Here is a 56,447-nt window from a genome sequence, read left to right as displayed (position 1 = left end):
AAACCCACCAAAGTCTTGGGAAGAGGTTGCAGCATTAGATGCAAAACTTAAAAAAGACGGCAAGTCTGCAATCATGTGGAACCTAAAAGAACCGTACTTCACTTGGCCACTAATGGCGGCTGATGGCGGCTACGCGTTTAAATACACTTCTGAAGGTTACGATGTTAAAGACGCAGGTATCGCGAAAGAAGGCGTTAAAGACGCAATGAGCTTCGTAAAAGGCTTAGTTGATAAAGGCGTAATCTCTGCGGATATGGATTACTCCGTGTCTGAGTCTGCGTTCAACCAAGGCAAAACAGCGATGACGATCAACGGTCCATGGTCTTGGGGCAACATTGAGAAGTCTGGCGTTAACTACGGCGTGACTACGCTACCTAAGTTCCAAGGTCAATCTTCTAAGCCATTCGTTGGTGTTCTAACGGCTGGTATCAGCACTGCGTCTCCAAACAAAGACCTAGCAGTTGAGTTCATTGAGAACTATCTACTAACAAACGACGGCCTACGTATGGTTAACAACGATAAGCCTCTAGGTGCGGTAGCACTTAACTCGTTCCAACGTGAGCTAGATTCAGATACTCGTATCGCAGCAACAATGGATAATGCGATGAACGGCGAAATCATGCCAAATATCCCTCAAATGAACGCATTCTGGGGTGCGGCTAAGAACGCAATCATCAACGTAGTTGACGGTCGTCAAACTGTCGATGCAGCTCTTGCAGATGCAGAAAAACAAATGACTAAATAATTAAGTAAGACCTTTTTAAGGAGGAGGCAACTCCTCCTTACTTTTCTATATTTATTCTATATTCGCTAGCAGGTTCCCTATGCAGTCAGTTCAAGGTACAAATGCTATGACAGCACCAGAAGCCAGCCTTCCGAGCAGCAAAAAAGTGTTCATGAAATGGTCACTTTTAGGCACAGTCGGCATCATCAATGGCTACGCAACAATCCTTATGTATTCTCGCGGTGAGATTGCGTTTGCACTACTTACGCTCATTCTTACCGCTTTAGCGTTGTTCATCTTTGGTAGTAAAAAGACGTACGCACACCGTTACATCTACCCTGGTATAGCAGGGATGATCCTTTTCATTCTTTTTCCTTTGGCGTACACCATAGGTTTGGCGTTTACCAACTATAGCGCGAAGAACCAACTCTCTTTTGATCGCGCTCAGAACGTACTTTTGGACCGAACTTACCAAAGTGGTGATAGCTACCCGTTCACTTTGTATAAAACGGAGCAAGGCCATCAACTTGTGGTTGAAAAAGATGGTGAGCTACTTGCAAGCCCGACTTTTCAGCTTGATAACCTTTCAGCATCGGAGTTTGATCTTTCACCAATTGAAGAAGTGACGGGTGAAAAAGAATCAATCAAGGCGATTGTTAAGAACCGCAGTGCGTTGAGCAGTGTCGATTTACATTTGCCAAGCGGTGATGATATCCGTATGAGTGGGCTGCGCAAATTTGCTGCAGTTGTGCCTTTGTACACATTACAAGAAGATGGTGAAACGCTTTACAACAACCGGACTGAAGAAACGCTACGTCCAAATATGGAAGTAGGTTACTACCAGCCTGTCGATGAAAACGGTCAATTTGTTGGCAGCACAGTGTCACCAGGTTTCGTGGTGAACATTGGTACCCACAACTTTGAGCGTGTTTGGAAAGATGATGGTATCAAAGAGCCGTTTATCAGTATCTTTATCTGGACCATTGTTTTCTCTGCGCTAACCGTATTGTTTACGCTTGTTATTGGTCTTGTCCTTGCCAGTGTGGTTCAGTGGGAAGCACTTAAAGGTCGCTCAGTTTACCGTTTGTTGCTAATCCTGCCTTATGCAGTTCCGGCGTTTATTTCTATCTTGATCTTTAAAGGTTTGTTTAACCAAAGCTTTGGTGAGATCAACATGTTGTTGGAAGGCTTGTTCGGCATTAGCCCGGCTTGGTTCTCTGACCCGTTCATGGCGAAAACCATGATCTTAATTGTGAACACTTGGCTTGGTTTCCCTTACATGATGATTTTGTGTATGGGCTTACTAAAAGCGATTCCTGATGATCTTTATGAAGCATCAGCAATTGATGGTGCGAACTTTGTCACGAACTTCACACGTATCACACTACCAATGATGTTGAAGCCGTTAACACCATTGTTGATCGCGAGTTTTGCATTTAACTTCAACAACTTCGTACTTATCCAGTTGTTGACTGGCGGTGGTCCAAACATGATTGGTACATCAGAGCCTGCGGGTTACACCGACCTGCTAGTAAGTTACACCTACCGAATCGCATTCGAAGGTGCTGGTGGTCAAGACTTCGGTCTAGCAAGTGCAGTAGCAACGCTTATCTTCCTATTGGTTGGCGCATTGGCACTTATCAACCTACGCGTAACTAAAGTAGCTCAGGACTAAGGAGAAATTACAATGGCAATGGTACAAGGTAAGTCATTAAAGTATCGTGTTTGGGCTACTCATATTGCAATGTGGGCATTCTTGGCACTGATTATTTTCCCTTTACTGATGATCATCGCGATTTCATTCCGTGAAGGTAACTTTGCAACGGGTAGCCTGATCCCAGACAACCCAACACTTGATCACTGGAAATTGGCATTAGGTTTCTCGGTGACTAATCCAGACGGTACAGTTACACCGCCACCATTCCCAGTAATGACATGGCTGTGGAACTCGGTAAAAGTGGGTGGTATTTCTGCAATCCTAATCGTGGCGCTATCAACCACATCGGCTTACGCGTTTGCTCGTATGAAGTTCAAAGGTAAGAACACCATTCTTAAAGCGATGATGATCTTCCAGATGTTCCCTGCGGTGTTGGCACTGGTTGCTCTGTACGCGTTGTTCGACAAACTGGGTCAGTACATTCCTTTCCTTGGTCTGAACACGCATGGCGGTCTGATCTTCGCTTACTTAGGCGGTATCGCACTGCACGTTTGGACCATTAAAGGCTACTTCGAAAGTATTGACTCGTCTCTAGAAGAAGCAGCGGCTCTTGATGGTGCTACACCATGGCAAGCATTCCGTTTGGTATTGCTGCCACTGTCTGTGCCAATCCTAGCGGTAGTCTTCATATTGTCGTTCATCATGGTAATTGGTGAAGTTCCTGTAGCGTCACTACTGCTTTCTGATGTAGACTCGTACACACTTGCAGTGGGTATGCAGCAATACCTATATCCACAAAACTACTTGTGGGGTGACTTTGCCGCAGCTGCTGTACTTTCAGCAGTGCCAATCACTGCCGTATTCTTACTTGCGCAGCGCTGGTTGGTTGGTGGTCTAACCGCTGGTGGTGTAAAAGGATAATCTCTTGTGGTCTGAGATTGATAAGAATAACTAGAAAAGGGCGACCACATGGTCGCCCTTATACTTAGCACGGATATTACAATTTTTGGTTTGGCCGCCGATCAGTAATATCTTGGCTTTTATTGGCGTTACGCATAGCTGGCTGTTAGCTTAGTTCCTTACGATTCAATCACTAACAGTTTTTGTAACCATAACCTGAGTTTAGACTCAGGTTTTTTTATGCCTGTTAAAGGCAATTTTGCAATAAGTAGATAGAGATTAGCGGCTTTGCAATGGATTACACAGGGCTTGAATAATGCCCTGCGTAGCACTTCACATAAATAACTAGAGCTTAGTAAAAAGCTAAATTGAGGTAGGGAAGGAAGAGATTAAAACTCTCGGCTGGAAGGTGCGCATCCAACGTATTGAAGCAGCGTGTACAAACTTTCTTGCTGCAGTGCGACGCGACGAAATAGATTAGCAAAGGTAACGTCACCGCCAAAGCAAGTTTGAATGTAATGATTAATTTCTGTTTCGTTATACCCCTCGACGTACATGGTTCTCACCCACTGGTACTCGACCGCTTTTAAATTGGTCAACGTCTCTTCACTTAAGGTCGTTTCTTTTAGTCTCAAGATCCAAACTCTATCCAACTCTAAAATAATGGATGGATTTAAGCAAAGCTAGGTGAAGGATTTATGACAGAGAAGGGCGAGCGTGAAACAAATGGCAAAACCATGATGTTGCTCCACACTCTGGGTCTGGGTAACGTTGAGGTACTTAATAGCGTTCTTAACGGATGCCAGTTACTTGAGATATTTAACGTGTGCTTCCATTTCTTCCCCAATCTCTTTACGCATGTTCATAAGACGGATAGCGGATTGCTCTAAGGCTTTGTCTTCATCTGACTCTGGAATCCATTTCGGTACATCGGTTGGTTTTCCGTTTTCATCTACAGCAACCATGATAACGATACAGTGAGTGGTGAGTCTGTTTTTCATTTGCTTTGGATCACTAGCTTGCACGTCAATCGCAATGTGCATTGAGCTTCGTCCGGTATAAATGACTTTCGCGCTAACTTCGACTAAGTTGCCGACATGAATCGGAGCAACAAACCGAATGCCGCCAGCATATGCGGTAATGCAATATTTACCACTCCACGCTGCAGAACAGGCGTACGCTGCCAAGTCGATCCATTTCATTACGGCGCCGCCGTGCACTTTTCCGCCAAAATTTACGTCGCTGGGTTCTGCTAAAAAGCGAAGGGTAATGTCTCTTTGACCGCTGCTCATCTGTCTTTCCTTGATGGGTTATTGTTTTCCCAATTTAGCAGCAAGATGAATTTTCGGGAATAGCGAATGAAACAAAATATTAACTTTTATTCGAACGCTGGAAGTGACAAGCCACAGCGTAGTTCTGTGGCTTGAGGTGTAGATGTTAATTGGCGGTAGAGGCAATCTCTGAATTGGACAATAGCTTTCTCTGTCTTACTTTTATTTGCGACAGGATAACGCCAGAGATGACTAACAACCCACCAATAATATGGTAAGCGTAAATTTTCTCACCAATTAGTGTTGAAGCAAGTATGACGGAAACCACAGGCATTAGGTTCATGAACATAGCACTTGAATCAGCACCAATTGAGTCAATCGCTTTGACCCACATCAGCGGCGCGAAAATGGAAGCAGCAATACCAGCATAAGCGATTAATGGTAGCGCGTCTTGGCTTGGTAACAGTTGCTCACTAGAGAGCCAAAGTGGTGTGAGCATCAAAACAGAAAAGAAGCCCTGCATGTAAACCAGAGTCAAACTACTGAATGGCATTTTCCAGCGTTTTAGCAGAACACAATAAGCCGCGTATACCATGGCAGCAACGAGCATTAAGCTGTCACCTTGCGTCAAGTCTTGATGTAAAAAGTAAGTGATATCACCGTGACCAAGCATAAATGCCAAGCCGCCGAGCGAAATGACACCACCGACGATACTTAACATTGACATAGATTTACCGAGCAATGGGACACTTAAAAACACACTGATCAAAGGAACTAAAGAGGTGATCAGGGCCATATTAGAGGCCGTTGTTGTTAAACCGGCATAGTATCCAAGTGACTGGTTGAGAACCATACCAAGTAACGCAAGAAACGCCAACTTAGCTAAGTAAGGTCGAATAATGTGTCGTTGTTTGATGATTGCAGGCAGGCAAAATGGCGTTAGGAGTACCATTGCGACAAACCAACGGTAGAAACTCATCGCACTTGGTTCAATGGCGCTCGCAGCCATCTTGTTCACAATTGAGTTACCACCCCAAATCATAACGGTGAAAAACGGAAGTAAATAAATCATGAGAACCCTATTGCACAATTATTGATGGCGCTAGTCTGGCAGGTCTTTATAATAAAAAGTATCTCTTAAAAGACATCGTAAGCGATAGGAAGACAATTTTGAAAAAGAGCGCCAGAAATCTTCACCCCTCCTTATCAATCGATCGTGCGCCATCAGATGTATTTATGAATTTCGAAGCGTTTCTCTCTAATACAGAAACACGAATTCATAGCCACCCTTGGGGGCAAGTGCAACTGATCAGCGGTGGGATTCTGGAGATGGATGCAGAAGACACAAGATTTCTAGCACCTCCACATCTTGCTATTTGGGTTCCCGCCGGAATTCGTCACACTAGCTACAACCGTAAGCCAATCGAATATTGTTCTTTGAACATTGCCCCTGAATTGACGGCGCATTTTCCAACTAAAACGAGCTTGATCAAAGTGACTCCAATCGTGTCATCTATTATTGAGGACTTTCGTCAGCGAGACATTAATGTGGCGCAAACTGATGAAGACAAGCGCTTGGTACAAGTGTTATTGGACCAGCTTGCGAAACAAGAAGTGGAACATCACTTTTTACCGACAACCGACAACAAATATCTTCAGCCAATCTTAAAAGCAGTAGAAGAATCGCCAACCGATGAAATTAGTTTGGCGGAGTGGGCGGCAAAAGTGCATACTACAGAACGCACGTTAGCGAGACATTGCCAGAGTGAGTTGGGCATGAGCTTTACTGAGTGGCGCTTACGTGTGCGATATTTACATTCTATGGAGTTGCTGCGTAAAGGGCAGACTGTGAAAGAAGTCGCTCTGACGTTAGGTTATAACCAAGCTAGCCCTTTTATCGCGATGTTCAAGAAATACTCCGGCATGACACCGGAGCAATACAAGAATCGATTGTTATAGCTGAGCGATTACGTAATTCAAACCACCCACCACGGCTGCAACTTGCGCATCGTTACATTCTTCGTCGGTCACCGTTGGGCTGTCTGGGTACACTTCCGTTGTCGTGCCGTAAACGCAATTTGTTACACCGCCACACAGGCCCAGTTTTACCATGGGGTAGTTGATAACGCCAAACTGTACGACGGGTGAACCAATGATTTCGCCGTTTTCATCTGCTGGTGCAATGTGAGTCACTTTTGCAACTGACTCAATGACCGCTTTTTGGAAGTCAGGCTGAGGGTTTTCACTATCTCCCACCGTGTAAAAGCCATCTGGGATCATACCTTCAATGTACTCAATACCATCACGAGCAGCTAAGGCTGGACGGAACTCAGTTTCGTCAGAATCTGTCGTTTCATGTAGATCAATGTGCATTAACACATCGCCTAAAGTTGCAACTAGCTTTATGAGGTTAGCGGACTCTTCGGCAGGGCTATCCTTATAGAAAGAGCGGTTTGGATCAATCGCGTTTGGATTCCAGCGGTTGATCACCTCGTAACCCCAAGGGCTTACGCAGGGTACAACGACAATATTGAAATGCTCTGCATAGCGCTCTGCTTCTGTTTCTACAAACTTTAATGCGCCATGTACACCGCTGGTTTCGTAACCGTGCACGCCGCCTGTGACCAACACAACAGGTTTAGTTGAATCCCAATTGCGTGTTTTGATACAAAACAGAGGGAAGCGTGCCTCGTTGTATGAGAGCGCACCATATTGTTCAACATCAAAACGCTCGCGTAGGGCATCGATTTTACTGACGACTTCATCTTGGTAGCTACGTTTTACTTCTTGCGTTGCTAACCAAGCTTTACGTTCTTCTTCGTTCCAAGGTTGGCCAGGAGTACCGATCGGGTAAATGTATCCACTTTTCATCTATACTTTTTCTTTTGACTGCTGAAAGGTATCACAAGACTAGACCTGTCTTATCTTTACGGCAATATAAAACACCATTTGGGGTGGTATTCTTTGCAAAATCATCACTTTGATGAGTGATTCATTGGTGTTACATTTTGTTACTTACTCAATTTCATATAAGAGACAAAAAATGGCTGGAGCAAGTTTACTCACACTGTTGGACGATATTGCCACGGTGCTTGATGATGTCGCCTTAATGTCAAAAATGGCGGCAAAGAAAACCGCAGGTGTGTTGGGAGATGATCTAGCGTTAAACGCTCAACAAGTGTCTGGTGTTGCATCTGAGCGAGAGATTCCAGTGGTTTGGGCGGTTGCAAAAGGCTCATTCAAAAATAAATTGATTTTAGTTCCTTCAGCTTTACTTATTAGCGCGATTATTCCATGGCTTATCATGCCATTATTGCTAATTGGCGGCTTATTTCTCTGCTTTGAAGGGGCAGAGAAAGTACTTGAGAAAGTGTTTCCTCACTCGCATCCGCACGAAGAAGAAGATGAGCTAGTTAATACTGGCGAGTCGATAGAAGAGTATGAAAAGCGTAAAGTTTCTGGTGCGATTCGGACAGACTTTATCCTTTCAGCAGAAATCATCGTGATTGCGTTAGGTACCGTGACAGGAGCCAGTCTTGTTACGCAAATTTTAGTTGTCAGTTTAATTGCAGTGATTATGACGGTTGGAGTTTATGGACTAGTCGCTGGGATTGTGAAGCTAGATGATTTAGGCCTTTACCTTGAAAGTCGCTCAAACGGTAAAGGTTGGGTGGCGAAAGTCGGAGGGGCCTTGGTCGCTTTTGCACCAAAGTTGATGAAGTTGTTAACCATTGTAGGAACTGCTGCGATGTTTTTGGTGGGTGGAGGAATTGTGGTGCACAATGTGCCAGCCATTCATCACTTTGTAGAGCCGATTATTATGAACTTTAGTGGTCATTCGGTTGCTACAGCCATTTTGCCTATTTTACTGAACGGTATTATCGGCTTTGTGGCGGGGTTGGTTGTGGTTGCGGTATGGACGATGGTTGAAAAGCTTCGTGGTCAATAATCACATCTAAAACATGAGACGATAATAACAAGGGTCATGACTTCTTTTTACAAAAAGCATGACCCTGTTTTATGGGTGAAACGTCAGTAAAGTACTTACTTCACTTTCCACTCGATCTGTTCATTTGCTCGAATAGGCACAACGATATCATTGCCAAATGGCATCGTTTCTGGCACATCCCAAGCGGATTTTTCTAACGTTACCGTATCTTTGTTACGTGCAATGCCGTAAAAATCAGGACCGTTGAAGCTTGCGAAAGCTTCCAAGTTTTCCAACTTGCCTTCTTTTTCGAAGACTTCTGCATAAAGCTCTAGCGCTGCGTGTGCAGTGTAAGAACCAGCACAACCGCAAGCCGATTCTTTTGCCCCTTTCGCATGTGGCGCTGAGTCTGTACCTAGGAAAAACTTCTTGCTACCACTAGTTGCTGCTTCGATCAGCGCTTGCTGGTGGGTTCCGCGCTTAAGAATTGGCAAACAGTAGAAATGAGGTTTAATACCACCCACAAGCATGTGGTTACGGTTGAAAAGAAGGTGGTGGGCAGTGATGGTAGCCGCTACGTTGTCTGAGGCGTTGCTAACGAAGTTTGCTGCGTCGGCGGTGGTGATATGTTCTAGAACGATTTTAAGATTAGGGAAGTCATTGACGATAGGAGCGAGGACAGTATCAAGGAATTCTTTCTCTCGGTCGAAGATATCAATATCGTGATGTGTTACTTCGCCATGAACTAGAAGTAACATTCCGACTTCTTCCATTGCTTCTAAAACGTGATAAATGTTTTTCGCATTGGTCACACCGGAATCTGAGTTTGTTGTGGCGCCAGCAGGATAGAGCTTGGCAGCAACAATGTGTCCGGTTGCTTTAGCCTTACGTATTTCGTCTGGTGTCGTGTTATCTGTAAGGTAAAGCGCCATTAAAGGCTTAAACTGTTCGCCATGTTGCTCTTTGAGAATTCGGTCACGGTAGGCTAGGGCGAGCTCAGTTGTAGTAACAGGTGGGACGGTATTTGGCATAATCAGCGCACGGCCATTGTAGCGGCTGATGTCGCGAACGGTGTCTTTAAGAACTTCCCCATCGCGTAAGTGAACGTGCCAGTCGTCAGGACGAGTGATAGTCAGTGTTGTCATTAATTGCTCCCACCATTGAAAAGTTGTCTGATTGGAGCCTAAGCGCCGTATTTGCTTTTGAGCAAACGCTTGCGCTTAGGCGACAGGATGATAGAGGAATTGCCCTCATATTTCATCCCATTTTTCAATTTTATAAAGAGTGAGAGTGTAAGTGGTTACTTCATTGTTAACCAAAGCGCGTGGATCGTACCTGGTAGAAAGAAGAAACACGTCAATATTAGATTAATCAAAAAGTCTTTATTTAGACCTTTCTCCATAAACACCGCGACAGGCGGAAGAAAGATACATAACAAAATCAGAACCAGTTTTCTTGTATCCATAATTAAGCTCCAAATCGATAAATGGGAGTAGTGATAACTTGGGTGAATTATGTGTGTCGTATCACACTTTATCAAACGGTATTTGGTCAGAACGGTGTTAAAAAACGCGAATATTGAGTGTAGTAAATACTTGTCACTAAAACCAAATTTATAAGAATATGGTTTCGAGAAAGTTGCGATGGATGAAGAGGCAGTAGACTCTGCAACTTAATGTGATTTGAGTATACAATACCGCAACAAATAAAAAACACCCGTAGGAAGAAGGCCATGTCGCAACCCGTTTTATCCCAAATTAATGTTTTTCCGGTTAAGTCAGTTGGCGGATTATCGCTGTCGTCCGTATGGGTTGAGAAGCAAGGATTGAGCTTCGATCGTCGCTTTATGATTGCGAAAGCTGATGGCTCGATGATCACTGCGCGAAAGTATCCGCAAATGGTAACCATTAAGTCTGCCTTATTGTCCGATGGAGTGGTGTTTAGTAGTTTGGGTATGGAGCCACTTAAAATCCGTTACCAAGATTTCAAAATGCAGGAGACACCTGCAACGGTTTGGAAAGATACATTTACTGCCTATACCACGACAGATGATGCAGATGACTGGTTTAGTCGTGTGTTGGGGCAACGCGTTGAGTTGTTGTTTAGTGGTGAGCAATCGAATCGTGTCCGTGAAAAGCTAGGTCAAAACGTCAGTTTTGCTGATGGTTATCCGGTTTTAGTGATCAGCCAAGCTTCACTTGATGAGCTGAACCGAAGAAGTTCAGAGCTACACTCAATGGATCAGTTTCGTACTAACTTAGTTGTCTCTGATACTAAACCATTTGAAGAAGATTCATGGAAGCGCATACGAATCGGTGAGGTAGAGTTTGAGTCTCTCAAACCTTGCGAGCGCTGTATCCTGACTACGGTGAATACCCAAAGAGGCACATTCCGTGAGAGCAAAGAGCCGCTCAAAACCTTGCAACAGTTCCGTGCAAACGATGTCGGTGGTGTGTTCTTTGGCCAGAATCTTGTCGCGCGAAATGAAGGCATTATTCGTCAAGGCGATAAAGTTGAAGTATTGGAGTACAAAGAGCCGGAGTTTTACGTAGATAACTCGCCAGTGCGCATGAAGCTTACATGTGTTGAGCGTGAAGACATTGCCCAAGACTTTGTGACCTTATGGTTAGAGCCAAACAAAGGTTCGTTGCCTAATTACTTGCCAGGACAACACCTGCCAATAGAGGTGAATATTGATGGTAAGAAAGTGGGTCGACGCTATACCTTATCATCCAGTCCTTCTCGCCCGGGTCGTTATGCTATTTCTGTAAAGCGTATCGCGGGTGGAAGAGTCTCTAACTCACTCTTGGACAACTTACAAGTCGGTGATGTTTTAGAGGCAGAACAACCTGACGGTCAGTTCCACCTTAAAACGCATGAAGCGCAGCCTCTGCTGTTACTCTCTGCGGGTAGCGGAGTAACACCAATGTTATCAATGGTGCGTTACTTAGCGGATCACAATCAGTTGGATAATGTGGTTTTCTACCATCAATGTCGCACCGAGAATGATATTCCTTGTCGCTCAGAGTTGGAGCAGTTAAAGCGTGAGCACCCAGGGCTAGAAGTAAAAGTCTGTTTAACGCAACCTGCTGTTGATTGGTTTGGTTTGAAAGGGCGTTTAAGTTTGTCACACATTAAGCAAATCAAAGATGTTGAACAGCGGCAGGTGTTTGTGTGTGGTCCTGATGGTTTTATGGAGAAAGCGAAAAGTCTTCTACTAAGAAAAGGGCTGCCAGAGGAAAACTACCATCAAGAAGCGTTTGGCGTATCTTCAGTCACTTCAAGACCAGAGAAGAGCATAGCGATCGATTTCAATGGGACGAAAGTTGTAGGGAATAATCAGAAAACGTTGTTAGATCAGCTTGAAGACGCAGGGAAGGTTGTTAGCAATAGCTGTCGTGCTGGCTTATGCGGCGCGTGTAAGGTTCAGCTTACGTCGGGTCAAGTACATCATCCGGACGTGCCTGCGTTGACAGATGAGGAACGTGCAATGGGAACCGTATTGGCGTGTTGTGCTGTGCCAGAGACGGACGTAACAGTAACCAACTAGGCGAGAGCAATTTTGTCCTTCGACAAAAACTGTTCCTAGACAAAAAAACGCTGCTATTTTTAGCAGCGTTTTGAGTTTTAAAGAGAGCTGAAAATATCGCTTAGTCGTAAATTGTCGGGATTGGCTGGCGTTTGTGCTGCGTTGCTTTGTAAATCGCTACCAGACGGTCACTCACTTGCTGTGGAACAGGTTTGCCCTCTAAGAAGTCGTCGATTTGCTCGTAAGTTAGGCTTAGGGCATCTTCATCTGCTTTTTGTGGAGCAAGCTCTTCTAAGTCTGCTGTTGGCACTTTCTTCACTAGTTGCTCAGGTGCACCCAATGTAGCAGCCACTTCACGAACTTGGCGCTTACTTAATCCGAACAATGGTGCCATGTCACAAGCGCCATCACCAAATTTAGTGTAGAAACCAGTGATGTTTTCTGCTGAGTGATCAGTACCAAGAACAAGGCCGCCTACGTAGCCCGCGATCTCGTATTGAGCAACCATGCGAGCACGCGCTTTTACATTGCCTTTTACGAAGTCGACTTTTGCTGCATCAGTTGGTAGAAGGTCTGTGCCTTCTAATGCAACGTGAGAAGCCGAATGAAGCCCGTCAACACCTGCTTTGATGTTCACCGATACAGAATGGGTTGGCTGGATAAAAGACAGAGCGAGCTGAGCCTCATCTTCATCTTTTTGCTCCCCATAAGGCAGGCGAACTGCGATAAATTGGTAGCTATTGTTGCCCGCTTCTTCGTTCAGTTGGTCTACAGCCAACTGAGCTAAACGACCACATGTCGTTGAGTCAACGCCACCGCTGATGCCAAGAACAAGAGACTTACAGCCTGCTTCTTGCAATTTACGCTTAATAAAAGCGACACGGCGTTCAATTTCAAAATGCGGATCAATTGAAGGGAGTACGCGCATTTCGTCACGGATGGATTGTTCCATTTAGGGTTCCTTTTCCTGCAAATATTTCAGACTCTAAAGCACATTTGCTCAAATGGTGATAAACCATACAATTGAGGCTCATTAAACGCGACTTTAGGGTCAAAAGCTGTAAAGATTAGTAGTATCATACCGAAATCATCAGATTAGAAAACTCTCTTCAACCAGGTAATCACCGGATATGAAAAAAATCGCCATTTTTGGTAGTGCATTTAACCCACCTAGTTTAGGGCATAAAAGTGTTATTGAGTCATTGAGCCACTTTGATCTTGTGCTACTTGAGCCAAGCATTGCACACGCTTGGGGCAAGAACATGCTTGATTACCCAACTCGGTGCAAAATGGTTGATGTGTTCATCAAGGATATGGGGCTTTCTAATGTTCAGCGTTCTGATGTGGAGCAAGCTTTATACCAACCTGGACAAAGTGTGACGACCTATGCGTTGTTAGAAAAAATTCAAGAAATCTACCCAACTGCCGATATAACTTTTGTCATTGGTCCTGATAATTTCTTCAAATTTGCTAAATTTAGTAGAGCTGAAGAGATTACGGAACGTTGGACTGTTATGGCATGTCCTGAAAAAGTAAAAGTTAGAAGCACAGATATTCGCAAAGCACTGGCCGAGGGTGAAGAGATCGGCGCCTATACAACACCTTCCGTACGTGATTTATTACTTAGTAAAGGCTTATACAGAGAAACATTGTCTGGGAACTGAGAGGTCAGATTTTCATGGTCAGAGTCGTTTTATTTAGTGCATGTGCGCTGCTTGTGGTGACACAAGCCCATTCCGCGTGTAACTATTTTTCTGATCGTTCCGTGGTGTTTGAAGATAACACGCTTCCTATCTGTGAAGAAATTTTAGATTCCATCGGCGTGTTAAGTACTGAAGCATTGATTTGGTATGCAGCGGAAGCGAAGCTTGAAGGACCAACAGAAAACTATTGGGAGGAGTGGGCGATTAAGCCGGAAGACACCCCACTTCTAACTCAAAACTTAGAAAAGAATTACTTTGGTCTTGGTTTTTGGATGCCGGAAGAGCTTCGAGACGAAGAGAGTAAAATGGATACAGAAGAGTGGCTTCGTAGTCACGGGTTGATGTTCAGCGTTGGTTTTGGTGATAAATCCGACGGACAGCCAAGAATGCGGTTTGATTATCGTTGGCACGAATATTATGACGCTGACTGGATGATGCAAATAGAGGTACCTTTCTAGACACCTCAAGCAAATGAAAAAAGGGCGTACATTATCAATGTACGCCCTTTTTGTTTTTACTTGAATCTCTACTTTCTGTATCCGTAACTCTACGTAATGCTGAACACGTAGCTTGTTGAAGGGCAAATTATAGCGCTTCTCCAAAGACTAAAAAGCAAAGCTGTTCATATTCTTCGGTGTTACCAGCAAAAAGAGAGTCAACAATTTGCTCTTCCTTCTTCCCCGACAGTTTCATTTTTCTTGCTTCACGTAGTGTTAGTACCAAGCAAAGCTCTTTAGAAATATTCATGTCACAGCCAGGAGTCCATTGATTGATGGTTCTCGTTAACGTTGAGTGCGCTAGTTTAGGAGACAGCGTCAATACTTCATGTCTTACTACTGTCAGTAGATCGGTTTGCAGATCCGAGCGTTCGGCAGTTGTTGCTAGCTTCTCGACGAGCGCTTTTAGTAGCGGTGAAGGCTTCACAAAGCCCGCCTGTTGTGAGAAGTCGTCATTTAAACGCACAGAAAAATCACAACGATATACACGAGAATTAGGTAAAAAGGTGAGGGAGCTCAAACATCCTTGAGGAATCCAAAAATATTGGCCTGGTTCAATGGCATACTCCTGCTTACCCAATTTAATGACGGCTAACCCTTCGATGACAGACAGTAGACTGTGCTTCAGTGCTTTTTTACGCGCAGCTACATCAAGGAAGGGGTATTTAGCGTCGTGAAATTCAATTGCGTAGTTCATTATGAGTACCAGTGTTTTTTGGCGCTAAGGGTAACGTTAAACCCATACGATTCCAACCTGCTGAGAGAATTTTTTAGCATGATAAATGGTGGCTTAACTGGTATGACCATGTTAAAAGTATGGGTTGAAATGCTGCTTGTCAGCAAAACTATGCGTAAAATGTGCCAGCTTTTTTTGATATGTAATGAACAATGACAGCCAATACCGATCCTTATATTGAAATTCGTCCTTACAACGACGAAGAAATTCCAGCAGCGCTGGATCGTCTAATCCAAGATGATGAATTTATCACTGCTATCCTAGAACATCGCTTTGCTAATAAAGCAGCATGGTTCAAAACGCTAATGAGCCCGATCCTGCGCATCTACCTGAAAGCTAAGTGGAGCAAGCTTGATTCTGTCGAAGCAATTCAGATTGAAGTGAAGAAGTACCTGAAAGATACATTGAATAATACAACGGATGGCGTCACTTTTTCTGGTTTGGATAAGCTGGATAAAAACACGTCATACCTATTCGTTTCTAACCACCGTGATATTGCGATGGACCCTGCGCTCGTAAATTATGGCTTGTACCAAAGTGGGCACCGTACAGTTCGTATAGCGATTGGCGATAACCTGCTGAAGAAGCCATGTGCGACAGAATTGATGCGACTCAATAAGAGCTTCATCGTTAAGCGCTCTGCTAAAGCGCCTAGAGAAATGATGAAAGCATTGGGACAACTGTCAAGCTATATCAAACATTCGCTTGATACTGGCAATTCAATTTGGATTGCCCAAAAGGAAGGTCGTGCTAAAGATGGAAACGACTTTACTGATCCTGCGATTTTAAAAATGTTCCATGTTGAAGGTCGTAAACAAAAGATCAGCTTTGGTGAGTACACGCGTTCTCTGAAAATCGTTCCTGTCTCGATTGCCTATGAAAATGATCCATGTGACATTGCCAAAGCAAAAGAGCTGTACGAAAAAGCAGAAAATGGCCGCTATGAAAAAGGCGAATTTGAAGATATCGAAAGCATCATTCAAGGTATCGTTGGCTATAAAGGCCGTGTACATGTTGCGTTTGGTGATGTGATTGAGCAAGAGTTTGAAACGCCGGAATCTCTTGCTGGTGAAATCGACCGCCAAATTCACAACAACTACAAGTTGTACCCAATCAACTTGTTAGCTGCTGGGCATGAAGATTCGAGCATCATTACGGAAGCGGTTAAGCGTCATCTCGCGGATAAGTTGGATCAGCTACCTGAAGGCGCAAGACCTTATTTGGTGGCGAGCTATGCCAATCCTGTGAATAACCAAGAGTAACTTTCGTCACTGAACTCTGTTGATTCAGAATGCCTTAAAGCCTCGGTCTGCCGGGGCTTTTGTTTATCTGCTCTTTAAGGTGCGACGGCGCCACCAAGGGTTAAATTGCTAGGCCATTTGGTGATCCTGTTACCACCTAAATAGATATTCCCTTTCACCGTCATTGTGTCTGGAAATACTTTCAGCGCTGATCCTCCAATATAAAGATTACCATCAACCACCAATCCTTCAGGAAGTTCAGAAATGGGAGTGCGAATAACACTTAGATCACCTTTTACTCGAAGTTTAGCTGGAAGCGCTTTTAACGGTGTATCTGTCAGATTTAGGTAACCGCCTAGTTTGATGCCTTTAGGCCAGTTTTCGATCTTACTACCTAGTAGGTTTGCATAGCCTTTTATCTTTGTTCCTGAGCGAATAACTTTGAGTGCGCTGTTAGTTGCTTCCAGACTGCCTTCAACATCAAGCCCTTTAGGCAAGGTTTTGATAGGGGTTTGTGAGATGTTTAAGTTGCCCTTTACCACTAGGCCAGAGGGTAGTTGGGTATAAGGCTTGTTTCTAAGATCAAGATTGCCGTAATTATCGATGTGACCAAACTTAGAATAGTAATCTAGCTCATATGCCAAAGGAGACGAGCAGAGCAGGATTGAAGTAAGGCATAGGGAAACAAAACGCATAGTCAAAGAGTTAGTTAAATACCGAGATCAACAGGTGCTTATCTTATACTTAAATAAACCTATTATGCATTTTTTGCTCACAGTTTTTGATTCATAACTTAAATATTCAAATTAGAGATGCACGCTAAAAGTGTGCGCTTCTTTACTGCGCTAAGTAACTTCAAGCTTACTAAAATGAGATAAATTAAATGATTGAATGTGAAGCAGATTCAAGCGTAGAGGTGAGAAAAATATCAGTAGATATTTGAATAATATGAGATTCTTCCAAGAACTTCACAAGGGTCCTTGTTAGTATTATTGAGGTTTGAGGGAGATTTTCATGAAGTTAAAAAGTGTATCTATTTTTACCGCTGGTGTTTTTGCAGTACTGCTGTCGGGTTCCGTTTTTGCTAAATCATACAGTACACCAGAAAACAAAGCGCTAATAGTTGCTGACGGTAAGGTAGGTCAGCATATCTGTTACTACGATGATAAAGCCTACAGCACAGGGGCCGTGATTAATGTTGAAGGCGTATTACTGATGTGTACCGCTGAGAACGATTTTGAAACCAATGGCTCGTTAAAGTGGGTCGTGTTCAAAAAAGATAAATAAACGCGCCGAAGTTGTCTGTTTCATTTAGAGCGGTTTAAGATTAAGAGATTGGAAAAATAAAAAGCGAGCATCATGCTCGCTTTTTTCATTAACGCGCGAGTGAGCGAGTTTTTAATTCAAAGATAAGTTTTTCAGCACTTACTTCAAATTTGAATCGAGCCGTCGCTTGGTTCGATTCTTCGGTTATTTCTGAAACATTGTATTCAACATCAACACATACTGATTTAGCGAGCTCGATGTATTTTTGTAGTTCAGACTCTAGCTCTGTTTTTGTCTGTGCGAAAACCGTTACGTCGGCAACTTCGTCACCTTCTTTGATGATAAAGCCAATCTCGCCAGCACAGCCGCAGGCCTCACATACTTGGTTTTTTTCTAATTCGACACTCATAACGAATCCTCTTGTAAATACTAAGGGTATTCTATCAGGTATTTGATCTGTATCTACAAAAATGACGACTTTTGTGTAAAAAAGGAACAGAATAGGCACTTGTTAAGTAAGGGTTAAAGATTGGATTACTAAATCATCAAGAACGTTAATGTGATATATATCAACATTTAAAATCAATTAACGAACATAGTGACGAGATTTTGCTCAGTCCAGTTGAACTAATGGTTAATTTATAAGACTATTTCTTGATTGATTATTTTTAATAATTATCATTCTTGGTCTTTGAATAGTTTCGATGAATAATTGGCGCAAGGTTTTGATGAGACTAACTTTTCGCCTTATTTTGAGTAGCATGTATTGACAAAAACATAACTGAAAATTACACATTACGCAGTGTAAAGACGTTATGGTTTGGAACTCGACATGATATTAAATAGTCGCAATACATATACCCAAAGCGCTTTCAAGTGCAGCGCTTAGCAACCTGATTTCTAGGTTTTCGCTAATCGAACCGCATCGGCGAGCCGGGTATAATGCTAAGAATGATTTCATTCTGGCCTCATTTAATAGTGAGTTAGATGGATTTACAAAGAGAAGAGCTTAAAATATGCCAAAGCGTAGTAAAGAAGATACCGAAATCACTATCCAAAAGATCATGGATGCCGTTATTGATCAGCTACTCAGATTAGGTTACGACAAAATGTCGTACACGACGCTAAGCCAGCAGACAGGTATATCGCGTACCGGTATTAGCCATCACTTCCCTAAGAAAACGGACTTCACCGCCGCACTGGATGGCCGTATCTTTAAAATGTTTATTGAACACTTAGAGTTTGATAAAGGATTAAATGCATTTTCACAAAGTTGGATTAAAGCGCTGGAAGATGCTGAGTTCCTCGCGATTTTACGACTGCTATTCCATCACATTGTCACCGCTGAAAATGCGCAAGAATTTGCTGCTAATGGTATTGACCGCTTATACAAAATGGTTGAAAGCCAGTTTGGTGCGGGTGGTGACAAAGAGCTTGAGTGGTTGATTGGTCGTTCATTGATCCAAATGAGCAAGTAATAGCCTTTAAAGCAACAAATTCTGCCAATATCAAAGCAAAGGCCCGCAACTCTCATATTGCGGGCCTTTGTCGTATCAAAGTGTTTTCGAGACGGCTTTAGAGGAGATACGCTTTATGCTGCGGCATGCACTTGAGGGAAGTCTAGCGTCGGATGTTTTGTCACAATAGAGCGATAGCCATAAACTTGTTCAATGCGCTCTGACGTTAGTGCATTCCATGGCGTGTCATCACAAACTAGTTTCCCGTTATGCAAGAGTACAAGGCGGTCCGCGTACTGAGAGGCTAGATTCAAGTCATGTAACACCACAACCACCGCAGCGTTCTGTGCTTTTGCCGTTTCACGAGCAATTTTTAACGTGTTGTGTTGATGGGCGAGATCCAACGCAGAGGTAGGTTCATCAAGCATTAAGATTCGTTTTTCGCCAGATTGATGTAGTTGTGTCATCACTCGTGCTAGATGCAGTCGTTGCTTTTCTCCACCAGATAAAGACGGGTACAGGCTTTCTGCTAAATGCAATACGTCGGTTTGTTCCATGTAATGTAAAGCCAGTTTAGTGGTTTCTTTATTGGACAGTGATAGCGGTATTGCCCCCAGCTCTACTACTTCTCTGGCTAGAAATGGGAAGGTTAAGGTGCTGTGCTGCGGGAGCATTGCAATATGTTTGGCGCTTTTTTCAGGCTCCCAATCATGCTTTTGTTTACCGAAGTAGGTGATGTGATGATTCGAAGAGATCTCACCGCATAGAAGCTTGAGCAAAGTACTTTTACCTGCGCCATTGGGGCCGAGTAGGGCGGTCACTTCACCAGCTCGGATATCAATGTTGATGTCATCGAGCACCACACGGTTGCCATACGTCATCGAAATGTTTTTCCCCGATAAAACGATCTGGTTCATTACAAAATCTTCCCTTTTTGCTTGAACAATAAGTAGATGAAAAAGGGAGCGCCAATCAATGCGGTCACGATTCCAACTGGTAATTCAGCTGGTGCCACTGCAACACGAGCAAACATATCTGCGGCAGTAAGAAGCAGTGCTCCCATTAAGGCAGATATTGGTAATAGCGTTCGATGGTCAGGCCCAGCGAGCATGCGCCCTAAGTGAGGAATCACGAGCCCAATAAAGCCAATTGCACCACTGATGCTCACCGTAATACCAACACCCAGTGCAGAAAGTAAAATAAGCTGACGTTTGAGTTTTTGAACCGGAACTCCTAAGTGTCTTGCTTCTGATTCCCCTAACAACAGAGCATTCAGCGCCATCGACTTCTTCTGGAACCAGAGTAATAGGATGACGAGTGTTACAGCAGATAGAGCAACCCCTGACCAATTTGCACCAGCTAATGAGCCCATTGACCAAAGCGTCAAGTCTCGCAGCATCTGATCATCTGCGATAAAGTTCATGTAGCCAATCGCAGCACCCGAGAGCGCACTGATGGCAACGCCGGCTAACAACATAATTGTAACTGAGGTACCAAACTTACTTGTGCCGAGTTTATAAACGAGAATAGTCGTTAGTGCACCGCCAAGGAAAGCAAAAAGAGGCAGAGCCGCTAAGTTCATTAGTTGCGGATAGTTTTGGCTAAATTCAGCAAATACAACAATAGCGAATGCACCACCAAGAGCAGCGCCAGCAGACACACCAATGATACCAGGCTCGGCTAATGGGTTACGGAACAAGCCCTGCATAACCACACCACAAATTGCTAAAATGGCGCCGATGAACATACACAAAATGGTGCGAGGCAATCGGATTTCGTTAATGACCAACTGAATGTGAGGAGCGAGATCAGAACTGCCTCCCGTTAGGCTACGCAAACTGTCAGCAAAGCTAATGTTCATTGGGCCAACGGTAATAGAGGCGATAGCAATAAATGCTAAAAATCCACTAAGCACTGATAACGTCGTTGAAAGGGGGATGCGTCTTAACAACATGTCATGTCTCTATGGGTAAAGCAGTGCATTCAAGCGTTTAGCTTCTGCAAGGCTTTTAAGGCCCAAACCACCTACCAGAGCATGGCCATCAATCGTTATGATGTCTTTGTTCTTTCCAGCGGGTGTTGCAGCAAGAAGCGGCATTGCTTTTAAAATTGCATCGGCACCACCCAACGTTTCATAGCTGCGACCACTAACAAGAATCACGTCAGGCTGCATCTCTACCATCGCTTCTGTGGATAGAGGCTTGTAAGACGAGAGTTGTGTAGCGGCTGGGTTTTGTCCGCCGGCGAGTTGAATAATTGCATCGGGTGTCGTTTGTGAGCCCGCAACATTTGCAGGTCGCCCTTCATGGATCAGCAGAAAGAGCACTTTCTTTTTCTTCGCTTGATCAGGTTGGTTTGCATTGAGTGCTTGTACTTGCGCCTGGACATCTTGCTTTAAGCTTTCAGCTTGAGCTTTGCGATCCATAAGGTTCGCAATTTGATCAATACGTTGATAAAGGCCCTCGACATTTGCATCAGTATTAACGATTTCTACATCTACGCCAGCCGATTTCAATTGGTTCAATGTTCTTTTCGGCCCCATCTCATCAGAACCAATGACTTTTGTCGGACGTAAGGCGAGCAACCCCTCCGCTGAAAGACGACGATGGTAGCCCACTTTAGGCAGTTCCATTTCTTTTGGTAATTGACTGGTGACGTCGATAGCAACCAAGCTATCTTTAGCGTCGAGTTCAAGCAAGAGTTCAGTGACGGCGCTGCCTGCGCTAACAACGCGCTCTGAGGATGGCGTTTCATTGGCAAAAAGTTGACTACTCGCAAGTAGGGAAATAGCTGCCGTGACAACAGCATGAATAGTGATGCGTGTGTTCTTCATTTTGAAAGGGTCTCTATCTTACTTATTTTTATGATGGCTCTTCAGTGAGTAACTGAGTTGCTTGAATTCCGTTTTCTTGTAAAAAGCCGAGAAGTTGTACTAGCGACTGAATATTCGCGGTTTTTTCTGCTCCAATTACAATCGGTTTATCGCTTGACTTACTCTCTTCTAACAGCGCGAGGGTAAAGTTGTCCCAATCGATATATGTCTTGCCGTTAATAGCCCAGTAAGGCTCGTCTTTAAGAATATTTACCGTGATGGATTGCTTATCGACATCTGCAACTGCCTGAGATTCTGTGCTCGGTAAATTGACGTCTAATGAATCGAGTTTGACCGCTGCGGTTAACATCAGGAAAACCATGACGATAAAAATAATGTCTAACAGCGGTGTTAAATCGGGGGTTAAACCGTTACGACTATTTTCTTGTGGTGTTTTAATCATTGAGTTGCGGCCTCAATCTTCCCAGAAGAGCGCAGTGTTACTTTTGAGTGGTCTGGCGAGACATGCTGTAACGATATACCTTCAAGCCATAAGTTGACGTAGTTTAAAGTGTGCTCAAGCTTGGCGATTACACGATCCGCCCACAAACCAATGATCTGCGCTCCTGAAATAGCAGGAAGTGCGATAATGAGACCCGCGGCAGTGGTGCGCATGGCAAGACCTAGGCCGTCAGCCAAATCATTCGGAGTGATATTCCCCGTGGAAACCGCGATGCCTTTGAACATGTCAATTAAGCCAAGTACCGTACCAAGCAAGCCAATTAAAGGACTGATGACACCAATCAGCGTCAGCAAACGAAGGCCGGAATGCAGCTGATGGCGTTTTTCTTGCAGCCAAATACCTGCGGCATCTTCTCTTAAAGATTTCGAGAAAGAATGATGAGCAAGCAACATCGCAACACCACGGTACAGAAGCGGCCGCTTATTCGACAACTCTTCAGCAAGTGCTTCAAGCTCGCTCCCATTTGTTGGGTCTAATCCTGTGAGCTTTTGGCGAATGGCTCGCTTTCCTACACCAAGGCTAATTAACACATGGAATAATCGCTCGGCGATGATCATCACGGTTAGAGCTGAGCAAATGATCAAAGGCCATGTCATCAGCCCAAATTGAGTTTGTAATTCTTGTAGTTGTTCCATTATCCATCCAACTTAAAACGAACAGGTACTTGTACTCGGTGAGCGACTTTTAGCCCACCTGAAATATGTGGTGTAAATTGCCACTGTTTGATCGCACGAAGTGCTGAGGCATCTAGCGACTCTGTGCCGGAAGACTCAATCAAAACCTGTTTAATCTGGTTACCATTCTCATCTAGCCATATCTCATACAAGGCTACACCTTCAATACCGCGTCTTTGTGCAGACCTTGGGTAACGGGGTTGTGTTGGTTGACTCACAAACGTTGGTTTGTCGACCAAGACAGGCTGAGACGTTGCCCCTTTGGATTGGCTCGCAGGTGCGGATTGTTGAGCTACCGTCTCTTTCTTCACCGGTTCCGTTTTTTTCTTTGGTTTCGCTTCGGGCTGAACCTTTTGCTTTGTTACGGTTTTGGTGGGCTCGACCGCTTTAGGTTTAGATTGTTTAACCGGTTCAGGTTTTTTCTCTACTACCTTCTTCTTAACAGCGTCTTTCTTGACGACCTGTTTTTTTACAATCTTCTTTTCTGGTTCAGGTTGGTCTTGAGGCTGCTGCTCTTTTAGTGGTGCTACATTTTCTGGTGTAGATTTTTCGACAGCTGGAGGAGCAGACACAAGATTTAGACTTACCGAACTTGCTGGGTTTCCAGCCGGCATCGCGAACACCTTTGTCTCTTGAGAAACAAAAAGAAGTGCGGCATGGATGGCAAGGGAAGCACCTCCTGCAATGACATATCTTTGTACGTTCACGGAATATCTCGGGAAACTATGAAAACTTGGGCAGATTATTACTTACAATGGAAATAAGATCAATTATCAATTGCATTATCATTACGCTCAAATTATGATTCTTGCAGAATTTTTAAGATCAGCTTCCATCCCTTACATGATGGGAGTTAAGCGAGTATATATGAGCGTCGATATCGATAAGCTTGATGAATCAGTGTTGGGCAGTGATAGTCCTGATCCATTGCGATTTGCTTTTGTTAAGAAGCATTCTGCACATGCCGGGGGAGCGAGCGTACCTGTGCCCTCGTCTCAACAACAGGCGATTTTTTCGAGTATTACGGCTAACTCAATTAAAGCGACCAATAAACGCTGTCTTTATATTCATGTTCCGTTTTGTCGCGTTCGTTGCACTTTTTGTAACTTCTTTCAAAATGCTGCAAGTCGCACACTGGTTGATGAGTACTTTGAAGCATTAATGCAGGAGCTTAGAGAGAAAGCGGCATTACCTTGGACACAAAATGGTATTTTTCACGCCGTATATATCGGGGGCGGAACGCCAACGGATTTATCTCCAGTACAGGTTCGTGTGTTAGGCCAGGCTATCCGAGACCACTTTCCTTTGGCTGCAGACTGCGAAATCACCTTAGAAGGTCGCATCAATCGTTTTTCTGATGAGTTGTATCAAGGCGCTTTAGAGGGTGGGTTTAATCGTTTCTCTTTTGGTGTGCAAAGTTTTAATACACAAGTGCGCCGCAGCGCAAAACGTTTAGATGATAGGGAAGATGTCCTCAAACGAGTGAGCGAGATCGCCAAAGAAGACAAAATTCCGGTCATTATCGATTTACTCTATGGCTTACCTTATCAAACCAAAGAAGTATTAGAGCAAGATTTAAATGATTTCCTCTCGACTGGCGCACACGGACTGGATTTGTATCAGTTAGTGGTTGGCGGGTCAGCTCCCATGCTCAACCTCGTAGAAAAGGGAAAAATCCCGCCACCTGCGACCACACCAGAAAAAGCGGGAATGTATGAGCTCGGTGTGAACTTTATGGCCAAACACCATATGAAGCAACTGAGCGTGAACCATTGGGCAATCGATAACCGCGAGCGTAGTTTATACAATAGTTTAGCCAAGACTTATGCAGAGGTATTGCCAATTGGCTGTGGTGCTGGAGGTAATATCGGTGGCTACGGGATGATGCAACACCGCACACTAGAGACCTATATTAAAGCGGTCAAAGAAGGTCAAAGCACCATCGCGATGATGATGAAGCAAAGCCCTCTAGAACCACTTTTTTCTGCACTCAAATCTGCGTTTGACCGTGGCATTGTTCAAGCAAATCAACTTCCATCATTTATGGGAGAGGACGCGTTCGGGTTTTTATTGCCTCTATTTAAAGTGTGGCAAGCGAAAGGCTTAGTACAACTACATGAACGTAGCGCAGTCCTTACTCTTGCAGGCAGCTTCTGGGCAGTGTCATTGGCTCAAAGTTGTATTCAGGTACTCACGTCGGAGATGAACGAAACCGTACCGAAAGCATCCAATAATTAATGAAAACAAATTGAACAAAAACGGAAGACACAATGGAATCAATCAAGCAACAAGTTGAAGTATTACTAGAGCAAGAACCACAATTATTGCCAGCTGCGATGGCAGAGCGTCTTGGCATTTCCGAGTTTGAGGTTGTTGCGGCTCTACCTCAGGAAATGGTGGCTATTGCACCAGGAGAGCAAGCGCAAAGCATCTTAGAAAGTTTGGTTGGTTTTGGCCCGGTGACGACCATCGTCCACTCTTTTGGTTCTATCTTTGAAGTTAAAGCGCCGTTTCCAAAAGGAAAAGTGGCGCGTGGCTATTACAATTTAATGGGTAGAGAAGGTGAACTGCACGGCCACCTTAAATTAGATAACGTTAAAAATGTCGCATTAGTCAGTAAACCGTTTATGGGTAGAGAGAGTCACTATTTTGGTTTTTTCTCGGAGTGCGGAAGCAATATTTTCAAGGTTTATTTAGGCCGTAACGAAAAGCGCGAGTTGATTGAAGAACAAGTAACCGCATTTCGCGCCCTACAAGCCGAATTAAAAAAGTAATCACAAACATAATCGAGGCTTAACTCGAATACTAATTAGTAAAGTCAGGTATCAATATGGATCAACAAGTTAAACAAGAGCGTTTGCAAGGTCGTTTAGGGCCAGAGATCAAAGAGTTCCGTCAGGAGCGTCGTACACTTCAGCTTGCAACTGTCGATGCAGAAGGTCGCCCGAATGTAAGCTACGCGCCTTATGTCCAAAACCAGGAAGGTTATTTTGTTCTCATTTCTAAAATCGCTCGTCATGCCCGTAACCTTTTAGAAAATCCAAATGTTTCATTGATGATGATTGAAGATGAAGAGTCTTCAAAGCAGCTGTTTGCTCGTAAGCGCTTAACTTTTGATGCGGTAGCAAATGTAGTTGAGCGAGACACAGAGATGTGGCAACAAGTTGTTGGACAAATGAAAGAGCGTTTTGGTGAGATTATTGATGGTCTAAGCCAGCTAGAGGATTTCGTTTTGTTCAACTTAAAGCCAGAATCGGGGCTATTTGTTAAAGGTTTTGGTCAGGCGTATCAAGTGTCTGGTGATGATTTAGTCGATTTTGTTCACCTTCAAGAAGGTCATAAGAAAGTCGAAAGTGCCTGATTGTAAACCGATCATATGAATGTCGATCATTTGGCATAATGAACGTTTAAAGGGAGTTAGGTTATACTGACTCCCTTTTTTATATTGGAACAAAAGCATGAAACCTGTAAGCAAGGAGTTGAGCGAGATTTGCTATCCGTTTATTTACGAGGACAGTCCGGTTTGTGACTTTGAAATTACAGCAGATGAACTTTGTAGTCGTATTGGCCTTGTTCTCGCTATGGAGTTGGACGAGTTTAGCCGTGATATACTGACAAGAATGCAGCCTAATGTTTATCATCTAAATGGTTCGGTTCGCGGAAAATTAGCGATTACAGAGGCGGAAGTTGAAGAGTTAAAGGCCGATTATGCTTTGCTCAAGCAACGTATTGATGGCGGCTTCAAAGGCTTTGTTCTACCCGGAGGGCACCCGGCAGCCAGTCAATTGCATTTGTGCCGTTGCCAAGCTAAAAAAACGGTACGAGCATTAGTTGCCGTTGAACATACAGGTAAGAAGCAGCCCGCACCTATTTTGTTTCGTTACGCGAACTTATTAGCGAATGTACTTTACAGCCTAGCTTCTTATATTAATCATGCTCACCAAGTCAAAGAGACGGAATTCGTTTCTCGTAGTTACGCGATGCCAAAGAAGTGAGCTGAGAAATTAGCGGATGTGAGCATCAGGGATAGGACAAGCACTGCATTATATTCTCAAATCAAGTCGTCCAATAAGAGTTAAGAAGTCATAGCTTTGGCTTCTAGCTCTTTTGCTCCGCGAAGCATCGCTTCGATTAGTTCTCCTGCATTGAATTTCTCAAGTGCCTCATGCGCGCCAACTTGGTGAGCTCTGTCTACACAGATTTCGCTCGATAACGATGTGTGTAAAATGCGGTATGAATGGTTCAGAGAGGAATTATTCTGAACTTCAAATGCTAACTCATAACCGTCTAATCCGGGCATTTCAATATCGCTGACCAGAATATCAATTGGGCGATGAGCCGCAGCGTCACTTTTCATCAGTTCCAATGCATCTAAACCATTTTTACAGATTTGATACCCAATATTGATGCTATCGAGTGCGTCACACAGCTGTTTACGAGCGATGGAAGAGTCATCCACCAATAGAATACTGAGTGCTTTTAGGCGTTCTCGCTCAATATCTGTCAGCATTGGTATCTTTGAATTCTCGTACTGCGGATAAATTTTGGAAAGTAGCAGTTCCACATCCAGCATTTGAACAGTTTTGTCCTCGTAGCGAGTAATTCCAGTCACGAAAATATTTTTTCCAGCGCTCGGAGGTGGCGTTTCAATAGCTTTCCAATCGCACTCAATGATCTTCTCTATACTACGAACCATAAACGCAACCACGGTTCGCAAGCAATCTGTCACGATCAAGTAGCAGCTTTTATATTCTTCTTCACTAATAGGACGAAAGCCAACAGCCGCTGACATATCGATCACTGGTACTGTTAAGTTACGTATCGTAACGGTTCCAATGACGTGATGATGCGAGTAAGGGATCTTTGTCGTTGGCATGTACGGGACGATTTCACGGACTTTTAGCGTACCTATAGCGAAACTCTGTTGCAGGGTGAGCTTAAACATCAACATGCCCTGAGACTGATTCGCTTTGCTAACGACTTTTGCCATGAAAATAACCTTATAAATACCACCGAATTGTGTCTAATCTAATCTTATCAGACGAAGGCTTCAACCATCGGAGAGACAAATGTGAGCTTTTTAGACAATCTTTTAGAGAATAGTGATTAACTGAGCAAAACTTGTTTGTATTTTAAACTCATTATGTAGACGATTTTATATTCCTCGTGTATTTGGGCCTTTACCGCTGAGCTATTATTAAGAAATGTTTGGTCTGTTAAAAAGGATTGGGTACACTTGCGCGACCAGAATAGTGAGAGATAGATCAATGGCAAATACAGCAGCCGCATTACATATTCTTGTGAAGCACAAAGAGCAAGCGGAAGACATAATCAAGCAACTGAAAAAAGGCGCAAAGTTTCAGACATTAGCGAAGAAGTATTCAACTTGCCCGTCAGGCAAACGCGGTGGTGACCTTGGTGAATTCCGCCGTGGTCAAATGGTACCTCAATTCGACAAAGTGTGCTTTTCTGGCGAAGTGTTAACGCCGCATCTAGTTAAAACCAAGTTCGGTTGGCATGTTGTAAAGGTGCTTTACAGAACATAAGGCTTGGTATCGACCTAAACATTGTCAGATGAAACCCACAAGCATTAAATATCATCTGTACGGTCTCTTTTCACCAATCACTACCGTTATGACATGGCAGCTACATTCTGATCTGCCATGCTCCACCAAACGCTAATCTTTCCAAACTAGAAACTCATTTATATGCAGTTAACTTGGCTTTTCTCATAAGTCGTTATCCTATTTCAAGCTTTGGTATGAGAATACGTTTGCTGGTTGTATCAATTATCAATGCTATTCCTTGCTGGCGAACTTTGGTTCATGTTCGGGCGCCATTCGCATATGATAGCGACCTTATAAAAATTAACCCCGTTCATAATTTAAGATGTCCCTGACTCATAAAGACTATTTTAAAATCGCATTTCCTTTCATCGTTTCTACTGTTACCCAACCATTATTGGGGGCGGTGGACACCGCGGTGATCGGTAAACTCGGTGTGGCTGAGATGATTGGTGGTGTGGCGATCGGCACCGTCATCATGAATACCTTGTATTGGCTGTTTGGCTTTTTCCGCGTCAGTACTACCGGGCAAAGTGCAATCGCATTAGGTAAAAACAGCCCAGAAGATCAAGCGAGCAGCTTATTCCGTCCTTTCGTGCTTTCGCTCTGCCTTGGCTTGATTTTCATTGCGTTGCAGTCCGTGATTTGGATGGGGGCAGAGCTGATTATCTCCCCTGATGCCGTCGTGGCCGAAAACGCGAAGATTTACTTCGATATCATGATCTTTGGTGCGCCATTTGTACTGCTGAACTACACCGTGATTGGTTGGTTGATGGGGCAGGCGAAAGCCAAAGAAACCTTGTTCGCGCAAGTGTTTGGTAACGTGCTGAACATCGTGCTGGATATCGTCTTTGTGTTGTACTTCGATATGGGCATTGCTGGTGTTGCGGTGGCGACACTTATCGCACAAATCTCGACGTTTGTTATTGGTGCGGTGCTGGTGTTGAAAACCTGCCGCTTCACGCTGTTTGATTACATTCAGACCGCAAAAATGACGCGTAAAGATCTCAAAGTCATCGCGTCTTCCAATATGGATCTGCTGCTTCGTACTGTGTGTCTATTGGTGTTCTTCAACATGATGGCGCGTGTAGGCTCTCAGCTTGGTTCTGATGTGCTTGCTGCGAACGCAATCTTGATGCAAGTGACCTTTATCGTCAGCTACATGTTCGACGGTGTGGCGAATGCGTCGAGCGTCTTTGCAGGTAAAGCAGTAGGGCAGAAGAATAAGACATTGCTTGATAACGTGATTAAGCTAAACACGCAATGGACCGCAGCGTTCGTTGTTGTCTTGACCTTGCTGTTGGTGCTGTTCAAACACCAAGTGGTGATGTTGTTTACCACCTTGCCAAATCTTGTTGAGCTGTATTTGGACATGAGCCCTTGGTTATTGGCATTCCCGTTGGTTGCTGGTTTTGGTCTTACGTTTTACGGCATCTTTACCGGTACAGGGACGACGCGACCAGTGCGTAACTCTACCTTTCTAACCATGGTGTTGTTTTTAGTGACTCAATTTATTGCGGTGCAATATTGGGGCAACCACGGTTTATGGCTGGCATTCACGTTGTTCTACGTTGGGCGCTTTGTCTTCTTGTTTCCATACCTCGGTCAAGTTAAACAAAAGTGTCTTTAATACACACTGTCACAAATGACCTAACTTAGATGTTCTTATCACAAGGGGGGGAGCTATCTGCCCTTGTTGATAAATCTGAAAAAGGTGATGAAATAACCTTTCCGACTGGTTTCCTTGCTTTAACCCGCATGATATTATTTGTGATGTTATATTATTACATTTAGTTTGATGCCGTGATTTCTCGACCAATACTCTCCGTTAATAATCTCAGCCTTACAGACTCAGAACGCACACTCTTCAAAGACATTTCTTTTGAGCTGTTTCAAGGTGAAGTTCTTGCCATTATGGGACCTTCCGGCATTGGTAAATCCATGTTGTCGAAAGCCGTCGCAGGTTTTTTGCCGTCTGATATTTGGGTAGACGGAAGTATCCAGCTTAACAGCAGTGAGGTCGCACAAACTGCCATGCTGCAACGGAGTCAATCTCAGCGTCCTGCGGTCATTTTCCAAGATGCACTTAAAGCACTGAATCCATTGGCCTCTGTCGAGCAACAACTGTGTTTGGCATTGACGGGCAACAAAACACGTTTGTCTTCAGCAAACCGAGAAACGGTGACGACCTTGCTGTCTCAACTCGGATTTACGGATCCAAAAGCAGCATTAGCGCAGCATCCAAGCCAGCTATCTGGTGGTCAACGTCAGCGTATTTGTATTGCCATTGCGTTGCTTGGTAGTGCCAACTTGATCATCGCGGATGAGCCCACCAGTGCGCTCGACCCAATCACCGAAGCGGAGATCCTTGAGTTGTTTCGCAGTAGTGTTCAGCAACGCAACATCAGTGGTTTGTTGATCACGCACGATCTATCTGCGGCTTTGGCGTGTGACAAAGTCTTGGTGATTGCGGACAACACCATGGTGGCTTATGGCGCACCATGGCAAGCCATTCAGCAAAGTTCGCATCCTTTCTGCCAACAACTTGCGCAACTGCTGCCTTAACCTCATCTCTGGAGCCTATTTTGACTAAGCACAACTTGAGCGGGCACACGCAGCCTAAATCGGCGGAAGTTCGCTTTGAGCAAGCCAGTGTTCACTATTACTCCAAACCAAGTTGGTTAGGGGGCAAACCGTTTAAAGCGCTCGAACAATTGGATCTTGCTATCGACACAAAGAACATTGCGATTGTTGGTCCGTCTGGTGCGGGTAAATCGACCTTGATTGAACTTCTGTTTGGTCTTCGTAAACCGACATCTGGTGAAGTGTATGTGTGTGGTTATCCGTTATCGCGTAGCTCGGCTAAGCAGCGACAAGAGTTGTGTCAGCACATTCAACTGATTCCGCAAGAGCCGCAATCGAGCTTGAATCCTTATTACACCGTTCGCCAGATCTTACTGGAGCCGCTAAGCAACATTGGTTTGACGCAAGAGCTCAATGAGAAGGTGGAAAAGGTCTTGGCGGATGTCGGTTTGGCTCTCACATTGCTGGATCGCAACCCGCAGCAATTATCAGTTGGGCAAGCGCAACGTGTGGCTATCGCCAGAGCTTTGATTGTCGAACCTTGCGTGTTGGTTGCCGATGAGCCAACCAGCAGCCTAGATCCCGTCAGTCGTAAACAGATTCTCGACTTGTTGGCAGGCATTCAAAAGAGTCGTCAGATGCGCCTGATTTTGGTGACACATGACCTCGATGCGGCACAAACCCTATGCGATGAAATCCTAGTGTTAGACAAAGGACGCGTTGTCGAGCACGGCACAGCACAAAACGTGACAAATAACCCATCACACTTGATCACGAGAGCCTTGATGAGCGCTCAACACAAAAGTAATGAATTCACAAAAACCATTGGAGAGGTTTCTTATGCACCTTAGTACTCCCAAGTTAGCTTTGTCGCTGGCTTTAAGCGCACTGCTGACGGGTTGTTTTGACTCTGGCGAAAGTAAGCCAGAAGCGGAAAAAGCAGCCGCACCGCAAGCGACGGAAATTCGCGTTGCCATGATGCAACCACCACGCACAGGTTTGTCACCACTTTCAGATGACGCGTTCAAACTGTCACGTTGGAGCACGGCGGAAACATTGGTGAACCTAAACGATCAGTCGGTAGCAGAGCCTATGCTGGCAACGGAATGGGAACAAGTTGACCCGATGACGTGGCAATTTACGGTACGTAAGGGCGTGAAATTCCACGATGGTTCTGACCTTGATGCCAACGCGGTTGTGAACTCTCTACAAAAAGCATTAGATGCCGCACCAAAGCCACGCATTTTGGATGGTATCGAATGGCAAGTTCGCGCATTGGACAACTTCACTGTTGAAATCAAAACGACCTTTAACGATCCATTGTTGCCAAGCCGTCTATCTAGCCCACAGTTAGCGATCCTTTCTGGTGCTGCATACCAAGAAAACGGTCGTGTTGTGCCAATCAATGCGGGTACGGGTCCATTTGTTCTGACAGAAATCAACGGGACAACCAGCGCGAAACTGAAACGTTTTGATGGTTACTGGGGCGAAAAAGCGAAAGTAGACAGCATTTTTGCTGAATACGTACCAAACGGTTTTGCTCGTGCTGCTGCACTGCGTACCGGTGAGGCGGATGTAGTTGAAGCCGTTCCTGTTTCGCAAATCGCGATGATGGAATCTTCACAGCTGCACGAAGTCGCAATGCCACGTACCAACACGCTTTACCTAAACAACAAATCTGATGTGTTTAGCCAGTTTGGTTTGCGTAAAGCAGCGGCTCAAGCGGTTAACCGTGAGCAAATCATCAAAACGGTTTACGAGAACCACGCCGATTCAGCGAAAGGTCTTTTAGGTCCAGCATTGGCATGGGCTCAACCAATTCGTGATGCGAACCCTCGTATGGAAACCATGGAAATGCGCCACGCGAACGGTGAGAAGATCACCATCGGTACATTTACCGACCGTGCTGAGTTGCCAGAAGTAGCGGTGCTGCTAAAGCAACAACTTGAAGCGGCTGGCTTTGTGGTTGAGCTAGACGTTCGTGAATACGCACAAATCGAAAACGATGCACTAGCAGGTAAGTTCGATGCGTTCTTGTTGTCACGTGCAACAGTGTTGGATTCTGGTGATCCAGTGGCGTACATGCAAAGTGACTTTAGCTGTAAAGGTTCTTACAACCTAGGACAATTCTGCTCTGAAGAAGTGGACGCAGCATTGAAACACGCTGATCGTCAGCCTTTGGGTGAGAAACGCCAACAAGCGATCATCGAAGCAGAAAGCAAAATCCTTGAGCAATACGCTGTGATTCCACTGCTTCACGAGCGTGTAATCCAAGGTGAGAGTGACCGCGTGAAGAACGCACAACGTGACCCACGTGAGCGTCGCCTGATCGACCAGTTTACTGAGGTGAACTAACTCGATGTCGTTTGTTGCCAACATGCGCTCTCGTTGGAGCGCTTGTATGCCTGAATGGTTTACGCGTTTTTTGTCGCGCTTCCTGTCACTCGGGGGAGTGGTTGTGCTGGTGGGTTTGATGCCGGATATTGCCGGTATCGACCCAAGCCAATCAATCCTCCGTGCTCGTGCGGGTGCTCAACAATTGCTGACGGCAGAAGCTCTGCAAGCAATTCGAGAAGATCTTCAACTTGACCGCAGCGCTGCTGAGCGACTGTGGGATTGGTTGACGCTTGCCATGCAAGGTGACTTAGGTGTCTCTTGGGTGAGTGGCGCATCCGTGATGGAGAGCGTTCAACAAACCGCAAAAACGTCGCTACTACTGATGCTTACAGCGTTAGGTATGGCATTTGTAATGTGCATGGCGAGCGTACTTTACACTGTGCGTCGTTGGCAACAGAATCGTTTAGACAAGCATCATGACACGCTCAGTTCGGTGTTGGTCTCATTGCCGGAATACGTGATTGCTTCATTGCTGATCATGGTATTTTCCATTTGGTTGGGTTGGTTCCCACCTTATGGTTGGCAAGGCATGCAAAACCTCTGGCTACCCAGCTTGGCAATGGCATTGCCGGCTGCTGGCTTGTTCGGGCGCTTGCTCAATGACAGCATCAAGCGTGTATTGGATGAGCCTTGGGTGATCACTTGGCTATCGGCGAACGTTAGTAAGTTCCAAATCTTACGCTTTGCCTTGTGGCGTGCCGTTAGTAACTTGATTCCTCAAATCGCAATGACGGTGATTGGTTTAACCGGCGGTGCGGTTGCTGTGGAACAGGTGTTCTCCATTCCAGGTATCGGACGACTAATCTTAGGCGCAGCGAAGTCACAAGATCTGCCTATGCTGCAAGGTGGCTTGTTGGTGTTGCTGGTGTTCTCGATGTTGATCAGCAGTGCGAGCATCTTATTGCAACGCTGGTTACTCGGACACAGTGTCACAAGTGGCAAGTTGATCAGCAGTCACAGTACGTTCCGTTTTACCCAAAGCACTACCAAACGCATCGTCAGTGCCACAATCTTTGCCTTGCTGATTGGTTGTGCGGGATGGGCGTTAATGCGCGATCCTTACACCATCCAATTTACTCGCCTTGAATCGCCAAGCTTAGCAGCCCCGTTTGGTGCCGATGCGGTCGGGCGAGATCTGCTTGCTCGTGTTGGCGGGGGTATGATGTCGACAATCAAAATGGGCATCATCGCGACGTTCCTAAGTTTGGTGATTGGTTTGCTGCTCGGCTTTGTGACTCGTTATAGCCAAGGCTTAATTGAGATCACCAAAGGTGTGCCATACATTGTGGCGGGTCTGCTGATCGCTGGTCTAACGGGAATGAACCCAAACAGTGCCTTGATTGCGATTGTTATGGTGTCATGGGCACCATTAGCGGCGCACTGTGCGAGCTTGTTGATGGAAGCCAAAGCGCAGCCTTATACGCATCTTGCGCCCATTTGGGGAACCAATCAGTGGCGAGTACTCCGCTACTACTTGTTGCCTTATGTGCTGCCGCCATTGATTCGTCACGCGTTTCTGCGTTTGCCGTACATTACGCTCAGTCTGACGTCTCTGAGTTTTATCGGACTTGGCGTTAAGCCGCCAGAACCTGAGTGGGGCTTATTGATTGCAGAGAATCTGCCTTATATCGAGCGCTCGCCATTAGGTGTCTTACTACCAATCTCAGGCTTGGTTTTGATGGCAATTGCGGTGAATTTGATTTTTGATGACAAGTGACGAGCAGCGATAAAGTGAAGTGAGCTTCCATATCCCAGATGTAATCAGTAATTTGGTAATTTAGAAAACAAAAGGATGTGTTTTCTGCCAGAAAGTACACAGCACGGTCTATGTATATTGGAAGCACCTATAAATTAACGAGTATAAAAGTTACGCGAACTCAGATGTTTAGGTAGTGTTACTCTTTATACACACGTAATCCTTTATCCGTTAATTCTTGAGTGACCACTTCGGATAGGTTTCGATCGGTAATAATTCCGTCCAATTGCTCGATGTCTAATGCATGAAAGCTCGCTATCTGACCGTATTTAGTTGAGTCTGAGATCAGATAATTGGTTTGTGCCGCCTTGATGATTGCTTTTTTAACGAGAACTTTATTTTCATTAGGTGTTGATAAGCCTTTCAAGCTCCAAGATGAAGTCGAAATAAAGGCGATATCAATATTTAGCCCATTCAAGAACTCTGCGACTTTTCCTCCAATGGTGGATTGGTTCTCGCGGTCAATTTTTCCCCCTGTGTGGTAAAGCTCACATTCACTGTGCGTCATAAGGAAAGCAGCAATAGAGAAGTCATTGGTGATCACTAAAAGATCATTACGATTTGCTATTTGATGGGCGATTTCTAGAGAGGTTGTTCCCGCATCCAAGTAAATCGTAGCGTCTTGACCAATTAACGTAGCCGCCAGCTTACCAATTTGAATCTTTTCATCCGCTTGTTGCTCGACCTTCGCATCATGGGAAAGTTCGGAATGTAGAGCTTGAGCGAGTTGCACTCCACCAGAAACAGAAACGACTTTACCTGAGGATTCAAGCTTCACGATATCACGACGAATGGTCATATGTGATACGCCAAGGTGGTCGGTTAAATCTGAAATGCTTAACACTTCTTGATGTGATAACAGGGATAATATGGTTCTTTGACGTTCTGCTGGGATCATAGTTTCACTTCTATATTCTTGTTTTTCAGTATCCTACCAATCTTTTCATTTGTTGTGAATATCTGTGAATTATGTTCTCAACGTTGTAAGAACAGCCTTCGCTTGTGTTAACTGCTCGGAATATCTCTGCCCATAAAGAGGTATATATCACGACATTGTTAATTTGTGTGAAAAAATGTGATTCAAAGCGAGGTCTTAGTATTAATCTTCACATATAATCACATCAACCAAACAAGAATTAACAAAGTTTAATAGACCAGAAGGCATTGTTTTTATGAGTGAAGTTCAATCTGTAGGTGTTATCGGTTTAGGCTCTATGGGAATGGGCGCCGCAAAGTCATGTGTGCGTGCAGGCCTAGATGTCTATGGTTTCGATTTAAATTCTCAAGCGCTTGAAGAGTTAGGTTCATTCGGTGCAAAAGCTGTTTCTACAAATGCAGTTGAGTTTGCAGATAAGCTTGATTCGGTTCTAGTTCTTGTTGTGAACGCAGCTCAAGTTAACACGGTCTTGTTCAAAACCGGTCTTGCTACAGCGCTTAAGCCGAATACGCCAGTAATGGTTTCAGCAACCATCTCAGCAGAAGACGCAAAACAAATTGAAGCGAAATTGGCAGAACACAATCTTGTGATGCTTGATGCACCGGTATCTGGTGGTGCTGCAAAAGCAGAATTAGGTGAGATGACTATTATGGCGTCGGGAGCGCAAAGCACATTTGATGCACTTGAACCAGTACTCAACGCAACGGCAGCTAAAGTCTACAACATCGGTGAAGCGATTGGCCTAGGCGCAACTGTGAAGATTATCCACCAATTGCTAGCAGGTGTTCATATCGCAGCTGGTGCTGAAGCAATGGCATTAGCGGCACGTGCAAACATTCCTCTTGACCTGATGTACGACGTGGTGACGAATGCAGCGGGTAACTCTTGGATGTTTGAGAACCGCATGAAGCATGTAGTTGATGGTGACTACTCCCCTAAATCTATGGTCGACATCTTTGTGAAAGATTTAAACCTCGTATCGGACACAGCAAAAGATCTCAAATTTCCACTTCCTCTATCAAGCACAGCACTAAACATGTTTTTGAGTGCAAGCAATGCTGGTTTTGGGCAGGAGGACGACAGTGCCGTTATCAAGATTTTTGATGGTATTGAGCTTCCAGGTGTAGAAAACAAACAGAAATAAGCGCACGTAAAACGGAGAAAAAATGATGTTATTAGGCGTTATCGCAGACGACTTTACTGGCGCAACAGACATCGCAGGTTTTCTTGTAGAAAACGGCATGCGCACAGTTCAGCTTAACGGTATTCCAAAAGAAGAGATTGATGTAAACGCAGATGCGGTCGTGATCAGTCTTAAATCTCGCTCTTGTCCTGTAGATGAGGCAATCGAGGATTCAGTAGCAGCGCTTAAGTGGCTGCAAGCAAATGGCTGTCAGCAGTTTTACTTCAAGTACTGCTCAACGTTTGACAGCACAGCAGAAGGTAACATTGGTCCTGTAACGGATGCACTGCTTGCAGAGCTAGGTGAAGCGTTCACCATTGTATGCCCATCATTACCAGTGAATGGTCGCACAGTTTTCAACGGCCATCTATTTGTATTCCAAGACTTGCTAAGCGACTCAGGTATGCGTAATCACCCTGTGACACCAATGACTGATTCAAGCCTAGTTCGTATGATGGATGCTCAATCTCAAGGCAAATCTGGCCTGGTGAACTTCCAAATAATTGAACAAGGTCCAAAAGCGGTAATTGAGCGCTTTGAAGAGCTAAAAGTACAAGGCAACCGCTACGCAGTGGTTGATGCATTCAATGCAGAGCATCTCGTCACACTTGGCCAAGCAGCGAAGTCTCTAAAACTGGTAACTGGTGGTTCTGGTTTGGCTGCGGGTATTGCTAAGAACTGGATAGAGAACCTTGAAGATCAAAGTGATGCGAAGCAAGAGGGGAACCCTAAAAAGGCACCAACCGTTGTGTTATCTGGATCTTGTTCTGTCATGACCAACCAACAGGTCGCTGTTTACAAAGAAAAAGCGCCACACTTTGCTATTGATGTGAAGGCGTGTCTGACGGAAGAAGACTACTCAAATCAAGTGTTTGATTGGGTCATGACCAACATCGAAAGCGAGTTCGCACCACTGGTTTACGCAACCGCAGATGCAGCGGCGTTAAAAGCGATTCAACAAGAGTTTGGCGCGCATGCTTCAAGTCACGCGGTTGAACAGTTCTTTAGCCAACTTGCAGTTAAACTTCAGCAGCACGGTGTGAAAAATTTCATCGTTGCGGGTGGGGAAACCTCAGGGGTTGTAACCCAAAGCCTAGCCGTAAAAGGTTTTCATATCGGTCCTCAAATCGCACCTGGTGTACCTTGGGTGAAGTCACTTGAAGGCGAGCTTTCTTTGGCTCTGAAATCGGGCAACTTCGGCGATGAACACTTCTTTGCCAAAGCACAGTCGTTTTTTGAATAGGTGAGGTTGTGATGAATAAAGAATTGATGACAGAACAACAACTGCGAGAGCAAATGGTCACTATGGCTCGCTCTATGTTTGAACGTGGCTATGCGACTGGCGGCGCTGGCAACCTTTCTCTAAAGCTGCCTAATGGACACTTTCTGGCAACGCCAACTGGTTCCTCGTTCGGCCGCTTGATTGCTGAAGAGCTTTCGGTTGTGGATATTGATGGCAACCATATCTCTGGTGAAAAGCCATCAAAAGAAGTCGCTTTTCATCTGGCGATTTATCGAAATAACTCAAAGTGTAATGCGATTGTGCATCTGCATTCTACTTACTTGACGGCGCTTTCTTGTCTTGAAGGTCTAGATCGCGAGAATGCCATCAAAGCTTTCACACCTTACTTTGTAATGCGCATTGGCGAACTGCCAGTGATTCCGTACCTGCGCCCGGGCGACCCTCAGATTGCTGAAGAACTTGCGCAGCGGGCTAGTGACTACAGAGCTTTCCTCCTGGCGAACCATGGTCCAGTGATCACGGGTACGGACTTTGAAGATGCAGTGGATAACGCAGAAGAGCTAGAAGAGACAGCGAAGCTAGCGTTCATTCTTAAAGACAGCAACATCCGCTACTTAACGGATACTGAGATTCAAGACCTAAAAGGGAGAGGTAAGTAATGGCTAAATTCGCGGCAAATCTGACAATGTTATTCACAGAAGTTCCTTTTCTAGATCGTTTCGAAAAAGCACACCAAGCGGGCTTCAAAGCGGTGGAATACCTTTTCCCATACGCATTCGAAGCGCAAGAACTAGCAAGCAAGATACAGCAGTTTGGTTTTGAGCAAGCGTTATTCAACATGCCTCCAGGTGATTGGGATGCAGGTGAACGAGGTTTTGCAGCTATTCCGGGGCGTGAGGATGAATTTAAAACGAGCGTCGAGACTGCGCTGATGTACGCCAAGGCACTGAACTGTAAAAAGGTTCACGCTATGTCTGGCATTGTTGATTCACGCTTCACTCGTGATCAGCATATTGAAACCTTTATCTCAAACATTCGTTATGCAGCGGATAAGTTTGCCGAACATGGTGTTGAGCTGATGATTGAGCCACTCAACAATCGTGATGTACCGAACTACTTTGTTGCACATCAACGTGAAGCGGTGGAACTCATCAAACAAGTGGCTCGTCCAAACGTGAAATTGCAGCTCGATCTCTATCACGCACAAATTATGGACGGTGATCTGAGTACGTTGATTCGCGATGTGGCGCCATACACAGGCCATATTCAAATTGCTTCTGTGCCTGAAAGGCACGAACCATCGGAAGGCGAACTGAATTACCCACACCTATTCAATGTTTTGGATGACTCTGGTTACCAAGGCTGGATCGGTTGTGAATACAACCCAAGGCATAGCACGCAGCTGGGCCTTAGTTGGGTTAAACCATACCTATAACAATTTTAATTTCTATCCATAAATAACTTGAAACTAATTACAAAAACAAAGGGTCGTGACTATGAATATTATCATAACTGGAGGGGCGGGTTTTCTCGGAACCCTACTTGCCAAATCACTACTAAAAGAAAACAAAGCTGAAAGTATTACTATTGTCGACATTCAAAAGTCGCGCTTAGAGGGCATTGATGACCGAGTCGTTTCTTTAGTCATGGATATGACAAAACGAGAAAATATAGACCAAGTTATTACTGCCGAAACGACACACATTTTTCATTTAGCGGCAATTGTATCGAGCCATGCTGAGCAAGATTTTGATTTAGGTGTAGCTGTAAACCTGACGACCACACAGTTATTGCTTGAGCGTTGCCGTAAAGTAAACCCTAATATTCGTTTTACGTTTGCTTCATCTTTAGCTGTCTTTGGTGGTGATCTTCCGGAAACGATTACACCAATAACAGCACTTCATCCTCAGTCATCCTACGGGACGCAAAAAGCCATAGGTGAGTTATTGGTGAACGACTATGCCCGTAAAGGCTTTGTTAAAGCTGTATCCGTACGTTTACCGACTATTTGTATTCGCCCTGGGAAACCAAACCTTGCCGCTAGCTCTTTCGTAAGCGGAATTATTCGTGAGCCTTTGAATGCTCAAGAATCAAATTGTCCTGTAGACCCTACGCTAAAACTTTGGATATCGAGCCCGTCTAGAGTGGTTGACAATATTCAGTATGCAGGGCTAATGCCTTATGAGCAGTTAAATAATCTGTCCTATAGAACGCTTAATTTACCTGGTATTCAAACTACACCAGCTGAGATGATTCAAACAATGGACACTCTAATGGGTAAACAACTTTCTAATTATATTACTTATGAGCATGATGCGGGTATTGATCGTATTGTGAGTAGTTGGCCACAAAAAATTGATTGTACTAAAGAACTGGAGCTTGGATTTAAAGCAGACAGTAATTTCAAGGATGTATTACAACAATTTATTTCTGTTAACAATATGGAGATTGTCTAATGTTACCAACCTCAGTAATTGGACTAATAGTAGCCGTATCAGTCCTTGTTTTTCTTGTATTACGTACAAAAGTACATGTGTTAATTGCGATGTTAATTGCGGCATGTATCGCAGGTATTATTGGTGGGTTAAGTGTTGACGACACGATTGCGACCGTTAGCAAAGGATTTGGTGGAACATTAGGCGGTATAGGGATTGTCATCGGTCTCGGCGTTATGATGGGGGCTATTTTAGAGGCTTCTGGAGCAGGAGAAAGTATTGCCTATAATTTTATAAAGTGGTTAGGAAAAAAGAAAGAAGAGGCCGCTCTTGCTGTAACTGGCTATATTGTTAGCATCCCAATCTTTGTGGATAGCGCGCTTATCATTCTTTATCCAATTGCGAAGTCTTTGTCAAAAACGTCCAATCGCTCGATTTTAACGCTTACGGTTGCTCTGGCGGGCGGCTTGGTCGTAGCGCATCATGCTATTCCGCCGACTCCAGGGCCTTTGGGCGTTGCTGGTATCTTTGGTGTCGATCTTGCCAGCATGTTAGGTTTTGGTTTGATGATCGCAGCGCCTTGTGTCATAGGTATTGTTTGGTATGCAAGATGGTTAGAAAAGCAGTTTCCTGAATTCATTCCAACCGAACATTTCTCGAAGTCTAGTGAGCAATTGATTAATGATCACAAAGAGTACATTGCAAGTAAAGAAGCGAAAGACCTACCATCTTTAAGTAAATCTATCGCTCCAATTATTATCCCTATTTTACTTATACTTGCGAAATCAGTGATGGGTTTATTAGAGGGGACTTTCGGTTTCGAAGGGCTGACTGCAACAACATTTGGTCAATTTATCGCTTTTATCGGCAGCCCTACTATTGCACTATCAATAGCGACGTTATTAGCGGTTTACACATTGGGTAATAACCTTACCAAAGAAGAAGCGAATGAAAAGATGGAACAAGGAATCTCCACTTGTGGCATCATTTTGTTAGTAACAGGAGCTGGTGGCGCGTTAGGTGCCGTATTGCGTGAAACGGGTGCGGGCGCAGAGATTGCTAACCAAGTTGCAGGGCTTCCTATTTCTGCGGTTATGATTCCATTTATTATTGCGACGTTAGTTCGTATTATTCAGGGCTCTGGTACAGTCTCCATGATAACCGCTGCTTCTATATCTGCCCCAGTTTTAGTAAATATTCCTGACGTTAACCTTTTATTCGCAGCGACGGCAGCTACGATGGGATCTCTATTTGCTGGCTACTTTAATGACTCGCTATTCCATATTGTTAATCGACTAATGGGGGTGACTGAGGTTAAGAAACAACTCATTATTTGGACTATTCCAACAACAATTGCTTGGGCTATTGGTGGTTCATTAGTCATGATTCTTAACTTATTCTTCGGATCTCATGGTTCAATCTTTGATCCCGTGTTACCACTTGCTGTACTTTTGGGATGTGTCGCATTTACAAAATCTTACAGCGCTAAGCACGTCGAATTACAAGAGGTATAAAGGTTTACTTGTACTCTTCCATAAAGTAAAAGCCTATCACAACATGTATTTTTATCAGATGGTTTAGAGATTGTTAATAATATGAACGGCCCTATGTTTGGGCCGTTTTAGTTCTTATAAATAAACTATTTAACTCGAACCGATATAGGTTCCACTTTCAACTTAATCAATATGAAATGGAATTGTTATTTCCCGCTTAGTAAGCGATTACCTATAAAGGATCTATTCGAGTTTAACCCTAGTGACTTTACTCTAGCGAAGTAGGGTTACTTTATATAAGAGTCCAGTACTTTTAATACGACTTCCATATCTTTTTCACGTTGAGTTTTGTCTTCCTCAAGTACAACGTGCTCAATTAAGTGACCTTTAATTACTTCTCGCATCAAACCATTTACTGCTCCCCGAATAGCGGCAATCTGCTGCAACACATCTTGGCATTCATGCTCTTCTTCCAGCATTTTTTTAAGTCCATTCACCTGACCCTGTATTTTACTGACTCGAGTGTTGAGCTTCTTTTGATCTCTGGTTGTATGCGACATGTCTTATCTTCTTTAAGTTACGGGCCGAGTTATTCTAACTGATAATGTAGCACTCAATTTATACTGGGGGGTAGTATTTAATACTAGGGGGGAGTATAGTTTGCGATAAATTAGAATCAACAACAGAGAACAACAATGGATTTTGTCGCGTTACTACAACAAGGTAATGGGTGGTTCTTTATTCCCAGTGCCATTTTGCTTGGCGCTTTGCATGGTTTAGAACCTGGGCACTCTAAAACGATGATGGCGGCGTTCATTGTCGCTGTGAAAGGAACGGTCAAACAAGCCGTGATGCTGGGTTTAGCTGCCACACTTTCTCACACTGCAATTGTATGGTTAATCGCTGTTGGCGGGATGTATATTAGCCAGAAATTCACCGCTGAAGCGGCTGAACCATGGATGCAACTTATCTCTGGGGTCATTATCGTGACAACCGGCGTATGGATGTTTTGGCGGACATGGAGCGATGAGCGAGCTTGGAACAAAGCTCAGGATCATGCTCGCGATTGGACGACGCAAGTTGTGGATACAGGACATGGGCATGTTTCGCTTTCGATTACAGAGGAAGGGGAGCATCACCGTTTCCAGTTGCGAACACTCAGCGGTAAACCTTTAACTGCTGAAGGTATCAAGGTTTCGGTATCGAGTGATGGTTATCAACCTTCTGATATCTATCACTTTATAGAGCGTGATGGATACTTGGAATCGGCGTCTTGCATTGAAGTCTCTAATGGACTTTCTGTCACTTTGATCATCGGGCACCATGATCATACCCATGACTTTGATGTGCATTTCCGTCCTGGTTCTCATTTAGAAAGCGAAGATAAGGAATATCAAGATGCTCACGAGCGCGCTCACGCTTTAGACATTCAAAAGCGCTTTGAGAATCGAGACGTGACGAATGGGCAAATTCTGCTGTTTGGATTAACGGGCGGTTTGATTCCATGCCCTGCTGCGGTAACGGTTTTGCTTATCTGTTTGCAGCTTAAGGCAATGACTCTTGGTGCGACTTTAGTTGTGTCATTCAGTATTGGCTTAGCCTTGACTCTGGTTGCTGTTGGCGTTGTGGCAGCAGTGGGCGTGCAAAAAGCGACATCTAAATGGAGCGGTTTGAATGATGTTGCACGTCGAGCTCCCTACTTATCGGGCGTCTTGATCAGTGCAGTTGGTTTATACATGGGTATGCATGGATACATATCGCTGACGAGTTAAACTCTGTGGTAAAGATTCTTTTCCTTTCTTTTTGCATGGGTAATGGCTTCATGCCTTGGTTTGCATATTTTGCTGCCGATTCTTGATTGAGAATCACTCGATCTGACATCGCTGCCATATCTACAAACCAAGTCATTCTCGCTTCACCAAGCATCTCGGATTACAACCGCTGCAATTGTGGCTCTAATATCTGAACCTGAGATACTAAATGATAAAACGGGAGCACTGACCACAGCGCTCCCGACGGCAAAACGCTAATTAGAACTCTTTTCTTTAATGTTCGATACCAATTTGGTCGCATAGTTAAATTTAACTATGCAAACGTTTCCTTTTGCGTACTCGTCCCTTCGCCAAACCTCGTAGAAATGTGACGTTTTGAAGACTTTTTTTCCTTCTGTCTAAAGTAATCGGGAACCAAGCAGATACATAGTTATAAAGTTATGTCTTGCTCTGCCAAACAGACCCAAAATGCAGTTTGGTTGGTTTTGGAGAAGAAAGGCTTAGCGCTCGATTAATGAGCATCAATTGAATTGTATTGAGACAATTATAATGAAAAGAATCATCTTATTAGCAGTCTGCGCCATGTTTGGTATTGCTGTCGTGGCGAGTATGGCATCAACGTACCTAATTTCGAGTCAGAAAATCGATGACATCATCTTAAACAAATCCCAAGTTCAAGCTGAGTTTCTAGCGGGAAATGCGAGTTATATTTTGGAGAACTCAGCCAATCCAATGCAAGATTTACAATCGCTTGTTGAGGGGCTGAAACAACGTTCAGACGTGAGTTATGCCGTTGTAATTGACCGTAACGTAACGGCAGTAGCCCACAGTGATAAGCACAAGCTGAACAAAACCTATAACGATGAATATACTGTTGAAGGCGCGACGAGAGGTGTTCAACAGTACTCAAAGTGGTATGCCGATGTCCAGAAAGTATGGGTGTTTGACATCATGGCACCAATTTATGTGGATGGTCAGTTATACGGTACTTTTGATATTGGTATTCCTATTACCGAAGTGAGCCAAGCGACGAATGGAATTATTACTTACCAGTTGATCTCTATGGTGGCGATCTTCGTTATGTGTGTTTTGATTCTGTCACTTCTGCTAAATAAACTGATGAGACCGCTTTCTGCGCTTAAAGACGCTCTACAAGACATCTCAAAAGGAGACGGAGACTTAACCGTTCGTTTGCCAGCGAAAGGTAATGACGAAGTCGCGCAAATTTCTTCTGCTTTCAACGTTTTTGTTGGGAAAGTACATGAGATTATTACACAAGTTGTAAATACTGGTGTGGAGCTTAATAGTTCAGCTGTCGCTTTGCGTGGGCAATCTCAACAAGCGCTCACAAGAGGGCAAGAGCAGAACGAGCAAACCATGCTGGTTGTCACATCCATGAACGAAATGATTGCGACGGTCAATGAAATTGCCTCCAATGCTGCCGGAGCGGCAAATGCTGCGAGTGCAGCAAGTAATGAAGCGCAAGATGGCTACACGACGCTAGAAAGAACCAAAACGGCGATGACTAATCTTGAAAACGAGATGAACAGCACTTCCAACATTATCGTGAGTCTTGCTGAAAATACTCAGTCGATTGGTAGTATTCTAGAGGTGATTAGAGGTATTTCGGAGCAAACCAATCTATTGGCTCTCAATGCGGCTATCGAAGCGGCACGCGCTGGTGATGCCGGCCGAGGTTTTGCAGTAGTTGCTGATGAAGTTCGCAACCTAGCGACTAAAACGGCTCATTCTACCGATGAAATTGACAATATGATTCACCAGCTACAAACTGAAGCTCAAAGTGCGGTGAATTCAATGAGTAATAGTAAGACTCTTATTGAAGAAGGAACGGCAGAAACTGAGTTAGCTCGACAGGCTTTAGAAGCAATAGCTGCACAAGTGACGACTATTTCAGATATCAATACTCAAGTAGCAACCGCAACAGAACAGCAATCAACGGTAGCAAACGAAATTAATATGAACATGGATACCGTCAGCCACTCAGTGAAAAGTGCGCTAACAGCGAGTGAGCAACTAGAAGAATCAAGTCAACAACTCGCGGAGCTATCGCGAACACTCGATCGTCACGTAGGAGCGTTTAGAATCTAAACGCCAACTGACCCTCTTTAATAAAAGCCAGTAAATGTTAATTGCTGGCTTTTTTATTTGAGAAATCGAGTCTCAAATCGCTTAGCGGTGTTTGTCCTTTCTAGACGATAAAACAGAATACGATAAATTAGTTGAGTAAAGCTTAGCTAGGCGTTAAGTTTTGCGTTTTGCTTTAAATGTTCAACAAACATAGATATTTTCTTAGCTACATGTTTTCTAGACGAGTAAAAGGCGTAAAGCACTAAATCCTCAGGTTCGTACTCTAGAGTGACGATTTCTAGCTCACCATTTTTGATCTCATTTTGGCATGACTCAATTGGCAATATTGCGTATCCAAGCCCTGATAACGCGCCATATCTGGCGAGATGACCGCTGTTTACTTTGAATGAAGATTGCACAGTTTGAGTAATATGGCCCCCAACAGGGTTTCTGAATACCCATGGTGCACCATTTACTGCGGTAAGCGTCGTGATGCAGGGAACATGACTTAGATCCGTAATTTTGTAAGGGGTGGCGTATTTCTCAATTAGTTGAGGCGCGGCTAAAATGGCACTGGGCCAGCGTTTTATCTCTCTCGCCACCCAGTTACTGTCTGACAAAGTCCCTCTATGAAAACTCAAAATGACATCAAAGCTATCAATAACATCATCTTTAGGGTTTAGCGTTGTATCGCAAGACAAAGAGATTGACGGGTATTGCGTGCAAAAGGTGACAACCGCTTTGGCCAGTACAGGTGTGTCTGGCATAAGAATTCGCAGTTCCCCTGTTACCGTGTGTGAGTGGCGCGTTACCGTTTCTAGTGCGGCGTTGAGTTGCTCCAATAACGGACGAGTGCTGCTATAGAGCTCTTCTCCAGCCTCGGTAGGCGTCATTCGCCTTGTTGTTCTATTGAACAACCTAATGTTTAACTTTTCTTCAAGCAGGGCAATGTGTCGGCTGACATTTGATGTTGGTATATTCAAACACTCAGCGGCTCGCTTAAAGCTGTTGTTCTCATAAACACAGTGAAAACTTTTTAACCAGATTTGGTCAACGTTATCAAACATTTCATTATCCCATTTTATTGGATTATCAAGCCAGCATATCGCACTTTATCCCTGTACTAAGTTACATACAATTTTATTTACAAGTTTAAGCGAACAAACAACGAGATATCGCGCTAGAACGTAATCAATAGTGGTGAATTTATGAGCTGGTTAGAACGGTTATTTGAGAATAAAAATATAATAGGTTCGCGCAAAGCGTCTATCCCTGAGGGCGTTTGGACAAAGTGTCCTGAGTGTGAACAAATACTTTATCGTGCCGCGTTAAAAGAAAATTTGGAAGTATGCCCTAAATGCTCATATCACATGAGAATGGCTGCGCGTCAAAGGTTGATCTCTTTTCTGGACCATGGAACACAACAAGAGTTGGCAAGTGAGTTGGAGCCACAAGATATTTTGGGTTTTAAAGACTTAAAGCGATATAAAGAGCGAATTGCTTTAGCGCAGAAAACGACTGGAGAAAAAGATGCGTTGGTGGTGATGCAGGGCAAGTTATTGGGGCTGCCTGTTGTTGCGTGTGCATTCGAATTCTCTTTCATGGCAGGCTCGATGGGCGCAGTGGTTGGCGAGAAGTTTGTCCGAGCAATTGAAAGCGCAATTAATACAAAATCTGGGTTAGTATGTTTTTCCGCTTGCGGAGGGGCGCGCATGCAAGAGTCTTTGGTGGCACTAATGCAAATGTCAAAAACCAGCGCCGCGTTAAACCACTTATCTGAGCACAGATTACCCTATATCTCAGTATTGACGGACCAAACTTATGGTGGCGTCTCGGCGAGTTTAGCCATGTTAGGAGACATCAATATTGGTGAACCTAAAGCAAGTATTGGCTTTGCGGGAAGACGTGTCATTGAGCAAACGGTACGTGAAAAGTTACCAGACGAGTTTCAGCGAAGTGAATTTTTACTAGCGCATGGTGCGCTAGATATGATTGTCGATAGACGTGAAATGCGCGATCGCGTTGGCCGCTTACTGGCTAAGTTAACCAACGCGAGGGTGGTCTCAGAATAGGTTATATTAAAGTTAGACTTAGTACTTGCGTTTATTGAGCCGTAATCATTACAAACCGTTCATTTTGCCCCCATCTTGGTTCCGCATTCATTAGGCTGAGATCCAACGCCGTTTGGTATGGGTCAACAGCAAAATGGTCGCTTACTAACCCCCAGAGCATCCAGTTGATTGCGGTTTCATTCTCGGTAAGCTCTTCGAGTGGCGCTTGGAGGAAAAAGTACTCATCTTCGCCATCGTAACCGAGCCGATCATAGATAATGTTGCGTAGCTCTCGATCCAAATCATGTTGGAGGTTGATTGAGTCGTACAGTTGCTCTTCTGTTGGGCCATTCTCATGGTGATAAACATTGCGTTTTGACTCTTTGTGTAAAGTACCTGCGCCAGTTTCAATGCTTACTTTCTTTTGCGAGTGTTGCTCAAGAACTTGAATGATTTCATCCTCTAGTTGATCGAGTTTACTCAGCAAAACTTGATTGTTTATGTCACCAGCGGGGGAGGCCATCGTTTGGAAGGCTTTCACTCTCTCGTAGACTGCTTTCCCGTGAGGAAGGGCTGCAAAACACTGTTCTTGGAGCGCTTCATTGGCTTGCCAAATGCCCGAGTAGAGCTCGTAATCATGTGTATATGGTTGAAGCTCTTCAGTATCTTCCCCTAATAATTCTCGCCAGCGCTTTTGCCACTGTTCTTCTTTTGCGTGTTTTACACGCGCGTATTGCTTAACCCAGCGGTTACGAAGTTTTACCCCAAAAATGGCAAGTCCCCATGGAGCGAGCAAATAAAAATAATAGTGAGAAGAGTTATCCCAAAAGTAACCGTAAACGTAAACACCAAAAGCAAGCACCCAAGTTCCAATAGTACAAGCAATAACCCCGGACATTATTGATGATTGGCGCTTTGTTTCTCTTAATGTATTACCTTCAGCACATAACCAAAAAATGCCGCCAAAAACAAAGGCAAACGTTGTCATGAAGTAGGCAATCCCCGCTCCCAAAAATCCCCAAAGTGACATGTATTATCCCTAGCCAAATATCTGCTTTATTCACTCATCAATGACTGGAGGAGTAAATGTGTTTGATTTGGCGGAGAATTTACCATTAATGCCAACCTTTTGATATGCACTCTATGACTTATTGGGAATGAGTCACAAATAAAAATAGATGGTATCAAGCATCAAAATTTAATTTAGAACCTTTGATTGTCGTGAACTCTATCTGGAAGAGTTAAGGGGGGCGTTTAAGGGCAATTTTCCTCATAAAGTCGTTATTTAGAAAAAGGTAAATTAATGTTTTTATTGATAATTGTGAGTTTTTTGGGAGTGGGATTGCTCCCATTTAATTAGAGTAAAAGACCTATTTTTGGGAGCGGTTTCATAAATTTTATGACACTGATTTCACTGTTTGAGCTGTAAAGAATATAAACCCCCACTCAATGTATGTTAATAATCAATGAGTGTTGTTATGTCTCATATCCGTTTTTTCCCGCGCCATCGTTTGGCGCTTGCTTGTATGCTAGCGAGTGTGTCTGGCTTCTCTTTTGCACAAAATCAGTGTGCTGTTGCTGATTTACAACAATCGCGAGATCTGGCTACTGCCGTTTCTGGTGCTGAGTATGATTGCTACCACGCTTGGTTTTCAGCACCTTCAGAAACGCTGAATGATATCTATAGTGAAGCGAGCCTAAGCCGTATCCAAGTCGCGCTGGATCAAGAAATCGCTCGCTATCGTGGTGAAGCAGATCAAGCTCGTATTCTAGAGAACCTAGGCGAATTTATTCGAGCGGCCTACTACGTTCGCTACAACGCTGGTACTGGTACACCCGAGTTTTCGCAAGCGTTGAGTCAGCGTTTTGCTCAGTCGACGAACCTATTCCTAAACAACCCTCATGCTTTGGATCAAGGTCGTGAACAAGTTGGTGCAATGAAGAGCCTGACTTTGATGGTTGATAACGTTAAGCAGTTGCCGCTGACCATGGATAGCATGATGGCCGCGTTGATGCACTTTAATCGTGAAACCGCGCAGGACACGCAATGGGTTGATGGTTTAAACAACTTGTTCCGCTCTATGGCAGGCCATGCGGCGAACGATGCGTTCTACCGATACATGGCAAACAATACACACCATATTGATACGTTGGTGAAATTCGCATCTGATAATGCTTGGGCATTAGATACGGATGCAAGCTTTATCGTTTTCAATGCATTACGTGAAACTGGTCGTTTGCTCGCGAGCCCAGATCAGGAGACCAAACGCAAAGCATTGGCAGTAATGCAACAGGTGATGCAGCGTTATCCACTGGGTAGTGAGCATGACAAACTATGGCTTGCTGCCGTTGAAATGATGAGCTACTACGCACCAGAAGGCCTAAATGGTCTGAATATTGAGCAAGCCAAGCAAGATTTAGCTGCACGTGTAATGCCAAATCGTTTTGAATGTCAGGGACCTGCCATTATTCGCTCTGAAGATCTGACCGATGCTCAAGCAGCGAAAGCGTGTGAAGTGCTAGCGGCAAAAGAAGCCGACTTCCATCGAGTTGCGAATACGGGTAATCAACCTGTCGCTGATGATTTGAATGATCGTGTTGAAGTGGCGGTATTCGCGAGTAACGCTAGTTACGTTGATTACTCTTCATTCCTATTTGGTAATACAACGGACAACGGTGGTCAGTACCTAGAAGGTGACCCTTCAAAAGCGGAAAATACTGCGCGTTTCGTCGCTTATCGCTACGCGAATGGTGAAGATCTCTCTATCTTGAACCTAGAACATGAATACACGCACTATTTAGATGCACGATTTAACCAATACGGTTCGTTCAGCGATAACTTGGCTCATGGTCATATTGTTTGGTGGCTAGAAGGTTTTGCTGAATACATGCATTACAAGCAAGGTTACCAAGCTGCGATTGAGCTGATTGCAGATGGTAAACTTAGCCTTTCCACTGTGTTTGATACCACGTACTCTCACGATACCAATCGTATCTATCGTTGGGGTTATCTAGCTGTTCGATTCATGTTAGAAAATCATCCACAAGACGTCGAAAGCTTGTTGGCATTGTCGCGCTCTGGCCAGTTCGAACAATGGGCACAGCAGGTGACGTCTTTAGGTCAACAATACGATGCTGAGTTTGAACGTTGGTTGGACACATTAAAAGTGGAACCTGAGCAACCTGATACAGACCCAGAAGAGCCAACAGAGCCAACAAGCCCTGAAGCACAAGTGACTGAATTGACGGCGAACCAAAGCCTTCAGCTCAGTGGCGAAGCATACAGCGAAAAACTGTTCTACGTTGATGTTCCAGCCAACACCGTTAACTTCAATGTATCTATTGAGGGTGCGGGTGATGCGGATCTTTACATGAGCTACAACAAAGTCGCGCATTACTATGATTTCGAAATGAGTCAATATGCTGATGGCAGCAATGAAGAGATTGTGTTTGAACCAGAGCAAGATGGTTACGTTAAAGCGGGTCGTTACTACATCAGCTTAACTGGACGTGATAGCTATGACTCAGTGAATCTTGTGGCTGCGTTAGAAGTGGAAGCGCAAACACCGCCAACCCAAGTGCAAGATGATTTAGCACCTGTGGTATTAGAGTCTGGTGAAGCCAAAATGCTTACCGTTCACAAGCAGCGTTATGCAGCAGTTTATGTGCCTGAAGGTGTTGAAGAGGTTCGTGTATGGCTAACGGCTCACTCTCAAACTGGTAATGTCGATCTATACGCGAGTAGGGAGCATTGGCCTACAGTAGAGCAGCACGAGTATGCGTCCAACTATGCAGGCAGCAATGAATACCTTGCGATTCCTGTTACTGAAGCAGGGTACGTGCACTTCGCTCTTCAGGCTCCAGAGCAAGGCGATGACGTTGAAATGCTAGTGCACTTCAACTAAAAAAATTCGATTAACTAAAGTCGAGATAAAACGTCGCTGATACAGCGACGTTTTTGTTTATATCGGACACGATTATAAACAAACAGCGGCGAATGCTAGTTAATCGGCTGATCTATCGAGTTATCAGTTGCCCTTTTTCTAAACGACTTTAAGTTTGTATTGCAATTTACCGAGTACATAAACTTTTTTAGCGACGCGTTCTGTGACCTAGCTTCTGATTTGTGCTTCCCAAATGGATACAATATATATGCACCCCGTGCAATAAAGTGAAAAGGGAAAGACATGAAAACGCTTATTTATGAAACGTTGATTAGCCTTGCTAACCAAGAACCAGAACAACATGCAAGAATCCGACAAAATCTCTATGAACAGTTGGATCTGCCGTTCGATAAGCAGCTGGCTTTGTATTCTTGTGCCCTTGGTCCTGCAAGTTCAGGCAAGTTGGAGAGCAGTCAAGGCATTAACAACGCGGTAGATTGCGCGGTTAAACTGCTTGAAACTCCTGAGCGCTAATTCACTCGTTGTTTTAATCACGGCCCGAACCCCAAGGGCCGTTTTTAATTGCGGTTAAATTGATTTCAACGTCGTTATTACTCTGCTCTTTCCGCTAGCACTTCTTTGAATGCAAACATGCCGTTTAATGCCGCGGGAAAACCTGCGTAGACGGACATCTGCAAAATGATCTCTTTAATCTCATCCTCGCTACAGCCTACATTCAGCGCTGCATTTAAGTGCACTTTTAGTTGCGGCGCGCAATTCCCCATTGCCGTTAGCGCGGCGACGGTTGCGATTTCTCTCGATTTTAGGTCTAAGCCCGGGCGAGCATAAATATCGCCAAACGGATACTCAATGGTGTACTGAGCTAAATCTGGACAAATATCTTGTAAGGTTTCGATGACATTATGACCAGCGTCGCCATCAATTTGAGAGAGTAGTTCTAATCCTTTGTTAAAGCGTGATTGTTCCATCGGTATGTTCCTAGTGAATAAACGTAAACACACCTTAATCGTTAGAGTTAACTCTAAGTCAACGAACTTTTCCGCTTTTATACAAGGCAATTTTTTCTTCTAGAGCCGATAAGTGCTTTTTCTGTTGCTCAATGTGGCGTTTGAGGTTTTCTTGGTGTTGTTCTAACAGGGCTTGACGTTGTGGTACAGATTGAGAGCCGACTTCCCTTAATTTGGCATACTCTAGAATCTCTTCAAGTGGCATTGCAGTTTCTTTTAAACGCTTAACAAAGCTTATCCAGTTTAGATCTTTCGAACTATACATTCGATGTCCACTCGCGTTTCTATGGACATGTTTAAGTAAACCGATTTTTTCATAGTATCGAAGAGTATGAGCAGATAGCCCGACGAGGTCAGAAAATTCTTTGATATTCATTATTATCCTCCAAGGTAGAGCATACCCCATAGAGATAAGCTAAGTTTCGCATTTTGAAGTCATTTCGGGACAGATACAAACAGAAATCTTTAGTCTTTTAACGCTAGGTATGGTGATTTACTGGATTTTTGAAACGCGCCAAACGTGATCCATCTGCCAGTTTCGTTTTATTAACAATTGATTACTCAACGGGTTGGCTTGGCTATTTTTATCCTTTGGGCCTATTTTAGGGCGTACGTAGGTCTTATATTTTATCTTTTTCAATTGAGATTTTTGTTAAATAAAACAATGGCTTAGTGTTTTTTTTGGGGCTGTTTGGGGTGTATGTTGTGTGCCCGTTATTCACTCAGAACGATTTATCGCTGTGCAATGGATGAGTCGCTACGCCTTCGATTTCAGCCTTGAGTTAGTGCTAAAAGGGTGAGTGCCTCTGATGAATAGCTTTTATAATTTCGATTATTGAATTCACTCACAAAAAATGCAAACAAGTAATCGTGAGTGGAAACGAGCAGGAGAACAACATGAGTGGCTCACAGGAAACACAATCATTCGGTGCAAACGTTATCTTACATGCGTTTGATTGGAAGTATGCTGACATTGCCCAACGAGCAAAAGAAATCCGCGAGCTTGGTTATGGCTCTGTGTTGGTTTCGCCACCAATGAAAAGCGCACACGATGAGCGCTGGTGGCAGCGTTATCAACCACAAGATTATCGTGTTATCGATAATGCCTTGGGTGATACCAAAGATTTTATTCATATGGTTCGTGAACTGGAGCAAGTTGGTGTGTGGGTTTATGCCGACGTAGTGTTTAACCATATGGCAAATGAGGCCCACCTTCGCAGAGACCTTCAGTACCCAAGACAAGAGGTCTTGGAGGAATACCAGAACGACAAACAGAAATATCAGTCGCTAGCGTTGTTTGGCGATCTATCTCAACCACTTTTTGATGAAGAGGACTTTGTTGAAGCATTCGGCATCAAAGACTGGAAAGATAAGTGGCAGGTTCAAAACGGACGTATCACAGGTGGGCCAACCGACCCTGGCTTGCCAACTCTTCGTGTTTGTGACCATGTCGTTGAGCAGCAGCGAGCGTACCTAAAGGCGCTGAAAGCTATTGGTGTGAAAGGTTTTCGTATTGACGCTGCGAAACACATGACGTTAGAGCATCTTAAGCGTGTTTGGACAGACGACATCACGCGGGATGTGCATATATTTGGTGAAATTATTACCGATGGCGGTGCGACGGAAGAAGAGTATCAGCTGTTTCTTGAGCCGTATCTACAGGAAACTCGCCTAGGTGCTTACGATTTCCCTTTGTTCTCAACCATGTTTAAGGCGTTTGCTAAAAAGGGCAGCTTCAAGTCTCTGATTGATCCCTATTGTTTTGGTCAGGCTCTGTCCCCCGGTCGTGCGATTACATTTGCTATCACACATGATATTCCTAACAATGATGTCTTTCTTGATCTCATCATGGACGAGGAGAACGAATGGTTAGCTTATGCCTATATTCTAGGCCGAGATGGTGGTGTGCCGTTGATTTATACCGACTTAAACACCAGCGGTATTAAAGGTAAAAATGGTCAGCCAAGATGGCAAGGTGCATGGAGCGATCCGAGAATGGCAAAAATGATCCAGTTCCATAATATGACGCATGGCGAGCCGATGAGTGTTCTTGAAGGTAACGATGACATGCTCGTACTGAAGCGAGGTGACAAAGGTATTGTGGTGCTTAATAAATCACAGCGTCAACAGTCTTTGACATTAAAAATCGATGGTAATTGGGTTGATTTGATGACAGAACAAATCATTCCAACTGACGGTAAGTTAATCGTACCATCTAAGTCGTCGATGTTACTCGTCGCGAAGTAGAAGATGTACACACCGAGGTTAGCAACTTCGGTGTGTATGTTTTTCATCGTCATTCACGTTCTGCTGAAGTTCAATATAAACTCAAACTCTCTCGTTTTTGCTAGAAATTTATGAGCACTCGTTAACGCAACATTCTGCTTTTAAAAAACCAATTACGTCATCTAAGCACTGATATTCTGCAACACAAAAAAGGGTTCTACCCTCACGGCGCTGGGTGAGAAGACCGGCTGAAGCAAGGCTCGAGATATGATGAGAGAGAGTGGATGCTGGAATGCCTAGCTTTTCTTGTACGCCGCCTACCGCGATACCTTTGTATCCCGCTTTGACGACTTCTTTGTAAATACTTAAACGAGTCGGATGCCCTAACTCTTTTAGTGCTTTAGCAACGGCTTCAAGCTCCATACTGACCTCTAAAGAATGACCACAGTAATTTTATTTCGATAATAGGGAAAGTCTCGGTAAATGCCAACTATTACGATCTCAGAACAATTTAAACCAGATGAGATTCATGCTGGCTCATGCCTTCATGACAACAATTGTCTGTTCTAATGAGACAGATCAATCTTCATTATTATTTCACGCCACGTTCAAAATCCCTCGTCTACACTCAATGTTGAGTTGTCAGTTGGCAGACCAAGGAGGCGGCCATGATTGCGGTTCATAGAGATTATTGTTTGTCTAACAGTTCGGATTTACATGCCCACGTTAAAGTCAACCCTGTTGGTAAATTAGAAGTTGAGATTGTTGAACTTCAAGAGCGCCACACCACAGAGTTTGATGATTTGTCTTTTGAGAGTCGTGGGTGTGAAACTCGAATCTGTGGTAAAGAAGACACAACTCCGTGGCAGTTCAATCTTGCAGTTACTGA

The 56,447-nt window shown here is 44.2% G+C and carries 58 protein-coding genes (2 of these 58 cut by a window edge); 34 read left to right on the top strand and 24 right to left on the bottom strand.

All coding sequences use genetic code 11. The features are described from left to right. The 3 genes from malE to malG all read left to right on the top strand — a co-directional run. On the top strand, positions 1-745 hold the 3' portion of the coding sequence (malE, locus tag R7E42_RS04280; protein WP_005375272.1) for a maltose/maltodextrin ABC transporter substrate-binding protein MalE. 434 nt of this gene lie to the left of the window's left edge; 745 of the gene's 1,179 nt are visible here — the last part of the coding sequence; the start codon falls outside the window, past its left edge; it ends in the stop codon at positions 743-745. 79 nt (positions 746-824) lie between these two features. Beyond that, positions 825-2,399: a maltose ABC transporter permease MalF gene (gene malF, locus R7E42_RS04275; RefSeq protein WP_005375273.1), complete on the top strand. Its 1,575-nt coding sequence runs from the start codon at positions 825-827 to the stop codon at positions 2,397-2,399. Positions 2,400-2,411: 12 nt separating this feature from the next. Beyond that, complete coding sequence (gene malG, locus R7E42_RS04270; RefSeq protein WP_005375275.1) at positions 2,412-3,302, top strand: maltose ABC transporter permease MalG; 891 nt, start codon at positions 2,412-2,414, stop codon at positions 3,300-3,302. Positions 3,303-3,670: 368 nt separating this feature from the next. Here the strand turns inward: malG and R7E42_RS04265 are convergent, their stop codons facing one another. The 3 genes from R7E42_RS04265 to R7E42_RS04255 all read right to left on the bottom strand — a co-directional run bounded on the left by R7E42_RS04265 (position 3,671) and on the right by R7E42_RS04255 (position 5,624). Then, positions 3,671-3,916, bottom strand: coding sequence for a hypothetical protein (locus tag R7E42_RS04265; RefSeq protein ID WP_005375277.1), 246 nt, complete (start codon positions 3,914-3,916; stop codon positions 3,671-3,673). 171 nt (positions 3,917-4,087) lie between these two features. Next, entirely contained in the window at positions 4,088-4,573 is a 486-nt protein-coding gene (locus R7E42_RS04260; protein ID WP_005375279.1) for an acyl-CoA thioesterase, read from the bottom strand. 145 nt (positions 4,574-4,718) lie between these two features. Next, positions 4,719-5,624 (bottom strand): DMT family transporter, encoded by a 906-nt coding sequence (locus R7E42_RS04255; RefSeq protein ID WP_005375280.1) that lies wholly within the window; start codon positions 5,622-5,624, stop codon positions 4,719-4,721. 98 nt (positions 5,625-5,722) lie between these two features. On the opposite strand from R7E42_RS04255, the gene R7E42_RS04250 reads away from it, so the two are divergent. Further along, positions 5,723-6,511, top strand: a complete 789-nt coding sequence (locus R7E42_RS04250; RefSeq protein WP_047008442.1) for an AraC family transcriptional regulator — start codon at positions 5,723-5,725, stop codon at positions 6,509-6,511. Here the strand turns inward: R7E42_RS04250 and R7E42_RS04245 are convergent. Next, a complete protein-coding gene (locus tag R7E42_RS04245) occupies positions 6,506-7,423 on the bottom strand; it encodes a M14 family metallocarboxypeptidase (protein WP_167415894.1) in 918 nt (305 codons plus the stop codon). The genes R7E42_RS04250 and R7E42_RS04245 overlap by 6 nt on opposite strands. A gap of 172 nt (positions 7,424-7,595) precedes the next feature. Between R7E42_RS04245 and R7E42_RS04240 the strand changes: the two genes are divergently transcribed. Further along, a complete protein-coding gene (locus tag R7E42_RS04240) occupies positions 7,596-8,501 on the top strand; it encodes a DUF808 domain-containing protein (RefSeq protein WP_025768513.1) in 906 nt (301 codons plus the stop codon). Positions 8,502-8,596: 95 nt separating this feature from the next. Here the strand turns inward: R7E42_RS04240 and pyrC are convergent, their stop codons facing one another. Next, positions 8,597-9,625: a dihydroorotase gene (gene pyrC, locus R7E42_RS04235; RefSeq protein WP_258657083.1), complete on the bottom strand. Its 1,029-nt coding sequence runs from the start codon at positions 9,623-9,625 to the stop codon at positions 8,597-8,599. 155 nt (positions 9,626-9,780) lie between these two features. Then, positions 9,781-9,945: a YqaE/Pmp3 family membrane protein gene (locus tag R7E42_RS04230; RefSeq protein ID WP_005375297.1), complete on the bottom strand. Its 165-nt coding sequence runs from the start codon at positions 9,943-9,945 to the stop codon at positions 9,781-9,783. 267 nt (positions 9,946-10,212) lie between these two features. On the opposite strand from R7E42_RS04230, the gene R7E42_RS04225 reads away from it, so the two are divergent. Next, positions 10,213-12,030 carry a hybrid-cluster NAD(P)-dependent oxidoreductase gene (locus R7E42_RS04225; RefSeq protein WP_318072373.1) on the top strand — a complete coding sequence of 606 codons (1,818 nt, stop codon included), beginning with the start codon at positions 10,213-10,215 and terminating at the stop codon, positions 12,028-12,030. 100 nt (positions 12,031-12,130) lie between these two features. On the opposite strand, the gene nadE is transcribed toward R7E42_RS04225, so the two are convergent. Beyond that, positions 12,131-12,961, bottom strand: coding sequence for an ammonia-dependent NAD(+) synthetase (gene nadE, locus R7E42_RS04220; RefSeq protein ID WP_005375299.1), 831 nt, complete (start codon positions 12,959-12,961; stop codon positions 12,131-12,133). 178 nt (positions 12,962-13,139) lie between these two features. Here nadE and R7E42_RS04215 point away from each other — a divergent pair, with 178 nt between their 5' ends. Both R7E42_RS04215 and R7E42_RS04210 read left to right on the top strand, forming a co-directional pair. Further along, the gene (locus R7E42_RS04215) at positions 13,140-13,673 is read left to right on the top strand and encodes a nicotinate-nicotinamide nucleotide adenylyltransferase (RefSeq protein ID WP_137283073.1); all 534 of its coding nucleotides are present in this window, start codon (positions 13,140-13,142) and stop codon (positions 13,671-13,673) included. A gap of 14 nt (positions 13,674-13,687) precedes the next feature. After that, positions 13,688-14,170, top strand: coding sequence for a hypothetical protein (locus R7E42_RS04210; protein ID WP_017635276.1), 483 nt, complete (start codon positions 13,688-13,690; stop codon positions 14,168-14,170). Positions 14,171-14,297: 127 nt separating this feature from the next. Here the strand turns inward: R7E42_RS04210 and R7E42_RS04205 are convergent, their stop codons facing one another. Then, positions 14,298-14,906, bottom strand: coding sequence for a hypothetical protein (locus tag R7E42_RS04205; protein ID WP_005375302.1), 609 nt, complete (start codon positions 14,904-14,906; stop codon positions 14,298-14,300). A 191-nt stretch (positions 14,907-15,097) separates the two neighbouring features. Here R7E42_RS04205 and R7E42_RS04200 point away from each other — a divergent pair, with 191 nt between their 5' ends. Beyond that, entirely contained in the window at positions 15,098-16,207 is a 1,110-nt protein-coding gene (locus tag R7E42_RS04200; protein ID WP_262629597.1) for a 1-acyl-sn-glycerol-3-phosphate acyltransferase, read from the top strand. Positions 16,208-16,281: 74 nt separating this feature from the next. Here the strand turns inward: R7E42_RS04200 and R7E42_RS04195 are convergent, their stop codons facing one another. After that, positions 16,282-16,881, bottom strand: a complete 600-nt coding sequence (locus tag R7E42_RS04195; RefSeq protein ID WP_017821237.1) for a hypothetical protein — start codon at positions 16,879-16,881, stop codon at positions 16,282-16,284. A 319-nt stretch (positions 16,882-17,200) separates the two neighbouring features. On the opposite strand from R7E42_RS04195, the gene R7E42_RS04190 reads away from it, so the two are divergent. Further along, positions 17,201-17,473, top strand: coding sequence for a YnjH family protein (locus tag R7E42_RS04190; RefSeq protein ID WP_047101743.1), 273 nt, complete (start codon positions 17,201-17,203; stop codon positions 17,471-17,473). A gap of 88 nt (positions 17,474-17,561) precedes the next feature. On the opposite strand, the gene R7E42_RS04185 is transcribed toward R7E42_RS04190, so the two are convergent. After that, entirely contained in the window at positions 17,562-17,861 is a 300-nt protein-coding gene (locus tag R7E42_RS04185) for a YfcZ/YiiS family protein (RefSeq protein WP_042521564.1), read from the bottom strand. Between the two features lie 607 nt (positions 17,862-18,468). Here R7E42_RS04185 and R7E42_RS04180 point away from each other — a divergent pair. Then, positions 18,469-18,930 carry a TetR/AcrR family transcriptional regulator gene (locus tag R7E42_RS04180; RefSeq protein ID WP_005385033.1) on the top strand — a complete coding sequence of 154 codons (462 nt, stop codon included), beginning with the start codon at positions 18,469-18,471 and terminating at the stop codon, positions 18,928-18,930. Between the two features lie 113 nt (positions 18,931-19,043). Here R7E42_RS04180 and R7E42_RS04175 read toward each other — a convergent pair whose 3' ends face one another. From R7E42_RS04175 to R7E42_RS04150, 6 genes are read right to left on the bottom strand one after another with little or no spacing between them, the layout of a single operon-like run. Next, positions 19,044-19,826 carry a heme ABC transporter ATP-binding protein gene (locus tag R7E42_RS04175; RefSeq protein ID WP_005385036.1) on the bottom strand — a complete coding sequence of 261 codons (783 nt, stop codon included), beginning with the start codon at positions 19,824-19,826 and terminating at the stop codon, positions 19,044-19,046. Further along, complete coding sequence (locus R7E42_RS04170; RefSeq protein WP_262592254.1) at positions 19,826-20,863, bottom strand: FecCD family ABC transporter permease; 1,038 nt, start codon at positions 20,861-20,863, stop codon at positions 19,826-19,828. The genes R7E42_RS04175 and R7E42_RS04170 overlap by 1 nt, the downstream gene beginning before the upstream one ends. 9 nt (positions 20,864-20,872) lie before the next feature. Beyond that, the gene (locus tag R7E42_RS04165; RefSeq protein WP_262592253.1) at positions 20,873-21,742 is read right to left on the bottom strand and encodes a hemin ABC transporter substrate-binding protein; all 870 of its coding nucleotides are present in this window, start codon (positions 21,740-21,742) and stop codon (positions 20,873-20,875) included. A 28-nt stretch (positions 21,743-21,770) separates the two neighbouring features. Continuing rightward, positions 21,771-22,184, bottom strand: a complete 414-nt coding sequence (locus R7E42_RS04160; protein WP_005375322.1) for an ExbD/TolR family protein — start codon at positions 22,182-22,184, stop codon at positions 21,771-21,773. Continuing rightward, positions 22,181-22,879, bottom strand: a complete 699-nt coding sequence (locus tag R7E42_RS04155; RefSeq protein ID WP_145472135.1) for a MotA/TolQ/ExbB proton channel family protein — start codon at positions 22,877-22,879, stop codon at positions 22,181-22,183. The genes R7E42_RS04160 and R7E42_RS04155 overlap by 4 nt, the downstream gene beginning before the upstream one ends. Beyond that, entirely contained in the window at positions 22,879-23,625 is a 747-nt protein-coding gene (locus R7E42_RS04150; protein ID WP_053303818.1) for an energy transducer TonB, read from the bottom strand. The genes R7E42_RS04155 and R7E42_RS04150 overlap by 1 nt, the downstream gene beginning before the upstream one ends. 160 nt (positions 23,626-23,785) lie before the next feature. On the opposite strand from R7E42_RS04150, the gene hutW reads away from it, so the two are divergent. From hutW to R7E42_RS04130, 4 genes are all read left to right on the top strand, one after another. After that, positions 23,786-25,156 (top strand): heme anaerobic degradation radical SAM methyltransferase ChuW/HutW, encoded by a 1,371-nt coding sequence (hutW, locus tag R7E42_RS04145; RefSeq protein ID WP_064354555.1) that lies wholly within the window; start codon positions 23,786-23,788, stop codon positions 25,154-25,156. A 32-nt stretch (positions 25,157-25,188) separates the two neighbouring features. After that, positions 25,189-25,692 (top strand): heme utilization cystosolic carrier protein HutX, encoded by a 504-nt coding sequence (gene hutX, locus R7E42_RS04140; protein ID WP_005385051.1) that lies wholly within the window; start codon positions 25,189-25,191, stop codon positions 25,690-25,692. A gap of 56 nt (positions 25,693-25,748) precedes the next feature. Continuing rightward, positions 25,749-26,279: a heme utilization protein HutZ gene (hutZ, locus tag R7E42_RS04135; RefSeq protein WP_005375331.1), complete on the top strand. Its 531-nt coding sequence runs from the start codon at positions 25,749-25,751 to the stop codon at positions 26,277-26,279. A gap of 97 nt (positions 26,280-26,376) precedes the next feature. Then, positions 26,377-26,913, top strand: a complete 537-nt coding sequence (locus R7E42_RS04130) for an ATP:cob(I)alamin adenosyltransferase (protein WP_115386758.1) — start codon at positions 26,377-26,379, stop codon at positions 26,911-26,913. Positions 26,914-26,993: 80 nt separating this feature from the next. Here the strand turns inward: R7E42_RS04130 and R7E42_RS04125 are convergent, their stop codons facing one another. Then, the gene (locus R7E42_RS04125) at positions 26,994-27,908 is read right to left on the bottom strand and encodes a chemotaxis protein (RefSeq protein WP_005385059.1); all 915 of its coding nucleotides are present in this window, start codon (positions 27,906-27,908) and stop codon (positions 26,994-26,996) included. A gap of 214 nt (positions 27,909-28,122) precedes the next feature. Between R7E42_RS04125 and ppiC the strand changes: the two genes are divergently transcribed. The 6 genes from ppiC to R7E42_RS04095 all read left to right on the top strand — a co-directional run bounded on the left by ppiC (position 28,123) and on the right by R7E42_RS04095 (position 35,179). Next, positions 28,123-28,464, top strand: coding sequence for a peptidylprolyl isomerase PpiC (gene ppiC, locus R7E42_RS04120; protein ID WP_080276970.1), 342 nt, complete (start codon positions 28,123-28,125; stop codon positions 28,462-28,464). Positions 28,465-28,807: 343 nt separating this feature from the next. Further along, entirely contained in the window at positions 28,808-30,112 is a 1,305-nt protein-coding gene (locus R7E42_RS04115) for an MATE family efflux transporter (protein ID WP_262592251.1), read from the top strand. Between the two features lie 173 nt (positions 30,113-30,285). Beyond that, positions 30,286-31,047 carry an ATP-binding cassette domain-containing protein gene (locus R7E42_RS04110; protein WP_213885192.1) on the top strand — a complete coding sequence of 254 codons (762 nt, stop codon included), beginning with the start codon at positions 30,286-30,288 and terminating at the stop codon, positions 31,045-31,047. 20 nt (positions 31,048-31,067) lie between these two features. After that, on the top strand, positions 31,068-31,916 hold the full coding sequence (locus tag R7E42_RS04105) for an ABC transporter ATP-binding protein (RefSeq protein ID WP_262592250.1): 849 nt from the start codon (positions 31,068-31,070) through the stop codon (positions 31,914-31,916). Further along, positions 31,906-33,420, top strand: coding sequence for an ABC transporter substrate-binding protein (locus R7E42_RS04100; RefSeq protein WP_262592249.1), 1,515 nt, complete (start codon positions 31,906-31,908; stop codon positions 33,418-33,420). Before R7E42_RS04105 ends, R7E42_RS04100 begins: the two co-directional genes overlap by 11 nt. A gap of 4 nt (positions 33,421-33,424) precedes the next feature. Then, positions 33,425-35,179, top strand: a complete 1,755-nt coding sequence (locus tag R7E42_RS04095) for an ABC transporter permease subunit (RefSeq protein ID WP_411974596.1) — start codon at positions 33,425-33,427, stop codon at positions 35,177-35,179. Between the two features lie 178 nt (positions 35,180-35,357). Here R7E42_RS04095 and R7E42_RS04090 read toward each other — a convergent pair whose 3' ends face one another. Further along, on the bottom strand, positions 35,358-36,116 hold the full coding sequence (locus R7E42_RS04090; RefSeq protein ID WP_005375354.1) for a DeoR/GlpR family DNA-binding transcription regulator: 759 nt from the start codon (positions 36,114-36,116) through the stop codon (positions 35,358-35,360). Between the two features lie 274 nt (positions 36,117-36,390). On the opposite strand from R7E42_RS04090, the gene ltnD reads away from it, so the two are divergent. From ltnD to R7E42_RS04060, 6 genes are all read left to right on the top strand, one after another. Then, the gene (gene ltnD, locus R7E42_RS04085; RefSeq protein ID WP_005375356.1) at positions 36,391-37,299 is read left to right on the top strand and encodes an L-threonate dehydrogenase; all 909 of its coding nucleotides are present in this window, start codon (positions 36,391-36,393) and stop codon (positions 37,297-37,299) included. Positions 37,300-37,324: 25 nt separating this feature from the next. Beyond that, positions 37,325-38,581: a 3-oxo-tetronate kinase gene (gene otnK / locus R7E42_RS04080; protein WP_213903501.1), complete on the top strand. Its 1,257-nt coding sequence runs from the start codon at positions 37,325-37,327 to the stop codon at positions 38,579-38,581. An 11-nt stretch (positions 38,582-38,592) separates the two neighbouring features. Further along, positions 38,593-39,240, top strand: a complete 648-nt coding sequence (locus R7E42_RS04075) for an aldolase (RefSeq protein WP_005385078.1) — start codon at positions 38,593-38,595, stop codon at positions 39,238-39,240. After that, positions 39,240-40,016, top strand: coding sequence for a 2-oxo-tetronate isomerase (gene otnI / locus R7E42_RS04070; RefSeq protein ID WP_005375365.1), 777 nt, complete (start codon positions 39,240-39,242; stop codon positions 40,014-40,016). The genes R7E42_RS04075 and otnI overlap by 1 nt, the downstream gene beginning before the upstream one ends. Positions 40,017-40,077: 61 nt before the next feature. After that, entirely contained in the window at positions 40,078-41,037 is a 960-nt protein-coding gene (gene denD / locus R7E42_RS04065) for a D-erythronate dehydrogenase (RefSeq protein ID WP_017635260.1), read from the top strand. Next, positions 41,037-42,530, top strand: coding sequence for a GntP family permease (locus R7E42_RS04060; RefSeq protein ID WP_047101717.1), 1,494 nt, complete (start codon positions 41,037-41,039; stop codon positions 42,528-42,530). The genes denD and R7E42_RS04060 overlap by 1 nt, the downstream gene beginning before the upstream one ends. A gap of 266 nt (positions 42,531-42,796) precedes the next feature. Here the strand turns inward: R7E42_RS04060 and rcnR are convergent, their stop codons facing one another. Beyond that, positions 42,797-43,069, bottom strand: coding sequence for a Ni(II)/Co(II)-binding transcriptional repressor RcnR (gene rcnR / locus R7E42_RS04055; RefSeq protein ID WP_031780939.1), 273 nt, complete (start codon positions 43,067-43,069; stop codon positions 42,797-42,799). Positions 43,070-43,204: 135 nt separating this feature from the next. Between rcnR and R7E42_RS04050 the strand changes: the two genes are divergently transcribed. Both R7E42_RS04050 and R7E42_RS04045 read left to right on the top strand, forming a co-directional pair. Then, positions 43,205-44,281 (top strand): nickel/cobalt efflux protein RcnA, encoded by a 1,077-nt coding sequence (locus R7E42_RS04050; protein ID WP_005385086.1) that lies wholly within the window; start codon positions 43,205-43,207, stop codon positions 44,279-44,281. Between the two features lie 549 nt (positions 44,282-44,830). After that, a complete protein-coding gene (locus R7E42_RS04045; protein WP_017635256.1) occupies positions 44,831-46,390 on the top strand; it encodes a methyl-accepting chemotaxis protein in 1,560 nt (519 codons plus the stop codon). A gap of 146 nt (positions 46,391-46,536) precedes the next feature. Here the strand turns inward: R7E42_RS04045 and R7E42_RS04040 are convergent, their stop codons facing one another. Next, a complete protein-coding gene (locus R7E42_RS04040; RefSeq protein WP_005385088.1) occupies positions 46,537-47,436 on the bottom strand; it encodes a LysR family transcriptional regulator in 900 nt (299 codons plus the stop codon). Positions 47,437-47,577: 141 nt separating this feature from the next. On the opposite strand from R7E42_RS04040, the gene accD reads away from it, so the two are divergent. Further along, positions 47,578-48,441, top strand: a complete 864-nt coding sequence (gene accD / locus R7E42_RS04035; RefSeq protein WP_005385089.1) for an acetyl-CoA carboxylase, carboxyltransferase subunit beta — start codon at positions 47,578-47,580, stop codon at positions 48,439-48,441. A gap of 31 nt (positions 48,442-48,472) precedes the next feature. Here accD and R7E42_RS04030 read toward each other — a convergent pair whose 3' ends face one another. Next, complete coding sequence (locus R7E42_RS04030; protein WP_005385090.1) at positions 48,473-49,450, bottom strand: hypothetical protein; 978 nt, start codon at positions 49,448-49,450, stop codon at positions 48,473-48,475. A 448-nt stretch (positions 49,451-49,898) separates the two neighbouring features. Here R7E42_RS04030 and R7E42_RS04025 point away from each other — a divergent pair, with 448 nt between their 5' ends. Both R7E42_RS04025 and R7E42_RS04020 read left to right on the top strand, forming a co-directional pair. Beyond that, positions 49,899-52,325 (top strand): M9 family metallopeptidase, encoded by a 2,427-nt coding sequence (locus R7E42_RS04025; RefSeq protein WP_213969313.1) that lies wholly within the window; start codon positions 49,899-49,901, stop codon positions 52,323-52,325. Positions 52,326-52,607: 282 nt separating this feature from the next. Then, the gene (locus R7E42_RS04020) at positions 52,608-52,838 is read left to right on the top strand and encodes a PAS factor family protein (protein WP_005375384.1); all 231 of its coding nucleotides are present in this window, start codon (positions 52,608-52,610) and stop codon (positions 52,836-52,838) included. A gap of 77 nt (positions 52,839-52,915) precedes the next feature. Here the strand turns inward: R7E42_RS04020 and R7E42_RS04015 are convergent, their stop codons facing one another. Beyond that, positions 52,916-53,293 (bottom strand): carboxymuconolactone decarboxylase family protein, encoded by a 378-nt coding sequence (locus tag R7E42_RS04015; RefSeq protein WP_005375385.1) that lies wholly within the window; start codon positions 53,291-53,293, stop codon positions 52,916-52,918. A gap of 58 nt (positions 53,294-53,351) precedes the next feature. Next, positions 53,352-53,708 (bottom strand): MerR family transcriptional regulator, encoded by a 357-nt coding sequence (locus tag R7E42_RS04010; RefSeq protein WP_005375386.1) that lies wholly within the window; start codon positions 53,706-53,708, stop codon positions 53,352-53,354. A 521-nt stretch (positions 53,709-54,229) separates the two neighbouring features. Here R7E42_RS04010 and R7E42_RS04005 point away from each other — a divergent pair. Then, positions 54,230-55,579 carry an alpha-amylase family protein gene (locus R7E42_RS04005; RefSeq protein ID WP_033906794.1) on the top strand — a complete coding sequence of 450 codons (1,350 nt, stop codon included), beginning with the start codon at positions 54,230-54,232 and terminating at the stop codon, positions 55,577-55,579. A gap of 108 nt (positions 55,580-55,687) precedes the next feature. Here R7E42_RS04005 and R7E42_RS04000 read toward each other — a convergent pair whose 3' ends face one another. After that, positions 55,688-55,981, bottom strand: a complete 294-nt coding sequence (locus tag R7E42_RS04000; protein ID WP_005375388.1) for an ArsR/SmtB family transcription factor — start codon at positions 55,979-55,981, stop codon at positions 55,688-55,690. A 245-nt stretch (positions 55,982-56,226) separates the two neighbouring features. Between R7E42_RS04000 and R7E42_RS03995 the strand changes: the two genes are divergently transcribed. Then, on the top strand, positions 56,227-56,447 hold the 5' portion of the coding sequence (locus R7E42_RS03995; protein ID WP_005392536.1) for a hypothetical protein. It continues 73 nt past the right edge of the window; only the first 221 of its 294 coding nucleotides appear in the window; its start codon is at positions 56,227-56,229; its stop codon lies off the right edge, out of view.

This window comes from Vibrio sp. Vb1337, assembly GCF_033338715.1.
GTDB lineage: Bacteria > Pseudomonadota > Gammaproteobacteria > Enterobacterales > Vibrionaceae > Vibrio > Vibrio alginolyticus.
The sequence above is the reverse complement of the archived record's forward strand: the minus strand, read 5'-3'. Positions and strand labels throughout refer to the sequence as shown.

What these genes read in the sequence shown, in the direction of transcription:
- malF (WP_005375273.1), top strand. Translation starts at nt 825, where the DNA reads ATGCAGTCAGTTCAAGGTACAAATGCTATGACAGCACCAGAAGCCAGC.
- R7E42_RS04160 (WP_005375322.1), bottom strand. Translation starts at nt 22,184, where the DNA reads ATGATTAAAACACCACAAGAAAATAGTCGTAACGGTTTAACCCCCGAT.
- R7E42_RS04255 (WP_005375280.1), bottom strand. Translation starts at nt 5,624, where the DNA reads ATGATTTATTTACTTCCGTTTTTCACCGTTATGATTTGGGGTGGTAAC.
- R7E42_RS04010 (WP_005375386.1), bottom strand. Translation starts at nt 53,708, where the DNA reads ATGAATATCAAAGAATTTTCTGACCTCGTCGGGCTATCTGCTCATACT.
- R7E42_RS04230 (WP_005375297.1), bottom strand. Translation starts at nt 9,945, where the DNA reads ATGGATACAAGAAAACTGGTTCTGATTTTGTTATGTATCTTTCTTCCG.
- R7E42_RS04175 (WP_005385036.1), bottom strand. Translation starts at nt 19,826, where the DNA reads ATGAACCAGATCGTTTTATCGGGGAAAAACATTTCGATGACGTATGGC.
- R7E42_RS04245 (WP_167415894.1), bottom strand. Translation starts at nt 7,423, where the DNA reads ATGAAAAGTGGATACATTTACCCGATCGGTACTCCTGGCCAACCTTGG.
- R7E42_RS04050 (WP_005385086.1), top strand. Translation starts at nt 43,205, where the DNA reads ATGGATTTTGTCGCGTTACTACAACAAGGTAATGGGTGGTTCTTTATT.
- R7E42_RS04075 (WP_005385078.1), top strand. Translation starts at nt 38,593, where the DNA reads ATGAATAAAGAATTGATGACAGAACAACAACTGCGAGAGCAAATGGTC.
- nadE (WP_005375299.1), bottom strand. Translation starts at nt 12,961, where the DNA reads ATGGAACAATCCATCCGTGACGAAATGCGCGTACTCCCTTCAATTGAT.
- R7E42_RS04210 (WP_017635276.1), top strand. Translation starts at nt 13,688, where the DNA reads ATGGTCAGAGTCGTTTTATTTAGTGCATGTGCGCTGCTTGTGGTGACA.
- R7E42_RS04005 (WP_033906794.1), top strand. Translation starts at nt 54,230, where the DNA reads ATGAGTGGCTCACAGGAAACACAATCATTCGGTGCAAACGTTATCTTA.
- pyrC (WP_258657083.1), bottom strand. Translation starts at nt 9,625, where the DNA reads ATGACAACACTGACTATCACTCGTCCTGACGACTGGCACGTTCACTTA.
- R7E42_RS04125 (WP_005385059.1), bottom strand. Translation starts at nt 27,908, where the DNA reads ATGGCAAAAGTCGTTAGCAAAGCGAATCAGTCTCAGGGCATGTTGATG.
- R7E42_RS04185 (WP_042521564.1), bottom strand. Translation starts at nt 17,861, where the DNA reads ATGAGTGTCGAATTAGAAAAAAACCAAGTATGTGAGGCCTGCGGCTGT.
- R7E42_RS04170 (WP_262592254.1), bottom strand. Translation starts at nt 20,863, where the DNA reads ATGTTGTTAAGACGCATCCCCCTTTCAACGACGTTATCAGTGCTTAGT.
- R7E42_RS04090 (WP_005375354.1), bottom strand. Translation starts at nt 36,116, where the DNA reads ATGATCCCAGCAGAACGTCAAAGAACCATATTATCCCTGTTATCACAT.
- R7E42_RS04030 (WP_005385090.1), bottom strand. Translation starts at nt 49,450, where the DNA reads ATGTCACTTTGGGGATTTTTGGGAGCGGGGATTGCCTACTTCATGACA.
- otnK (WP_213903501.1), top strand. Translation starts at nt 37,325, where the DNA reads ATGTTATTAGGCGTTATCGCAGACGACTTTACTGGCGCAACAGACATC.
- ltnD (WP_005375356.1), top strand. Translation starts at nt 36,391, where the DNA reads ATGAGTGAAGTTCAATCTGTAGGTGTTATCGGTTTAGGCTCTATGGGA.
- accD (WP_005385089.1), top strand. Translation starts at nt 47,578, where the DNA reads ATGAGCTGGTTAGAACGGTTATTTGAGAATAAAAATATAATAGGTTCG.
- R7E42_RS04260 (WP_005375279.1), bottom strand. Translation starts at nt 4,573, where the DNA reads ATGAGCAGCGGTCAAAGAGACATTACCCTTCGCTTTTTAGCAGAACCC.
- R7E42_RS04020 (WP_005375384.1), top strand. Translation starts at nt 52,608, where the DNA reads ATGAAAACGCTTATTTATGAAACGTTGATTAGCCTTGCTAACCAAGAA.
- R7E42_RS04190 (WP_047101743.1), top strand. Translation starts at nt 17,201, where the DNA reads ATGAAGTTAAAAAGTGTATCTATTTTTACCGCTGGTGTTTTTGCAGTA.
- otnI (WP_005375365.1), top strand. Translation starts at nt 39,240, where the DNA reads ATGGCTAAATTCGCGGCAAATCTGACAATGTTATTCACAGAAGTTCCT.
- R7E42_RS04000 (WP_005375388.1), bottom strand. Translation starts at nt 55,981, where the DNA reads ATGGAGCTTGAAGCCGTTGCTAAAGCACTAAAAGAGTTAGGGCATCCG.
- rcnR (WP_031780939.1), bottom strand. Translation starts at nt 43,069, where the DNA reads ATGTCGCATACAACCAGAGATCAAAAGAAGCTCAACACTCGAGTCAGT.
- R7E42_RS04045 (WP_017635256.1), top strand. Translation starts at nt 44,831, where the DNA reads ATGAAAAGAATCATCTTATTAGCAGTCTGCGCCATGTTTGGTATTGCT.
- malG (WP_005375275.1), top strand. Translation starts at nt 2,412, where the DNA reads ATGGCAATGGTACAAGGTAAGTCATTAAAGTATCGTGTTTGGGCTACT.
- R7E42_RS04225 (WP_318072373.1), top strand. Translation starts at nt 10,213, where the DNA reads ATGTCGCAACCCGTTTTATCCCAAATTAATGTTTTTCCGGTTAAGTCA.
- R7E42_RS04155 (WP_145472135.1), bottom strand. Translation starts at nt 22,879, where the DNA reads ATGGAACAACTACAAGAATTACAAACTCAATTTGGGCTGATGACATGG.
- R7E42_RS04060 (WP_047101717.1), top strand. Translation starts at nt 41,037, where the DNA reads ATGTTACCAACCTCAGTAATTGGACTAATAGTAGCCGTATCAGTCCTT.
- R7E42_RS04015 (WP_005375385.1), bottom strand. Translation starts at nt 53,293, where the DNA reads ATGGAACAATCACGCTTTAACAAAGGATTAGAACTACTCTCTCAAATT.
- R7E42_RS04100 (WP_262592249.1), top strand. Translation starts at nt 31,906, where the DNA reads ATGCACCTTAGTACTCCCAAGTTAGCTTTGTCGCTGGCTTTAAGCGCA.
- hutZ (WP_005375331.1), top strand. Translation starts at nt 25,749, where the DNA reads ATGGATCAACAAGTTAAACAAGAGCGTTTGCAAGGTCGTTTAGGGCCA.
- R7E42_RS04095 (WP_411974596.1), top strand. Translation starts at nt 33,425, where the DNA reads ATGTCGTTTGTTGCCAACATGCGCTCTCGTTGGAGCGCTTGTATGCCT.
- R7E42_RS04180 (WP_005385033.1), top strand. Translation starts at nt 18,469, where the DNA reads ATGCCAAAGCGTAGTAAAGAAGATACCGAAATCACTATCCAAAAGATC.
- R7E42_RS04240 (WP_025768513.1), top strand. Translation starts at nt 7,596, where the DNA reads ATGGCTGGAGCAAGTTTACTCACACTGTTGGACGATATTGCCACGGTG.
- R7E42_RS04025 (WP_213969313.1), top strand. Translation starts at nt 49,899, where the DNA reads ATGTCTCATATCCGTTTTTTCCCGCGCCATCGTTTGGCGCTTGCTTGT.
- R7E42_RS04115 (WP_262592251.1), top strand. Translation starts at nt 28,808, where the DNA reads ATGTCCCTGACTCATAAAGACTATTTTAAAATCGCATTTCCTTTCATC.
- denD (WP_017635260.1), top strand. Translation starts at nt 40,078, where the DNA reads ATGAATATTATCATAACTGGAGGGGCGGGTTTTCTCGGAACCCTACTT.
- hutW (WP_064354555.1), top strand. Translation starts at nt 23,786, where the DNA reads ATGAGCGTCGATATCGATAAGCTTGATGAATCAGTGTTGGGCAGTGAT.
- R7E42_RS04195 (WP_017821237.1), bottom strand. Translation starts at nt 16,881, where the DNA reads ATGCGTTTTGTTTCCCTATGCCTTACTTCAATCCTGCTCTGCTCGTCT.
- R7E42_RS04215 (WP_137283073.1), top strand. Translation starts at nt 13,140, where the DNA reads ATGAAAAAAATCGCCATTTTTGGTAGTGCATTTAACCCACCTAGTTTA.
- R7E42_RS04165 (WP_262592253.1), bottom strand. Translation starts at nt 21,742, where the DNA reads ATGAAGAACACACGCATCACTATTCATGCTGTTGTCACGGCAGCTATT.
- ppiC (WP_080276970.1), top strand. Translation starts at nt 28,123, where the DNA reads ATGTTTGGTCTGTTAAAAAGGATTGGGTACACTTGCGCGACCAGAATA.
- R7E42_RS04205 (WP_005375302.1), bottom strand. Translation starts at nt 14,906, where the DNA reads ATGAACTACGCAATTGAATTTCACGACGCTAAATACCCCTTCCTTGAT.
- hutX (WP_005385051.1), top strand. Translation starts at nt 25,189, where the DNA reads ATGGAATCAATCAAGCAACAAGTTGAAGTATTACTAGAGCAAGAACCA.
- R7E42_RS04130 (WP_115386758.1), top strand. Translation starts at nt 26,377, where the DNA reads ATGAAACCTGTAAGCAAGGAGTTGAGCGAGATTTGCTATCCGTTTATT.
- R7E42_RS04040 (WP_005385088.1), bottom strand. Translation starts at nt 47,436, where the DNA reads ATGTTTGATAACGTTGACCAAATCTGGTTAAAAAGTTTTCACTGTGTT.
- R7E42_RS04200 (WP_262629597.1), top strand. Translation starts at nt 15,098, where the DNA reads ATGACAGCCAATACCGATCCTTATATTGAAATTCGTCCTTACAACGAC.